Source organism: Pseudonocardia oceanicola (genome assembly GCF_047200735.1).
Lineage (GTDB): Bacteria > Actinomycetota > Actinomycetes > Mycobacteriales > Pseudonocardiaceae > Pseudonocardia.
In genome coordinates, this window is the sequence record NZ_JBJZON010000039.1 from 1 (window position 1) to 49,255 (window position 49,255).

Here is a 49,255-nt window from a genome sequence, read left to right on the forward strand (position 1 = left end):
CCCCGCTCGGCGGGGGGCCGCCGGGGTGCGGGGGGCGCCCCCGGCGCCGGCGGCTCGACGGTGCGTGTCATCGGCGTCACTTCTTCCTGGCGACGACGACGCCGACGAGCAGGCCCACGGCGATCATGACGACCAGCAGCAGCCAGAGCGGGGCGCTGAGGGTCAGCGTGAACAGGTACACGTTCACGTCGTCGCGGTTCTGCAGGACGAACACCAGCGCCAGGACCGCCACGACGAGCGCGACGACCTGGCGCACGCCGATCCGACGGCGGGCCTGGCGCGGCGGTCCTTGCGTGGGCATCCCGGACTCCCGGTCAGGCCGTCTCGCGCTGCTCGCGGACGAGCGCCCAGATCACGGCCACGTCGAGCGCGATGATCACCAGGGCCCAGATCGGGTAGTAGGGCAGGAACAGGAAGTTCGCGATGATGCTCAGCGAGGCGAGCATGATGCCGACGACGCGGGCCCAGGTCTGGCCCTGCAGGACCCCGAGCCCGGTCAGCGCGATCGCCGCACCGAGGATCAGGTGGACCCAACCCCAGGCGGTGACGTCGAAGGCGTAGATGTAGTTCGGTGTGGCGACGTAGACCTCGTCGCGGAACAGCGCGGCGATGCCCGCCAGTGCCTGGCAGATGCCGACCACCAACAGGACCGCGCCGGCGAACATGGCGAACCCGGTGGACCAGGCCGCGCTGCGCGCCGACGTGTCCGCCGGCGGGCGGGTACTCGTGTCACTCATGATGTCTTCCTCCCTCGAGCCGTGGCGCGTCCACAGTCGGTGTTGCGGGCCTGCGGCACCTCGCCCGCCGCGTGTGACTTCCACGGGCCGACGTCACGGCCGCGGCGGGGTCCGGGTCGAAGGGCCTCATCCGCGGAGGGTGAGCGCGGGCGCCGAGGCGATCAGGCCGCGCTCGTAGCCGGCGAGCACGGCGGTCCGGCGGCTGCTCACGCCCAACTTCCCGTAGATCGACCGCACGTGGGTCTTGACCGTGTTGACCGAGACCGACAGGTCCGTCCCGATCTCCTCGAGCGACAGCAGCGAGGGCAGCAGCGCGAGGACGGCCCGCTCGCGCTCGCTGAGCGCGGCCGCCGGTGTGGCCGGGGCCGCGGAGACCGCGAGCGCGGCACCGGCGAAGGAGCCCGCGGCCCCGGGGCCACCGTGCAGCTGCACGAGCAGTCGCCGCACCTCCGGCCCCGCTCCCGCGAAGGGACGCAGCGCATCCAGCGGCTCGGCCAGGGCGAGGGCGCGCTGCAGCGCCTCGCGGGCCGCGGGCCGCTCGCCCGCCGCCGCCGCGAGGGTCGCCTCGACCAGCCACGCCTCGACCTCCGTCACCCCGAGCAGCGGCCTCCCGCACCCGGCGAGGGCGCGGTGCGCGGCGGCGCGGGCACGCTCGTCCCGGCCCGCCGCCAGGTCCGTCCACGCGCGCAGCAGGGCGCTCTCGGCCGTCTCCCCGGCGCGCCCGACCAACCAGTCGTGCACGCTGCGGGCCGCCGTCGGATGACCGAGGTCGAGCGCGACCCGGTGCTCCAGGAGCGCCGCCACGGCCGCGACCCGCAGGTCCACCGGTCGGTCGCCCAGCTCGGCGCGGGCGTGCTGGAGCAGCTCCAGGCCGCGGGCCCGGTCGCCGCGGGCGTCACCCGCGACGTCGACGATCGCCGCCGCGCGCAGTACGGCGAGGCCGAACCGCAGCTCGGTGGGTCCGTGCCCGGTGTGGTCGAGCCCGGCCTCGGCCAGCCGCAGGGCATCGCCGGGCTCGGCGCGGCACAGCGCGGTGTGGGCCAGGACGGCCGCGGCCCCTGCCGCCCACGCGGAGTGCCGGAGCCCGGAGCGCTCCGCGCGGGCCAGCGCCGCCTCCCCGGCGCGCCGCGCCTCGGCCGCGTCGCCCTCGACGGCGGCTGCGACCGCCCGCAGCGTGAGGACGTGCACCGCGAGGTGGACGAAGGCGTGCCGTTCCGCCAGCTCCATCGCCTGGGCGAGCAGCGGGCGCGCCACCGCCGGGCCATTCTCGCGCAGGGCGCCGACCGCCTCGGCGAGCAACCCGAGCGCGCGCAGCGCGGGGTCGCGGGGCGGCGTCACGGGGTCGTGGCGACCGGGCGTGGCCGGGAGCGCGCCGAGCTCCTCGGCCGCTGCGCGGAGCACGGCCAGTTCCGCGGACGGGTCCCCCGGCCAGCGGGGCGCACGGTCGGCCGGTGGCGCGCCCGCCGCCGCGCCGGTGAGCGCCGCGAGCGCCGCCAGCCCGGGGTCGTGGGTGAGGGCGACCTCACCCGCGGTGTCGAGGGCGCGGCGCAACGGGCGGTGCCACCCGGAGAGCAGCAGCGTCGGCCCGGCGTCGCGCACGATCTCCGTGGCGACGACCGCGTCCCCGCTGCGGGCGGCGTGCTCGGCCGCCGCCTCGGGACGGCCGGCGGCGGTGTACCACCGTGCCGCTGCCGCCTCGAGCCGCGCCGGGGCGCCGGCCGCGTGCCGGGGCAGCTCCCCGAGCAGGTGGTCCCGCAACAACGGTTCCAGCCGGTGGGACTCCCGCCCGCGACCCTCGGTGCGCACCAGTCCCGTCCGGCGCTCCACGGCATCGAGCACCTCGCCCGCGTCGGGCCGCCCGGTCAGCACGGCCGCGAGCCCGGTCGGTACCGGGTTGACCACCCCCACCGTCCGCAGCACGTCGAGCTCGGTCGCGTCGAGGTCCGCCAGCGCCTCCCCGTCCAGGTAGTCGGCGACCAGCGGGTGCTCGCCGGAGAAGTCCGAGGCCGCACCATGGTCGTCCGGGTCGGCGCAGGCCAGGGCGGCGAGCCACAGCGCGGCCGGCCAGCCCGCGGTGCGCGCGTGCAGGACCGCGACCTCGGCGGAGGTCAGTGCGGGGGCTGTGCCGTGGAGGAGCTCCACGGCCTCACCCGGGGTGAAGCGCAGCAGGTCGGCGCCGATCTCGCGCAGCCGCCGGGCCACCCGCATCCGCGCCAGACCCAGCGGCGGCTCGCCCCGGCCGCACAGGACCACCGGCAGGTCGGGGCGGCGGTCGCGGAGGAAGGTGTGCAGGCCGTGCAGGCTCGCCTCCCCGGTCAGCTCGCCGAGGTCGTCGAGCACGAGACGCGGTGGCCGGCTCAGGGCGTCGAGCGCGGCGGTCAGCGCGGCCAGGAACTCCGGCCCACCGGGCGTGGGCCAGCCGTGCCCCTCCCGGAGCCGGCTCGACGGCGGCACCGTGGGACACCGGGCGAGGGCGGCCAGGACGGCGGACCAGAGCCTGCGGGGATCGCGGTCCTCGGCGTCGAGCCGGACCCACGCCGTCCCGGGTCCCGGGCTCGTGCGCACCCAGTCCGCCACGGCCAGGGTCTTGCCGAAGCCGGCCGGCCCGCGGACCAGGCCCACGTCGACGACGCGGTCGAGCGCCGCCCGCACCGCGACCCGCGGGACGAACTGCGGCGGGCGGGCGGGAATGCTGATCTTCGTCTCGGGCACCGGCTGCATGATGTCTCCCCCCGGGCGCGCCGGCGGGCTGCTTGACCGGCGAGCGCGCTCCATGTTGGACCGGGGCGACCGGCACGGCGCCGAGCATCGGGCCCGGGAGAACGGGACTAAGGTCCCGCTCACGGCCTGCGGCAGACGCAGCAGGTGACGCCGAACGGGCGATTCCGTTCCGCTACCCGCCGTGGTTCCCCGCGGTACCGGCACCTCCGCCGGCCCGCTGCGCGGGCAGCCCCCGCAGCACCCGGACCAGGCCCGTGACGGCCGCGCCGGGTCCCGCGGGCGCGACGGCGGCCGGCGCGGCGCCCGGCGACCCGACCGGGACCCGCACCCGGAGGGCGCCCGGCAGCACCCGGAACCGCAGCGGGGGCGGCAGCCGCAGCGCCTCGCCGTCGACCCCCACCTCGACCAGCGGCTTGTCCGAGTCGACCTCGAACTCCGGGGTGTTCCACTGCCGGTACCCCCGGAAGGAGCGCAGCCGTCCGGTCGCCTGCGCCGCCAGCATCTCGGCCACGTCGCGACCCTTCTCCACCCGCACCGTGACGACGCCGAGCACCCCGCCGTCGAGCCGCGCCCGGGTACCGAACCCGTCGAGCCGGTCCAGCCGGTAGTCGCCGTTGGACACCAGCACCATCGCCGCGGGGCCGCCGACCTCGCCGTCCGGGCCGCGGAAGCGCAGGGACGCGCCCTCGGCGCCGGGGCCGAGCAGGTCGGGGGCCAGGCGGGCGGTCGTCGCGAGCTTGGCGTCGCGGTACCCCTCGGACTGCACGACGCCCGCGTAGACGCCGAGCGAGGCGTTGTTGACGAACACCCGGTCGCCCAGCACGGCCAGGTCGATGCGCCGCTCCAGGGCCGGGCCGAACGCGTCGAGGGCGGCCACGACGTCGTCCCGGTCGAGGCCGAGGTCGAGCGCGAAGTGGTTGCGGGTGCCCGCCGGCACCACCACGAGCGGGATGTCGTGCCGCCGGGCGACGTCGGCGACCAGGGCCTGTGACCCGTCGCCGCCCGCCATGCCCAGGGCGTCCGCGCCCTCGGCGACCGCGGACTCGGCGAGCGCGCGCAGGTCGTCGCCCGGCTCCAGGACCACCGGGGTCACGCCGCGCCGGACGGCCTCGTCCTCGAGCCCGAACCGCGCGACCTTCCCGCCCCCCGAGCGCGGGTTCATCAGCAGCACCCCGTGTGCGGCCGCCGGGACGGACCTCAGCCCCGACGGCTCGCGCACGAGGTCGCGGCCGAGGGCGACGCGGGCGAGGCCCGCCGCGACCAGGACGAGGACGACCACACCCACCGTGCGCAGCAGTGAGGCGGTCACCACGAGCAGGACCACGCCGGCGAGGGCGAGCACGGCGATCGCGCAGGCCGCGAACCGCCAGGCCCCGCGCCGGACGAGCGCGGTCCAGCCCGCGGCGACCGCCAGGCCGACCAGCAGCGGAGCGGCGACGAGTCGGAGCGGGTTCTGCAGCAGCGCCAGGATCACCACCACGATCGCGGCGACCGCGGCCAGGAGGGCGCCCGCCGCCGCGAGCCGCCGCGCCGCGCCCGGGCGCGCGCCCTCCGCCGTCCCGACCGCCATGGCCGGCCTCCCGTCAGTCGACGAACCAGATCTCGGCCAGGTCGGCCGCGACGAGGCCGCGTTCGGCGGCGATCCTCTCCAGCGCCTCGGCGAGCGTCGAGGAGAGGACCACCACCGTCTCCGTGAGACCGGGCTCCCCGGCCTCGGCCAGCACCGCGGCGGCCACGGCGCGGGCCCGTTCCGTGCCCTGCTCGGCGTTGACGTCGTCCGACAGCACGGCCAGGACCGCCTCGAACGCCCAAGCCCGGGCCGATGGCGGGGAGGCCACGCCGAACACCTCGCCTCAGACGGTCTCGTGCTCCTCGGCGAAGACCTCTCGCAGCTTCTGCTCCTGCTCGTTGGAGAGGTTCGTCGAGATGAGCTCGGCCCGGGTGCCGCGGAACTCGTCGAGCACCTTGTCCTGCACGACGCGCGAGGTCATCAGGAACAGCGCCGACGTGCCCGGCGTGACCTTCTCCCGGACCTCCTTGACGAAGCGGTCGTCGATACCGACGTCGGACATCGAGCCGGCCAGGGCGCCCATCGCCGCACCGACCGCCATGCCGAGCAGCGGGACGAAGAACAGCAGGCCGAACAGCAGGCCCCAGAAGCTCCCGCCCAGCGCGCCCGCGCCCTTCATGTTGTGGAGCTGCTCGGTCTTCGGCTTCTTGCGGTCCGCGGGCCACGTCACCACGGCGGCGTCCTCGAGCGTCAGCAGCTCCTGCTTCTGCATCTGTTCCACCAGGTCCAGCGCGCGCCGCGCGCCGCCCGGGTCGTCGAACTTCCAGACGGTCAGGGTTGCCATGGATCCGCCTCTCCTCGCTGTCGTCGGGGGACCGACTGTCGTGGTCGCCGCCGGGGCGGACCTCACCCGCCGGGGGCGAACCTCGGCGGGGGCACGATGGGGCCCATGGACTTCCGCCGTCCCGGCCGTTTCGGCATGCACATCTCCGAGATCACCTACGGCGAGGGCGTCAGCCGCGAGCCTGCACCCGTCGCCCGGTCGACCCCGAAGCGGCGCACGGCCTAATGGATCTGGGGATCGCCGGCCGCACCGCCGTCGTCTGCGCCTCCACCCGGGGGCTGGGCCGGGCGTGCGCCGAGGAGCTGGCCCGGGCCGGCTGCACCGTCGTCGTCAACGGGCGGGAGCAGGCTGCCGCCGAACGGGCCGCGGCCGAGATCACCGCCGCAACCGGGGCCGAGGTCGTCCCGGTGGGGGTCGACGTGGGCGCCCCGGACGGGCCGGAGCGGCTGCTGGCCGCGGTGCCCCGGGCGGACATCCTGGTCACCAACAACGCCGGCCCGCCCGCGCGGGACTTCCGGCAGGTCGACGAGGACGCCCTGCTGGCCGGGGTGCGCGCCAACATGGCCACGCCGATCCGGCTCGTCCAGTCGGTCGTCGACGGCATGGTGGAGCGGCGGTTCGGCCGGATCGTCAACATCACCTCGGGCTCGGTGAAGATGCCGCTGGCCGGCCTCGACCTGTCCAGCGGCGCACGGGCGGGGCTGACCGGCTTCCTCGCCGGTGTCGCCCGGTCGGTGGCGCACGCGAACGTCACGATCAACTTCCTCCTGCCCGGGTCCTTCGCGACCGACCGCCTCGCCTCGCTCCAGCGCCGGACGGCGGAGCAGCAGGGCGTGACCGCGGAGGAGGTCGCCGCGAAGGGCCGCGCGGCGATTCCGGCGGGGCGCTTCGGTGACCCCGGCGAGTTCGGCGGCGCCTGCGCCTTCCTCTGCTCGGCGCGGGCGGGGTTCATCACGGGGCAGAGCCTGCTCATCGACGGCGGCGCCTACCCGGGAGTGCTGTAGATCACCGAGCGGGAATCGGGTCCCGGCGCCCCCGGGGCGCCCGTCATCGAGACCACCAACTACCACCCGCAGCAGCGCGACGGCCCAAGCGTCCGGGTTCACGTCGCGCATCGCGTCAAAACGGGCGCGAAATGGCACTCGCGGTGCCCGAATCACCACTCCTGCGTGAGCGTGCTCGACTTTTCCGGGAATCCGTGGACAATCGGGAACAACCCGCGGGTACGGCGATCGGACGTGAACGATGGCGAAGATGACGAATATCACCCTGGTGGACGACCTCGACGGCGGTCGGGCGGACGAGACGGTCACGTTCACGCTGGACGGCCGGCAATTCGAGATCGACCTGAGCGAGCAGCACGCGTCGGAACTGCGGGAGGCGTTCGCGCCGTTCGTCGGCGCCGCCCGCCGGGCCTCGTCCGGCGCCGGGCGCAGGAACTACGCGCGGGTGTCCGCCCCGGGAAAGACCCGGGAGGAGAACGCCGCCATTCGCGAGTGGGCGCTCGCGGCCGGGTTCCAGATCTCCGAGCGGGGGCGTATCCCGTCGCACGTGCGCGAGGCGTACGCGAATCGCGGGAGCACGGCGTCGGCCGCGCGACCCACGCGGGAGACCTCGACCGGAGGCGCCGGGGAAGCCCCCGCGGAAGTCACGACGGGATCCACCGCGCAACCGGCGGCGGAATCGGCGGCGAAGCCGAAGCGGCGCACCCGGAAGAAGGTCGCCGCGGCGGGCTGAGAACGGCGGCCGAATGAGGGGCTCCGGCCCCGGTCCGCAGGCCCGTCGGGTGCGCGGGGGTTGAGCGGTCCCGAACCGGCAATGCCTTCCCGGAGGACGGGAGGAGCACGATGCCGGAGCGGGAAGTCATGCCCGAGCGCACGGTGGTGGTGGTCGGTGCGTCGGGGAACGTCGGGACCGGGCTGCTACGGGTGCTGGCGGAGGTGCCCGGCGTCCGGGTCCGCGCGGTGTGCCGGCGCCCGCCGCCGACCGTGGCCCCCTACGACCGGGCGGAGTGGCACCCGATCGACCTCACCGACGTCGACGCCGAGCAGCGGCTCACCGAGGTGTTCACCGGGGCCGACGCGGTGGTCGACCTCGCCTGGGCCATCCAGCCGGTGCGCGACGAGGCGGCGCTGCGGCGCACGAACGTCGACGGCACCGCGGCCCTGCTGCGCGCGGTCCGGCGCTCCGGTGTCGGCCATCTGGCGTTCGCGTCGTCGCTCGGGGCCTACGCGTCCGCGCCGCAGGACCCGGCCCGGCCGGTCGACGAGAGCTGGCCGGTCACCGGGCAGCCGCGCTCCGCCTACAGTCGCGACAAGATCATCTCCGAGCGGATGCTCGACGCGTTCGAGCGGGACAACCCCGGCGTGGCCGTCGCGCGGGTGCGCCCGACGCTGGTGGTGCAGCGCGACGCCTCCCGCGAGATGGCCCGGCTCTTCCTCGGGCCGACGGTGCCGCGGGCGCTGTTCGGGCTGCTCGCCGCCGGGAAGGTGCCGCTGTTCCCGGTCCCGAGCGACACCGTCCTGCAGTTCGTGCACGCCGACGACCTCGGCCGGGCGATCGTCGCGATCCTCGAGCGCCGGGCCCGGGGCGCGTTCAACATCGCCGCCGACGCGCTCGACGCGCACGAGCTCACCGCGCTGATCGGCGCCCGTCCGATCCCGGTCCCGCACGACCTGGCACGGATCGTCATCGGGCTGCTGTTCCGGCTGCACGCCCTGGCCCTGTCGCCGGGCTGGTTCGACGTCGCCGTACGCACGCCGGTCATGGACCCCGGCCGGGCCCGGCTGGAGCTGGGGTGGGAGCCGAAGATCGGCACCGCGGAGGGCGTGCGGATCCTGCTCGACGGCCTGGTCGACGACGCCACCACCCCGAGCCCCGCGCTCGCCGTCGGATGAGCGGCCTGCTCCCCGTCGTCGAGAGGCTGCGGGAGCGCACGGTCACGGACGACCCGGAGGCCGAGGCCGGCTGGACGGTCGACGAGCACGTGCACGAGCTGGGGACGGAGCCGCCGGGCGACCCGGTCCCGGGCGGGATCTGGGAGCGTGCGACGGCGCTCGTGCGGGACTACGACTTCACGCCGCCCGAGCTGCTGCGCGCGGCCTACCTGCGCGATTCGGAGCTGCTCGGGCGCGACATCGTGCTCGACGGGCGGTTCGGTCCGCTGCGCTTCCTGATGGGTGTGCGGATCACCGAGGTGGTCGACCACCCCGACGACGACGGGTGGCGGGTCTGGGGGTGGGCGTACGCGACGCTCGACGGGCACCTGCAGCGCGGCCGCGTGCTCTACCGGGTGGCCAAGCACCGGGCGTCGGGCCGGGTGGAGTTCCGGGCGAGCGTGCGGTGGAAACCCGATCCGCGGCTCGGGCCGGTGTTCGGGCTCGGCTGGGGCCTGTTCGGCCGGCGCAGCCAGCTGCGCTTCTACCGGCGAACCGGCGAGCGCGTGCGGGAACGGGCGGTGCTGGAGCCGCCCGCGCGCCGCACCCCGGGACGGGGCCCGCTCGTGCTGGTGCCCGGCGACGCCACGCCGGATCCGTGGGACCGCGTCCGGATCCGCGTCGCCCATCCCGTCCGTGGGCGACGGCTCCTGCTGCCGGCGGCCGACCGGACCTGATGACCGGCCGCGGGACGAGGCCCGAAGCTCGGCGCGCAGGAGCCGTACGCCCTCCCCTGACACCGGTCACCCGCCCCTGCGGGCCATCACCCCGGCGAGCCGAGGCGCCGGTGCTCGCGCGCCCCGGACCACGTGAGACCAGGTGACCGGCGGCGGGCGTCCTCGGCTCAGTCCGCCGGGAGGGGGCCCACGTCGCGGAGGGCCTCCAGCGCCTCGGGCACGTCGCGGAAGGCGGCCGCCACGTCGGCGGGCCGGGCGACCGTGTGGGCGTTGTCCTGCAGGTAGGTACGGACGGCGGCGTCGAAGCGGTCGGCGCCGGCCCGGCGGCGGGCCTCGAGCAGGGCGGCGGCGCCCTGGTCGTAGACGCCACGCACGTAGCGGGTGAAGTCGCCGGTGTGCGCCCAGTAGTACATCGACTCGCCGGCGTGGCCCCGCAGGCGCCGCGGGATCCGCTCGAGCCGGTAGCGGTCCGTCTGGTCGGTGGCCAGGGCCTGGGCCCAGGTCGCGAAGGACTCGTCGATCCACGGCTCGCGCGCCTGGTTGTTGCCCACCAGCGAGTAGAACCACTGATGGGCGAGCTCGTGCGCGACCAGGCCCGGGATCTCGGCCCGCCGGTCGTCGGCGAACTGCAGGGCCATCGGGAACTCGACGCCGTCGGTCTGGGTGGGCACGATCGTCGCCGTCAGGACGGGATAGGGGTAGGGGCCGAGCAGCCCGGCGAGCTCGTCGAGGGCGAGGCCGAGCTCGTCGACCCACTGGAGGCCGGAGGCGCGGCTGCCCGATCGCGGGGTCGCGACCTGCACCTGCACGCCTCGGACCTCGTGCGTGGTGACGTCGTAGGCGCCCACGGACACCGCGGCGTCGCGCACGGCGTCGGCGGTGAAGCGGTGCGTCACGCGCCCCGGTGCGGGAGTCGAGGTGCCCGTCGCGGTCCCGGTCGCCACGACCGCCTGGCCCTCCGCCGCGGTGACGGCGAGGGTCAGCTCGGCGTCCTCGCTGGTCACGGTCTCGCCGAAGATGTCCGCCGCGGGATCGCGGACCCAGCCCTCGCCGTTCACCCACGCCAGCAGCGGGAACGCCGTCCCGAACCAGGCCGTGCCGGTGTCCGGCGAGTACCCGAGGCGCTCGCCCGAGTCCTCCCCGAGCGTCAGCCGGAAGGACAAGTCCGCGGTCACCGCGGTGCCGGCGGGCACGCAGCCGGGCAGCGGGAGCGTGACCAGGGTCGGGTCCGGCGCGACCCGCGGCGTGATGGCGCTGTCCCCCACGCGGGCGCCGGTGATCTCCAGGGCGTTGCCGTCCCGCGCCGCGGTGGGCTTGTTCGGCCAGTTCCGGAAGACGAGCTCACACACCTGCCGGTCCGGGACGAACCGCACGGTCTCCGTGCCGGTCGCCGCGGACAGGTCGCGCGCCATGTCGAAGGCGACGTCGACCCGGGGCCGGTCCTCCGCCGGGGCGGGCCGGTCCGGGGCGGGCCGGTCCGGGGCGGGGTCGGGCGTCGGGGTCGTGCACGCGGCGAGCAGCGTCACCAGCAGCGCGCCGATCCCCACGGCACGCAGTCTGGTCGTGATCATGCCGCCGCACGTCGCGCGGCCCGCGCGACCACCCGGACGAGCGACTCGAGCGGGCCGCGGCCGACGGCGCGCCGCCACGCGAGCGCACCGAGGGTCGCCACCACGACCTGGACGAGGTAGCCCGGGACGGCGTCGAAGATGTCGAGCGGCGAGTTCAGGAACACGATGTGCACCGCGTAGACACTGAGGGTGAGTGCCCCGACGGCGGCGAGCGGGCGCAGCACGGCCTGCACCAGCGGGTGGGCGAGGCGGCCGAGCAGGAGCAGGAGGCCGAGCACCGCGAGGGCGGACCCGGTCGTCTGCGCGAGGTCGAGCGGCGTCGAGGAGTGCGGGGCGTCGGTCGCGAGCCACCACCAGGTCGTCGTCGGGGTGACGCCCTCCGGGAGGACGGCGACGAAGCCCGGCACCGTCGGGGCGCTCGCGAGCTGCTCGGGCGGTGTGGCGGCCGCGATCGCGGCGTAGCCGCCGAGGGGTCCCATCGCCCAGCGCGCCGCGAGCGTGGCCACCACCGCGAGCGCGGTCCCACCTCCCGCCAGCCACCCGGCGACGCGGGTCTCGGAGAGCCTCAGCCGGCCGACCGCGATCCCGACGGCGAGGTAGGCCAGCCAGGGCAGGGCCGGGTAGTACCCGGTGAGGGCGAGCTCGGAGAGCAGCCCGAGCGGGTCGGTGACGAGCTGCGTGATCGTCGGGTTGGTGAGCGACGGGGCCGGCAGACCCGGCCGCACCCACTGGCTGAGCAGCGGGACCCCGGCCGCGACCAGCGTCGCGGCCCCGATCAGCGCGCCGGTCGGGAGGAGGACCAGCGGGATCGCCAGCAGGAACATCAGCCCGTAGTACGGGAGGATGTTCGCCGCGATCTCCGCCGACCCCCAACCCAGGGCGAGCCCGATCACCAGGACGACGGCGGCGCGGGCGGCCAGGGAGGCGGCCGCGGAACGGCCCTGCGTGCGCAGGCGGACCCGGCGTCGTCCGGTGGTGAAGGCGATCCCGACCCCGGCGAGCACGCCGAAGATCGCCGCCGACCGCCCCGCGGCGACCAGGTACGTCGTGGTCGGCGCGCCCTCGGCCGTGACGGTGTAGAGCGCGTGGACGGCCATCATGCCGAGCACCGCGACGCCGCGGGCCGCGTCCAGGCCGAGCAGCCGGCCGGCGCTCCCCGGGGCCCGGGCGGACCCGGCCGTACCGGTCGTCGCGGTCGTCCGGCTCGTGGCGGCGGCGGTCATGCGAGCACCTCGTCGATCAGGTCGTGTCCCAGGTCGGTGGGCAGCGGGTCGGGGACGGGCAGGCCGGCGTCGGCGAACCAGTCCGGCCCGGCCTCGGGGTGCGGGCCGGCGACCGCGACCCGGCCCGCGCCGGACGGGCAGGCCAGCGCCGCGACGCCACCCTCGGGATAGCGGGCGAGGATCTCGACGCCGGGACGGGTGTCCGCGCCGGGATCGAGGAGGAACAGCGGGCCGTCCTGGAAGAAGACCGGGCGCCGGCGGCCGCGCCAGGACACCGGCAGCACGAGGTCGCCGGTGTCGGCGGTCGCGGCGCCGGGCGAGCCGGCGTAGCGGTCGGTGTCGCCGGGGAACAGGGCGAAGCCGGGGGTGGCGCCCGCCAGGTACCCGCCGAGGCAGAAGCCCAGGTAGCGCCCGCCGCCCGCGACGTAGTCGCGGATCGCCGACCGGCGCCCGCGCAGGTGCCGCCAGGCGGGGGCGAGGGTGCCGCCCCCGGGTTGGGCGTAGACGTCGGCCCCCGCGAGCGCCGCGGGGGTGAGCCCGCGGCGCCCGACGAACCGCACCTCGAGGCCGTGCCGTTCGAGCAGGGCGCCGACGGCCTCGGCGCACCCGGCCGGGCGCGCGGCCCGGCCGCGGTAGACGAGGGCCCGCATCAGGCCGCGAGGTCCCGGACCACCGCGGAGCGGGGGCGTTCGGGCGCCGGCTCCTCGACCACGCCCTCCGCGGGGATGCCGCGCCAGCGCGTGCGACCGGGCAGCGTCTCCCCCTTCATGACCAGCGACAGCGGGTCGAGCGCGGTCCCGTCCCCGACCGAGGCGTCGTAGAGCACGACCGCCCGGTCGCCCACCGTCGCCCCGGCACCGATCCGCACCGTCGACATCTTCATCACGCGGTCCTCGAACAGGTGGGTCTGCAGCGAGGCGTCCCGCCCGATCACCGCGTCGTCGCCGATCTCGACCAGGTCGAACTCGGTGAGGTAGGTGGTGGCCAGATAGGTGCGGCGCCCGATCCGGGCCCCGAGCAGGCGCAGCGCGGGCGGGAGCAGCGGGGTGCCGCGGAACAGCTGCAGCATCGCCGGGACCGCCGCGGCCTCGTACAGCCCGGTCACGAACTCGGAGCGGCGCACGAACCGGCTCCACAGCGGCTCCACCCGCGGCCGGTAGGTGCCGACGGTGAGCCACTTGACCGCCGCGACCGCACCGGTGACGAGCACCCCGAACAGCGCCGCCAGCAGCGGCCCGACGAGCACCGCCCCCCACAGCGGCGCGCCCACGGCCGCGATCGTCGACAGCGCCAGCAGGTAGAGGTAGATCGCCACCGCGATCAGCGACGAGGGCAGGCAGATCCGCAGGAACTCGATCACGAGCCGCTCCGCGACCCGCCACCGCGAGGGCCGGAAGGTCATCCGCTCGGCGAAGTCGCCGCTGTCCTGGCGGGCGGGCAGATGCATCGCCGGGGAGCCGAGCCACGCACTGTCGGCCGGCACGCCGCCGGGCGGCGGCACGGTCTGCACCCCGACCAGCGAGCCGGGGCCCAGCCGCGCGCCCGGGGGCAGCAGCGCCGCGTTGCCGACGAACGCCCGCTCGCCGACCTCGGTGCGCCGGAAGGAGACCCAGCCGCGGTGGAACGTGGCCCCGCCGGCGCTGGCCATGTCGGCCACGAAACTCTCCCGGCCGAGGGTCAGCAGGTCGGGATCGACGTGCGCGACGGTGGAGACCTCGGCGCCGGGGCCGACGCGCGCACCCAGGGCCCGCAGCCACGGCACCGTGTAGAGCGTGGCGTAGAGCGAGTTCGTGATCTCCAGGCTCATCTCGAGGAGCTTGTCGGCGACCCACTTGCGCACGCCGAGGGTCGAGCGCGCGGGGTGGATCCCGGTCGGGGTGGCCGGCAGCACCGCCTGGCGGGTGGCGGCGATCGTCAGGCAGACGGTCACCACGAACACCGGCCCCACGCACAGCGCGGCGAGCAGGCCGACGGTCTGCCCGAACTCGAGCAGCGCACCCCAGACCAGCAGCAGGGTCGGGACCAGCATGAGGATCGGCAGCAGGTCGAGCAGGGCCAGCCCGGCGAACGTCCCGAGCCGGCCGGCCGCGCCCCAGGGCTGCGCCGGCGGCAGTGCGGCGAGCTCGGCCACCGCGTCGTCACGGCGCCGCGGGTCCGGGGCGGCGGGCGACCCGGACCAGCGCTGCCCGGCCGGCACCTCACCGGCCAGCAGCGCCTGCTCCCCCAGCACCGCGTCGCGGCCGACCGTGGCACCGGGCTGCAGCATCGCCCCCGCCCCCACGAACGCCCCCGGACCGACGCGAACCCGGTCGACGACCACCCGGCCGTCCTCGACGACCCACGGGCGCAGGGCCGCGCCGTACCCCATGCCGGCGTCGCCGCCGACGTCGATCAGCTGCGGCAGGGACAGCGAGGAGGTCCCGATGTGCGCCTCCGCCCCGACCCGGGCCCCGAGCCGGCGCAGGAACGCGGGCAGCAGCGCCGACCCGCTCAGCACCGGCAGCGGGGTGAGGGACAGGAGCAGGTCCGACGCCCACAACCGCAGGTGCACCCGCCCCCACAACCGGTGCCGGCCCGGGCGGATCCCGCGGCCGAGCAGCCGGACCCCCAGCGGGGCGAGCACCCACCGGGTCGCGAGGTAGACCGCCGTCGCGGCGGCGGCGATCGCGGTCAGCACCCCCAGCGACACCTGACCGTCCTCCGCGACGTAGATCGCGGCGACCGGTGCGGCCAGCAGCATCAGCAGCACGTACAGCGCGCCCGCCTGCACCGTGCCGGCGAGGCCGTACCGCAGGGGCGAGGTCGTGTCCGGCTCGGCGCGCATGGTGGCGGCCGCGTCGGGGAGGGTCGCGGCGAGCCCGCGCACCGTGGGGTTCTCGTACAGGTCACGGACGGCGACGGTCGCGATCCCGCGCTCGCGCATCAGCGAGACCGCGGTGGCCGCGAGCAGCGAGTGCCCGCCCAGCTCGGCGAAGAAGTCCGCGGTCACCGACAGCTGCGCCGGGTCGATCCCGCAGGCCTCGGCCCAGGCGTCGCGCACCCGTTCCTCGGCGGCGGTCGCGGGCCCGACCACCGCGCCCGTGATCGTGACGAGCCGGGGCGAGGTCGGCGGCGGCAGGCGCTTGCGGTCGACCTTGCCGCTCGACATCGTCGGCAGCTCCGGGAGCACCTCCAGGTACCCCGGGACCATGTAGTCGGGCACCCGGTCCCGCAGCCGGGCGTGCAGGCGCTCGCGCAGCCCGTCGTCCGGACCGCCCGCGCCTTCGGTGGTCACGCCTTCGGTGGTCACGCCTTCGGTGGTCACGCCTTCGGTGGTCACGTAGGCCACGAGCTCGTCGCCGAGCATCGCGGCCACCGCGCTGCCGACCGCGGGGTCCCCGAGCAGCACGCTGTCGATCTCGCCCAGGTCGACGCGGTGCCCGCGGATCTTCACCTCGTCGTCGGCCCGGCCGAGGTAGACGATCTCCCCCGAGGTGTCCCAACGACCCAGGTCGCCGGTGCGGTAGATCCGCTCGCCCCGGAACTCCACGAACCGGTCGGCGGTCTTCTCCGGCAGCCCGACGTAGCCGCGCGCGACGCCGGGTCCGCCGATGCAGATCTCGCCCGCGGCACCGCCGGCGACCTCGCGCAGGTCCTCGTCGAGGATGTGGATCGTGTAGGTCGGCATCGGGCGGCCGATCGTCACGGGGCGCCCGGGCAGCAGTTCGCCCCAGGTCGCGGTCACCGTGGCCTCGGTGGGCCCGTAGGTGTTCAGCATGCGGCGGCCCGGACGTGCCCAGCGCTCGACGAGGTGGGCGGGGCAGGCCTCGCCGCCGACCATCAGCCCGCGCACGGCCGGGAGGTCCCGCGGGATCGTGGCCAGCAGCGTCGGGACCGCGTAGAACACGGTCACGCCGCTGCGGTCGAGGAAGTCGGCGAGCTCGGCGCCCAGGCGTCGCTCGTCGTTCGGACCGACGACCAGGGTGGCGCCGACCGCGAAGGTGGGCCAGATCTCCTCGATCGAGAAGTCGAAGGAGATCGTCATGCCCTGGTAGACCCGGTCGCCCGGACGTACGTCGTAGACCCCCGGGACCACGCGGAGGAAGTTGACGATGCTCGAGTGGGCGACCTCCACACCCTTCGGCCGGCCGCTGGACCCGGACGTGTAGATCACGTAGCAGACGGGGTCGCCGGCCCCGTCGGCTCCGTCGGCCGCGGCCCCGTCCAGTGGGGTGCCGGCCGCGGGCTGCCCGTCGGCCGGCACGGGCGACACGCTGTCGACGCAGAGTTCCGGCACCCGGAGCCCGGGGGCGAGGTCGGACGTCGTGACCAGCAGGTCCAGACCCGCGTCGTCGGCGATGTAGCCGATCCGGTCCGCGGGCGACGCGGGATCGATCGGCACGAACGCGGCTCCGGCCTTCAGCACGGCCAGGAGCGCCGCGTAGGTCCGCCAGGACCGCTCGAGCAGCAGCCCGACCCGGCCGCCCGGGCGCACCCCGCGCTCGCGGAGCCGGTGCGCGAGCCCCTCCGCCCGTGCGTCGAGCTCGGCATAGGTCAACAGCTCGCCGTGGTCGTCGACGGCCACCGACCGCGGTGTCCGCCGGGCCGTGGCCTCGACGACGTGGTGCAGCCGCGACCACGGTGGGTCGTGGGGATCGTCGGCGGTGGCGGGCGCACGACGAGACGGGGAGGGGGCCAACGACACGGGGAGCGTCCTCTTTCTCGGGAGTCGGCCTGACTGGGGAGACGAAAGACCGGCCTACCCCGGCCGATCACCTCCATAACTCGTCCGTGAGCGATCTCGGCCGAGTTCGTCACTCTGCGCGAGCAGACTGCGCCGAACAGGTGCTCTGCTTCCCCCGTCGGATCCCACTCGACCGCGACGCCGCGTCCCTCCACGGCGCCGGGACGCCGGACCGGAGTGCCTACGCCCCCGGCTGATGCTCGTGCGCGGGACGGAGCGGGCAGGCCAGGATCTCCGTGGCGAGCCGCGGCACCAGGGCCTCACGGTCGAAGAGGTGCCCGAACTCGGCGTAGGCGAGCAGCTCCCGGTGCAGGAGCTCGCCCACGCAGCCGGGGTAGAGCCGGCGCGCGTGATGGGCCGCGGTCCGGAAACGGACCCGGTCGTGCGGCGGGATCTCCGGCGCCGTCCCGGTGAGCCGGGCCGCCGCGGGAACCGGGCGGATCGTCATGCGGACGAGGGTCCGCGCCCGGAGGCGCCGTGCACAGCGGGGAGAACTACGTACACACCGGCACACCCCCACACCGCGCCCCTCGCCGTGTCCGCACCACTCGAATGGAGGACCGTGGGCCACAGCAGGGGCCGTCGCGGCGGACGGTGCTCGCGACCCGGGAGAGCCCGTCGGCGTGGGACCGCGACACCCGTGCCGGTCCTCATCGGGTCGAACGTCCCGTGCGCGCGGCACCGTCGCCCCTGGAACACTCGGGATCACGATGGCAGGGTGGATTTGCCCGATTCGACCGTTCCGAAGGGTCCCGATGTCGACCTCGTCGTTCGTGCTCCTCGTCGTGCTGCTGTGGCTGCTGCTCGGGCTCGGCTCGGCGCTGCTGTTCCTGGGGCGGCACGGGTACCACAGCCCCACCTGGTACTTCCTGGGAGCGGCGCTGGGCCCGCTGTTCGTCCCCATCGCCATGGAACGAGGCCGACGATCCAGCCGGGTGCTCGAACGCTCCGCCTCGTCCGAGGGGCCCGTCGTCGCCGGACGGACGACCGTGCTCGTGGCGGTCGACGGGTCGATCGAGTCCGACCAGGCCGTACGCGACGCGGGCCGGCTGTTCCACCCCGCGCACACCCGCATCGTCCTGGCCGCCGTCGCCGACCCGGACGTCGCCGAGTTCACCGACACAGCCCGCCAGCACCAACTGCACGAGCTTCTGGCCACGCGAGCGGCCTGGCTGCCCGCCGACGGCCCCGCGCCGGTGCTCGAGGTTCTCTGCGGGCAGCCCGACCTCGTGCTGCTCGAGGCGGCGGCGACCGAACAGGCCGACGCACTCGTCATCGGCCGCCGAGGCCGGGGCCTGTCCCACCGGCTGCTCGGCAGCGTCGCCCGGTCCCTGACCCAACGCTCCCCGGTTCCCGTCCTGCTGGCCGGACGGCCGGTACCACCGGCCGGGAGTGGCGCAGCGGACGAGGACCGTGCCGTGATCGGTCGCCAGGGCGGCCCATGACGGCGACGCGACCACCCGCGAGCCGCGCAGCACGGCGGGCCGGGACGTCCGGGACGCGACAGCCCGGGCCGAGGGCGGACTAGGCCGAGCGCACGCCTCCGACGACAACCCGAACGAGCTCCGGGCAGAAAGGAGCCCTCTGCAGATGCGCGTCCTGATCGCCTACGACGGATCCCCGGCCGCTCTCGCGGCCATCGAGGTGGGGGCCCGGTTGTTGCCCTCGGCCGAGGCCACGGTCGCGCATCTGTGGACCCCGCCGTTCGCCAGCCCACCGCTGCGCCACCGGCTGTCACTCGTCGCCGGCACCGCCGGTGAGCTCGTCGACCTGCTCGAACGCGAAGGGGCCGCGGAGGCCGACCGCCTGGTCAGGACCGCTGTCGTGCAGGCAGAGGCAGTGGGGTGGACCGCCGACGCGGTCGTGCGGCGCAGCTTCGGCGGCGACGGGTACCGGTTCGCGAGCCTGGCCGAAGAGGTGGGTCCCGATGTCCTGCTCGTCGGGACCCGGGGCCTGACCGGGCCGAACGCGCTCATGAACAGCTTCACCGATCTGCTCGTCCACCACAGCACCCACCCGGTGCTGGTGGTGCCCCATCCGCTTGTCAGCGACGACCGGTCGCAGGCCGACGCCGGCTCGGTCGTGCTCGGTTGGGACGGTTCGTCGGGCGCCCGGGCCGCGGCGGCGACGGCGTCCGCCCTGTTCCCGGATCGGGAGATGATCGCGGTGTCCGTCGGGGCGGAGCCCGCGTGCGCTCCGCCGGTCACGATGCCCTCGGCCGTGGCGAGGACGGTTCTCGCGCCCGAACCGCCACCGATGCCCGGCCGGGGCCGGGCCGTCGCGCGCGTCCTGATCGAGAACGGGCGGAGCCTGGGTGCCGGCGTGATCGTCGTGGGCTCACGAGGGCGCTCGGCGCTGCGCGAGGTCCTGCTGGGCAGCACAGCGATGGCGGTGCTGCACCACGCCCACCTGCCGGTACTCGTCGTGCCCCCCGTACGTGAAGTCGACGACTCCGAGCCGGCCCAACGGTGAGCCACGACGTCGACCCCGGCGTCGGCATGCCGAGGCTCGCCCCCTCGAGGTTCGTGTCCACGCCGGCGATGTGCACCTCGGACAGCGCCCGGTGCGCCCGGGCGGCCAGCGCGGCGAGGTCCGGCGCGCGTCGGAACCTCGGCAATCGGTCGAGCGCGGCCGGGACCGCGACGGCGTCGGCGTCGGCACCGGCACCGGCACCGGGAGAGTTGTGGACGACGGCGCCTCGGTCAACGACCGGGCGGTTGCGGGGCGTGCGAGGACGACGACGGGGCCGGGCACGCGTCCGGGCCCGCCGTCCCTCGTCCGATCGACGAGCCGGACGAACCAGTATCCGGGGCAGGACTCGCTCGTTGCACCGCCAGCGGGCGGCCGGCCTGCTGGATGCGTTCCTCACGGCATCGCCCTTCCGGGGCCGGCACCCGCGTCATCCCCCGCGCAGGGTCCTCCCGCGCGGGGCCCGCGTGCGAGGATCGGCGGCATGGCCACGACCTTCGCCCTGATCTACACCTACACCGACGACGCCGAGCTGCGGGACGCCACCCGCCCCGCCCACCGCGACTTCCTGCGCGAGCTGGTCGACGACGGGACGCTGCTCGTCGCCGGGGCGTGGGCGCCGGGCGAGGCTCCGGGCGGCCTGCTGGTCTTCCGCGCCGAGGACAAGGCGGCGGTGCAGGCGATCGCGGACAAGGACCCCTTCACGACGGCGGGTGTGGTCGCCTCCTCCGACATCCGCGAGTGGGTGCCCCCGATCGGCCCGGCGGCGGGCGCGCTCACCGGTCAGGCGTAGGGCTCGGCCGCCGCCGGTGGTCGGGCGGGGTCGGGCGGGCAGGTCGCACGGCGGCTCAGAAGTTGCCGCGCCGGGCCTGCTCCCGCTCGATGGCCTCGAACAACGCCTTGAAGTTGCCCTTCCCGAACCCCAGCGAGCCGTGCCGCTCGATGAGCTCGAAGAACACGGTGGGGCGGTCGCCGAGGGGCGTGGTGAAGATCTGCAGCAGATAGCCGTCGGCGTCCCGGTCGACCAGGATCCCGCGGGTCTGCAACTCCTCGATCGGCACGCGGACCTCGCCGATGCGGGCCCGCAACGCGGGGTCGGAATAGTACGAGGCCGGGGTGTCCAGGAACCGGACCCCCTTCGCCCGCAGGACGTCGACCGTGCGCACGATGTCGTCGGTGGCCAGGGCGAGGTGCTGGGCGCCCGGGCCGCCGTAGTAGGCCAGGTACTCGTCGATCTGCGAGCGCTTCCGGCCCACGGCCGGTTCGTTGAGCGGGAACTTCACCCGGTGGTCGCCCGAGGCGACGACCTTGCTCATCAGCGCGGAGTACTCGGTGGCGATGTCCTCGCCCACGAACTCGGCCATGTTCGTGAAGCCCATGATCCGGTGGTAGAAGTCGACCCACTCGTCCATCCGGCCGAGCTCGACGTTGCCGACCACGTGGTCCAGCGCCTGGAACAGCCGTCGCGGCTCGCCCTCGGGCTGCACGCGGGTCGACGTGCGCGCGACGTAGCCGGGCAGGTACGGGCCGGTGTAGCGGGACCGGTCGACGAGGCTGTGCCGGGTCTCGCCGTAGGTGGCGAGCGCGGCCGTGCGCACGGTGCCGTGCTCGTCGGCGACGTCGTGCGGCTCGACGAGGATCGTCGCGCCCTGCGCACGGGCGTGCGCGACGCAGCGGTCGACGTCCGGCACCTCGAGCGCGATGTCGACGATGCCGTCGCCGTGGCGCCGGTGGTGATCGAGGAGCGGGCTCGCCGGGTCGACGCCCCCCTGGAAGACGAACCGGACGGCGCCGGAGCGCAGCACATAGGCCTGGTGGTCGCGGTTGCCGGTCTCCGGACCGGAGTACGCGACCAGCTCCATCCCGAAGACCAGCTGGTAGAAGAGCGCGGTCTGGGTCGCGTTGCCGACGGCCCAGACCACCGCGTCCCAGCCGGTGACCGGGAAGGGGTCGGCCTCGTGGTCGTGCTCCACGAGGCCGACCAGCCGGCGGAGCTGGTCGAGATCCAGGTCGGCGAGACGCTCCTGGCTGGTGAGGGTGTGGTCGATGCTCACGACGGCCTCCTCGGGGCGGCGCTGCGCACAGCTGCACACGTAGGACACTCCGGACCCGGACTGATCGCAACGGCGCCGATCCCAGCTGGCCGATCAGCCCATCCCGGCCCGTCGACCGGGCCGTGAGCTGTACAGTCCGCCCACATGGAACTCGACGCGCTCGACGTCGACCTGCTCGCCGCCCTGCGCGAGCACACGCGCGTCGGGGTCCTCGAGCTCGCACGCACGCTGCGGGTCGCCCGCGGCACCGTCCAGGCGCGCCTCGACCGGCTCGAGCGTGCGGGCGTGATCACCGGCTACGGCCCGGAGGTGGATCTCGCCGCGGCCGGGCACGGCGTCCAGGCCTTCGTCAGCCTCGAGATCGCGCAGGGCGCGCTCGACGACGTCGCCGCCGAGCTGGCCGCCCAGCCCGCCGTCCTCGAGGCCTATGCCACCACCGGCTCGTCCGACGTGCTCTGCCGGCTCGCCGCCTCCTCGCACGAGGACCTCCAGCAGGCGCTGCTCGCGCTCAACCGGTCTCCGTCGGTCGGGCGGTCGACGAGCGTGGTGGTGCTCTCCGTCGTCGTGCCGCCCCGCACCGGCCCCCTGCTGGCCAGCGCCCCGCGCCGGGCGCCGCACCGCGCCCCCGCCTACCGCAGGGACTGACACCGGACGGAGCCCTGCGGCCCGCACGGCGCCCTGGGTCCGCACCTTGTCGGCCCCGAGGGACCCGAGGACAATGGCCCTCCGCTCGAGAACCGGCAGGGTCCGGCCGGGGCGCGCCGGCGGGTCACGCCGGTCCCGGCTCGTTCCGCGTCCATCGGGAGGCCGACATGGCCGAGGAGTACCAGCCACCCCCACGGCCGGTGGGCCGCGACGCGGTGTTCGTCCGGCACCGGTTGCAGAGCCCGCGGGTGGCGCAGTCCGCCTACATCGCACCCAACGCGGTGCTGTGCGGGGACGTGACCGTCGGCCCGCACAGCCGGGTCCTGTTCGGCGCCGTGATCACGGCCGAGGGCGGACCGGTCGAGATCGGCGCCCACAGCGTGATCATGGAGAACGCGGTGGTCCGCGGCGTCGCCCGGCACCCGGCCCGGCTCGGCGACCACGTGCTGGTGGGCCCGCACGCGTCCCTGACCGGCTGCGTGATCGAGGGGGACAGCCGGATCGCGACCGGGGCCGTGGTGTTCAACGGCGCTCGCGTCGAGATCGGCGCGGAGATCGACTTCCACGCCGTGGTGCACGTGAACACGCGCGTCCCGGCCGGCACGTTCGTGCCGATGGGCTGGTTCGCGGGTGGCGACCCGGCCGAGCTGGTCGCCCCGGACGACCGGGACCGCATCCGGGATCTGCTGGGCCCGCTGGACTACGCGGGCACGGTGTTCGGGGTGGGCGCCACCGACACCCCGATGCCCGACATCGCCCGGCGCTACGCCCGCGCCCTGGCCCTGCACAACCGGGACACCGTGCTCCTGCCGAGCCAGCGCGACGTGCTCGAACACGAGCCCGAGGACGGCGGGCACGACCCCAGGACGCACCCGCCCTCCTCGACCAGGGTCACCGCGGACGGGAGGTACCTGTAGGACCGGGACCGAGGGAGCAGTCGAGATGATGACCGTCGTCACCGAGATCACCCTGAAACGCGGGAGCGAGCCCGAGTGGGACGGCGCGATGCGGGACCGGCTCGCGGCCGCGCAGGACCGGACCGGCTGGGTGGGCGGGCAGCTCCTCATCCCGCTGGACGGGCAGAACCGGCGCGTCGTCGTCGGGACCTGGCAGAGCCGTGCGGACTGGCAGGCCTGGCACGAGGACGAGACGTTCGCCGAGACCCGGGCCCGGATGGAGGGACTGCAGGAGGGCGACAGCGTGATCACCTGGCACGAGGTGGTGATCCAGGCGCATGCCCAGGGGTAGCCGTCAGCGCCGGTGCTGCTGCTCGGAGGAGCGGTCCGCGCCGCCGTCGGACGCGTTCTCCGGCAGCCGGCCACGGGTCTTCACGAGACTCGCGACGGTGGCCACCGCGATGGTCGCGGCGATGACGACGAGCGAGAGCCACGTGGGGATCTCCGGCACCCAGAGCAGGGGCTCGCCGCCGTTGACGAAGGGCAGCTCGTTCACGTGCAGCGCGTGGAAGATCAGCTTCACCCCGATGAAGGCCAGGATGAAGGCCAGCCCCTGCGCCAGGTAGACCAGGCGCGCGAGCACACCGCTGAGCAGGAAGTAGAGCTGGCGCAGGCCCATCAGCGCGAACGCGTTCGCCGTGAAGACGATGTACGCCTCCTCGGTGAGCCCGTAGATGGCCGGGATCGAGTCGACCGCGAAGATCAGGTCGACGACGCCGATCGCGACGACGGTGACGAACAGCGGCGTGACCATGCGCCGCCCGTTCTCCCGCGTGAGCAGCTTGTCCCCGTGGAAGTCGTCCGTCACCGGCAGCACCCGGCGCGACCAGCGGGTGACGGCGTTGTCGCCCGGGTCCTCCCCGTCGTCGTGCCGCAGCTGACGCCAGGCGAGGACCAGCAGCAGCGCGCCGAAGAGGTAGAAGATCCAGGAGAAGTTCGCGATCAGCGTGGCCCCGACCGCGATGAACCCGCCGCGCATGACCAGCGCGATCACGATGCCGATGAGCAGCACCTTCTGCTGGTAGGCACGCGGCACCGCGAAGCCGGTCATCACCAGGAGGAACACGAAGAGGTTGTCCACCGAGAGCGCCTTCTCGGTGAGGTAGCCGGCGAAGTACTCGCCGCCGTGGTCCCAGTCGCTCACCAGGCCGATCCCCACGCCGAACAGCAGCGCGAGGCCGACGTAGAACGCCGACCAGAGGGCGGACTCACGGATGGTGGGTTCGTGCGGCGTGCGCACGTGCGCCAGGAACTCGACGACGAAGAAGACGATCGTGACGCCGACGGTGACGAGCCAGACCCAGACGGGGATGTCCACTAAGCCTCCGGGGCAGGACGAGCCGACCAGGTCTCCCCCACCCGCGGACGGGCCGAGCGCGCCGGATCGAGGTCGGTCTCGATCGTGTTGACGACGTACGCGTGCCGGGATACTCCCCTGTTCGCGCCACGCTACCCGACCCGGCCCGAATTGTCCGGATCCCCCTCGGGGGTCGGGCGACCCCGGGCGCCACGCCGCCGATGAGTTCGCGGCCGCCGCACGGTCTGCCCCGGGGTACACCCGGTCCCGAAGGAGTATCCATGACTGCGTCCGCACTGCCGCCCGTCGTCGACGCCGCGACATGGGAGAAGGAACTCGCCGCGCTGCGCGTGCGGGAGAAGGCCGCGACCCGGGAGCTCGACGCCATCGCCGCGAAGCGCCGGCGGCTCCCGATGGTCGAGATGCCCGACTACGTGCTGGAGGGCGAGGACGGGCCGGTGCGGCTCGTCGACGTCTTCGGCGACGCTCCGCAGCTGATCGTCTACCACCACATGTGGGAGGACGGGGCGGAGTGGCAGTGCGGCGGCTGCACCGGCTTCACCTCCCAGTTCACCCGCCTCGAGGGCCTGGCGAAGTTCGACGCCCGCTTCGTCGTCGTCACCCAGGGCCCGATCGACGAGGCACTCGCCTACAAGCGCCGGGTCGGCAACACGATGACCTGGTACTCGACGGCGACCAGCCCGTTCGGCTCGGACGTCGGGGCCCCACCCGGCGGCGGGTTCGCGGTCAACGTGTTCCTGCGCGACGGCGACACCGTCTACCGGACCTGGCACACGAACGGCCGCGGCACCGAGCAGCTGAGCTACCTGTTCGCCCTGGTCGACCTGCTGCCCTACGGTCGCCAGGAGGTGTGGCAGGACTCCCCGCCGGGCTGGCCGCAGGGCCCGACCTACAGCCGCTGGGTGGGACCGGAGGAGGTCGCGGCGGCGTACGGACCCACCGGCTGAGGGCCGCACCCGAGGGCCTCCGGCGGGATCATCCCTCCTCGCTCTCGGCCTCGGGGTCGCCGCGGCGCCGCTGCACCACCTCGGCGAGCACCATCTCGGCGCTCTCGGCGAACAGGTAGACCAGCGCGGCGGTCGCCCCTCCGACCGGCCACGCGGCCCAGCTGCGCAGCAGCACCGCGACCCCGGTGACCGCGAGGATCGCCAGCGCGACCGACACCAGGTTCTGTGCCGTGGCGAGCATGGTGACCTCGGCCGGCACCGCCTTCACCCGCACGCGGAACCCGTTCGTCACCACCGCCTCGACGAGCCCGAGGGCGGCCGCGGCCGACACCGCGAACACCAGGATCGTGAGCACGGCCGGCGAGCCGACGACGGTCTGGACCACGCCGAAGGAGCCGGTGATCGCGATCGAGAAGCCGAAGGCGGCGGAGTTGTGCAGGGTGGAGGTGGCCAGGGCGAGGCGCAGCACGCCGTGCTCGGCGTCGTCACGACCCGGCCTCGCGCCCACCGCAAAGTGATAGCACGAGCCGGGAGGGCGAGGCGGACGGCGTGTGCGCTCCGTCGGAGCCGGGTCCTGCCCGGCGGTCACGCGGACCCGCGGCACACCGCTCGGGCCCCGTCGCTGCTCCCCACGCTCCTCGGGGTGTGGGCACACGATCCGGGACGTTGACCGACTGCCGTGCCGCTCCTCCCCCGTCCGCCGCAGGGACGGGCGCTCCTCAGGGGCCTGACCACAACGACCGGACGACGTCCGCCCACCCACACCGCGGCCGCTGAGCCGCCGACGATGATGACTGCACCCGTACTGCTCGTGCACGGCGCCTTCATCGGTGCATGGGTCTGGGAGGAGGTCGTCGCCGAGCGCGACCGGCACGGCGTGCGCGCCACGACGGTGGACCTCACGAGCCGGTCGGCCGAGGGCACCCTCGACTCGGACGCCCAGGTGGTGCGGGACGCACTCGCTGCGCTCGACGGGCCGGCCGTGCTCGTCGGGCACTCCTACGGCGGGCCGTGATCACGCGCGCGGCCGCGGACAACCCCGACGTCGCCCGGCTCGTCTACGTCTGTGCCGTGCTACCGCAGGCCGGCGAGGCGATCGGCGACGTTCTCGCGCGCGACCCCGTTCCCGCCGGGGACCTCTCGGCGAGCCTGGTCCCTGCGGAGGACGGCACCGCTATCCCCACCCGGGGGCGCCCGCAGCACGCTCTACCACGACGCGACGGACGAGCAGGCCGCCCCCGCCCTCGACCGCATGGGCCGGCACGCCCTGGGCACCCCGGCCGAGAAGGCGACCGCCCTCGGCTGGCAGGAGCACCCGTCGACCTACGTGCTCACCTTGCAGGACAAGCAGTTCTCGGTCGCCCTCCAGCGCGGGTTCGCCAGCTACGCCTCCCGTACGGTTGAGGTGGACGCCGGGCACGGCGGTCGAGCTCGCGGCGATCATCGCCGAGGACGCAAAGCGGTAGGCGCCGCGGGGGCACCACACTCGTCTCGCGGCTCGATGGTCCGCGGCATCGCGCGGTGCGGTCGACGTGCCAAGGACCAGCGCGGCCGGCCGTGAACCGGCCCGACCTCGCGGACTCGGTCGAGTTCGACCTCCAGCGCCTTTCGCGTACTCACCGCCTGCTCGGTGCCCCCACGCCGCCGCCCGGCCGGAACCGCTGGTCGGGCAGGCGGCAGGCACTGCCACCGGACCCCTCGTACCCCTTGCCGACAGAGGTGTTCTGCTCCTCGAATGGTCATCCGCCTGGCGGATTACCCGAGCGACGACGGCGGGGCGCCGATCCCGGCCAGCTCCATCATCTGGGCGAGGATCCGGTAGTAGCCGGCGAGCACGGTGACCTCGATGACCGTCTGGTCGTCCAGGTTCGGAGCCTGCTCCGCCCGGTCGGCGGCCGCTAGCTCGGGGCGAGTGGCGAGGTGTGCGCTCAAGGCGGCGATCTCCTGTTCCCGGGGAGTGCCGACTGCGGGCCGCCCCCGCCGCAGTGCCTCGATCTCGTCCTCCGTGAGACCGATCGCCCTGCCGATGCGCTCGTGGGCGTAGCGCTCGAAGGCGCTCCCGGTCACGCGGGCCACGACGAGAACGGCGATCTCGCGTTCACGCCCGGTCAGCGACGTCTCGTAGCGGATCGCGGCGCCGAGCGCCTGGAGCGGGCCGCCCACCCCGGGCACCTCGACCATGAGCTCGAACGGACCGTGCAGCGTGCCGTCCGGGGCCACCAGGTCGAAGTGCTGGGGCCCTGCCGCCCGCGGTCCGCCCAGGATCGCCTCGCGGACCGCACGGCGTCGGCGGGCCAGGTCCTCGGGCTCGGTCACGGGGTCTCCAGTCGTCGGGCCAACCAGGCAGCGGAGGAGCGCATCGCGCTCGCCGGCCACGTTGTCGAGCCGGCCACGTTGTCGAGCCGGCCACGTTGTCGAGCCGGCCACGTTGTCGAGCCGGCCACGTTGTCCGAGACAGTGGACCACGACGGGCCGGCGCGCCGGCCGGCATCGCCCCACTACTCCGGGCCCACCGGCTCGATCCCGACGCCACTCGCACACCCAGCGGTCCGCGACCGCCCGTCTTCGGGTCCGAGGTCGGCAGGGGCGTCGCCGTGCAGGTGGATCAGCTGGAAGCCGGGTCAGCTCGGTCTCTGCGACGGCCGGCCGATGTCGGGCACGTCGGGATGGTCAGCCCCCGGGTCGCAGCGGGATGACGGCGGCGGGCTCGACGACGGTGTTGACCAGGCTCCCGAGGCCCTCGATCGAGGCAACGACCTCGTCACCGGGCTTCAGCCACGGGTACGTCGCGGAGTCGTGGGTGCGGGACAGCTCCAGGATGCACCCGGTCCCGCAGGTGCCTGAGCCTATGACGTCGCCGGGTCGCACCTCGGTGCCGCGCGAGGCGTAGGAGATCATCTCGCCGAAGGACCAGTAGACGTCCGACCACACGGCCTTGGAGTACGTCACGCCGTTGACGCTGCAGGTCATCTCGAGGCGGTATCCGTTCCCCTCGCGGAAGTCGGCGATCTCGTCCGGCGTCACGAAGTAGGGCCCGAGCCCGGTCGCGGTGTCCTTGCCCTTCACCGGCCCCATCGACAACGCCATCTCGCGGTGCTGAACGTCCCGCCCGCTCCAGTCGTTGAGCACGCAGTAGCCGGCCACGAGCACGTCCGCCTCACCCGCCGTCAGGTCCCGGCCCCGGCCTCCGACCACGGCGGCCACCTCGAGCTCGAAGTCGAAACGCTCCGTCCCCGGCGTCATGGGCACCGGACCGCACCCCGTCACCGCATACGGGTTGGAGAAGTAGAACACCGGCAGCTCGTACCAGTCTGGGTCCATCTCCAGGCCGCGCGACGCCCGTCCCGCCCGCACGTGCTGCTCGAAGGCGTAGAAGTCGCGGAACGTCGGAGGCGTGGCGATCGGGGCGAGGGGGACGAGGCCCTCGAGCGGGACCCCGGCTCCGTGCCGCCGCGCGGCCGCTCCGGTGTCCCGGAGGGCGGAGCCACCCGCCTCGATCAGCGGCAGCAGGTCGGAGACGCCGTCGAGGACCCGCACGACGTCGCCGTCCATCAGGCCGACCCGTGCCGCACCCTCCGTCGCATAGCGTACGAACCTCATCTCGACGTCCCTCCACTGCTGCTCAGAGCGGATGCGCAGTGCTGCTCCACCCAGGCGCCCGTCGGCGAGTGGACCTCGCAGCGAATGCCCTCGGGATCGTAGAAGTACACCCGATCGAGTTGCCGTGCGACACGATCCTGTCGAGGCGGATCTCGGGACACGGAACCGACGGTAGAACCCGAGGACGTCCTCGAAGCGGGCGCGACGGACCGAGACCTGCTGGACGAGCCGCACGCCCTCCGGCACCACCGATCACAGGGGCCGGCGGAGGTGGCGCGTTCCTCAGCCGGCCGGGGCGCTCGCGCGGACCAGGGTGTCGATCGCGTAGCGCGTCTCGCCGTCGACCTCGACGGGCCGCCGGATCCGCTCGGCGCGCTCGACCCGCAGACCGGTGAGCGCAGCGGCGACCTGCTCGGGGGTCTGCAGCACCGCCGGGTCGGGCGGCCCGCCCACGCCCTCGCTCAGGTTCTTCGCGTCGTGGGCGACCAGCAGGAACACCCCGCCCGGAGCGACCGCGGCCGCGGCGGTGGCGAGCACGCCCGCCAGCTGCTCCCACGGCAGCTGCAGGTAGGCCAGGAGAACCAGCTCATAGGCCCGCCGCGGCCGGTAGGCGGTGACGTCCGCGACGACGGTCTCGAGAGTGACACCACGCCGTTCGGCCGCGGCACGTGCCTTGTCCAGCCCCACTGCGGAGAAGTCGACCGCCGTCACCGTCCAGCCCTGCTCGGCCAGCCACAGCGCGTTGCGGCCCTCGCCCGCCCCGAGGTCGAGCGCGGCACCCGGGGACAGCCCCTCCACCTCGTCCACCACCGTGCGGTTCGGCCCGGCGGACCACAGCAGGGCGGTCGCGGCGTAGCGCTCGTCCCAGCCGTCGGCGTTCACAGGGCGACCAGGCTCTGCACGCCGACGACGGTCCCGACGGCGACGAGCAGGATCGCGAAGGCCCGGGTGAGCGTGTCCCCCGACAGCTTGTCTGCGACCAGCTTGCCGACGAACGTGCCGAGGACCGCGGCGATCGTGAACGGCGCGACCACGTGCCAGTCCAGGTGCAGGTCCCCGAACCGCGAGGCCAGCGAGGACACCGAGTTCAGCACGATCACGAGCAACGACGTGCCCACCGCGAGTCCGACCGGCATCCGCAGCACGATCACCAGCGCGGGCACGACGAGGAAGCCACCGCCCACCCCGAGGAACCCGGTGAGGAACCCGACCGCCGCGCCGCACGCCGCGACCTTGGCCGCGGTCACGACGAGCCTCCGGCGCGCACTCCGGCGGAGGTCCAGCGCCGTCGCTCCCCCCGTCGCGGGCGCGGGTCCGGTCGCGGCCTGCGGCCCGGGCTCCGTCGCGGGGTGGTCGGGCGCGCCGCGGGCGTCGAGCAGCATCGCCACGGCGGCGGCGACGGCGAGTCCGGCGAAGGCGAGCAGCAGGACCGACTGGCTCACCCGGTGGTTGAGCAGGGTGCCGAGGTAGGCGGCGGGGACGCCGACCAGGCCCAACGCGATGCCGGTGCGCCAGTCGACGCCTCCGCCGCGGATCCTCGCGAGGACGCCGACCGAGGCGGTGATGCCGACGATGATGATGCTGCTGGTCGTCGCGTCCTGGGCGCTCTGCCCGAGCACGTAGACGAGGGCGGGAACGGTCAGCACGCCGCCGCCACCGCCCAGGCCCCCGATGACGACGCCCATGACGACGCCGAGCGCCGCCGCGAGCGCGAGCATCAGGCGACCGCGCCGGGGGGCCCGGGGCGGCACACCGCCGCGGCGGCGCCGGCCCGCGCGGGGTCGACCTGAACGGAGCGGTCAGGAGGTGTCATCGGTGGCCCTTCGTGGTTCAGACGTCCGCCGAGGTCCCGCAGGATCTGGACCGGTTCCTCGGCGCCGCGCCGGCGTGCAGCGGAGGTCAGCCACCCGGTGAACGGATGACCTCGAGCGGAAGCGGTCGGCGGGCGATGCTGCGCCGCGGTGACGGCAGGGCGGCGGCGATGCGGGTCAGCTCGCACGCCGAGGCGGCCTGCGGTGCCGCGAGCACGACGGGCGTGCCGGCATCGCCCGCGCGGCGGAGTTCGGCGTCCAGCGGCACCCGTCCGAGGAGCGGGACGCCGAACTCCTCGGCGATCAGGGCGCCGCCGCCGTCCCCGAAGGGCGTGGACCGCCCACCGCAGCCGGGGCAGATCGACGCGGACATGTTCTCCACGACCCCGGCGATCGGCATCCCGGCGTCCGCCGCCATCCGCACCATCCGTCGCGCCACGACCTGCGCGGTCTTCTGCGGGGTCGTCACCGCGAGCAGCGCGGCGTCCGGCAGCAGCTCCGTCAGGGAGAGCGCCGCGTCTCCGGTTCCCGGCGGGAGATCGACCAGCAGGGCGTCGAGGGTGCCCCAGTGCGTGTCGCGGAGGAGCTGCTCCAGGGCCTTGTGCAGCATGGGCCCGCGCCAGACGACGGGACTGTCGTCGTCGACGAAGAAGCCCACCGACATGAGCAGGACGCCGTGCGCGGGTACCGGCAGCATGGCGCCGCCGAGCACGACCGGGCTGCGCCGGACGCCGAACAGCTGGGGCAGGGAGTAGCCCCAGACGTCGGCGTCGACCACCCCGATCCGTTTGCCCTGTGCGGCCAACGCCGCAGCCAGATTCGCGGTCAGGGTGCTCTTGCCGACCCCGCCCTTGCCGCTGGCGACCGCGTACACCGCCGGCTGCCGGCCACCGGGCGTCGAGCCGGCCGCGGGCGCCCTGCGGCGCCGGAGCCGGTCGGCCAGCTCGGTGCGCTCCCGGACGCTCATCGCCCCGGTGCGGACCGTGGCCTGTCGGATGCCCGGCACCTGCCGCACGGCGTGGGCCACCGCGGTGGTCAGCTCGGTGGCGAGCGGGCAGTTCGGCGTCGTCAGCCGCACGGTGACCTGCGCCCGTCCGGTACGGCCGACGCGCACGTCCCCGACCATGCCGAGCTCGCCGAGGGGCAGACCGAGCTCGGGATCGGTCACCGCGGCCACCGCGGCGCGGACCTGATCGACGGCCACCTCGGTGCCGGCACGCCGGCCGAGCACCGCGGTCACGGCCGGGCCGCCCGGAAGCCGCGGCGACGGGGCTTGACCGGCCGCATCAGGAACTCGGGCCGGCGCTGGTCGCCCGGGCCGAGCACGGGACGGGTCATGGCCAGCCATTCCCGGTAGACCTCGCGCGAGCGGCGGGAGTCCACGTAGACGTCGCCGTACCGGTCGCCCGGCTGGGCCTTCGTCATGCGCACCTTCTGCAGCCAGCAGTGCATCCCCGACCACGGGTCGGGCTGGACACCGAAGGCGAGGTTCTGGTGCACCCCGGGATCGGTCCACCAGATGCGGGAGGAGTCCGGGTCCTCGGACTCGAACGGCTCCACACCGCCCCGGTAGCGCAGCAGCCAGGTCTCCGGCCCGTCCGGATGGCTGATGTCGACCAGGCCCTGCACCCACCGGCTGCCCTCGTTCCCGTGCAACCGCCAGCGGCCCATGTGGTGGGACAGGGCGCAGACACCGGGTCGGATGCCCTCGGTCACCCAGACCCGGGCGACGAGGTGCCCCACGGAGGTCGACAGCCGCACCAGGTCGTCGGTCCCGACACCGTGCCGACGGGCGTCGCGCGAGTTGAGCCACAGCGGGTGGGAGTTGGCGATCTCGTTGAGGTACTTGGCGTTCCCCGAGCGGGTGTGGATGAGCGTGGGCAGCCGGAAGGTGGGCACGAGGACCAGCTCGCCGGCCTCCAGGTCGATCTCCCCGCGAGCCACGTGGGAGCGGATGTAGCCGGGGGTGGCGTGCTCCTCCCAACCCCAGTCCCGCATCGTGGTGGAGTAGACCTCCAGCTTGCGCGACGGCGTCAGCCAGCCGGCGGTGACGCTGCCGTCCGCGTGCCGCACGCCGACCGAGCCGGCCTCGCCGATCAGCGGCGGCACTGAGTCGAGATCGGTGGGCTTGCGCAGCACGCCCTCGGCGTCGGGCTCGGCCCCGGCCAGCTCCTCGGCGGCGAGCGGGCGCTCGTCCTGGCGGTACACGTCGGAGGCGACCTCGACGACGCCGTAGCGGCGCATGTACTGCATCGGCGTCATGCCCTCGGCGGCGGCCTTCTCGGGCAGGCCGGGCACCCGGTTCTCGAAGACCCACCGGTAGTACTCGCCGACGGTGACCTTCTCCCCCGGCCGGTACCGGGACTCGAAGTGCCGGCGGATGCCCAGCGAGCCGTCCGGGTCGATGCGCCAGGACAGCTCGATCCAGAACTCGTTCTCCTCCCACACCTCGCCCGGGTTCGCCTCCCGGGTGTCGGTGACCTCCCGCCCGAGCCGCTCCATCGCGACCCGGCGGACCGGTTGCCGGAAGCCCAGCCACTTCGACGAGTGGGTCTCGTAGGAGTGGGTGTCGTGCCGCTCGGCGGCGTGGCCCATGGGCAGCACGAAGTCGGCGAACTCCGCGGTCTCCGACCACGTGGGGGTCAGCGCCACGTGCAGGCCGATCTTCTCCGGATCGGAGAGCGCCCGCATCCAGGCGAAGCCGTCCGGATAGGTCCAGACCGGGTTGAACACCCGGGAGAAGTAGACCTCGACCCGGCCGCGACCCTCCTCCAGGAAGTGCGGCAGCAGGATCGACATCTCGTTGGTCGCCAGCGGGTACTCCGCCGGCCAGGTCAGCGGGTTCCAGTGGTCGTGGGCCGGGACGTCCGGGCCGTGCGGGATGAACTTGTTCCAGCCGTTGGGGCTGGTCCCGCCCACCGTGCCGATCGAGCCCGTCAGGGCGAGCACGAACCACAGCGCGCGGGCCACCTGCCACCCGCCCAGGTTGCCGGCGGCGGCCGAGCGCCAGACGTGCGCGGCGAGGCGATGGTCGCAGCCGGCGACCAGCTCCGCGATCTCCTCGATCCTCGTCGCCGGTACCTGCGCCTCCTCCGCGGCGAACGCGAAGGTGTACCCGGCGTAGTCGGCCTCCAGCCGGTCCAGGAAGGTCTCGAAGGTGGGTTCGGCGTCCGGGTGCCGCTCGCGCAGGTAGGTCTGCCAGTTGAACCAGCGCCGCAGGTAGGGCTCGTCGATCCGCCGGGTGCGCAGCAGATGGGACGCGACGGCGAGCAGTATCGCCGCCTCGCTGCCCGGCCACGGCGCCAGCCACACGTCGGCGTGGCCGGCCGTGTTGGACATCCGCGGATCGAGCACGACCAGCTTCGCCCCGGCCTGCTTGCCCTCCAGGATCCGCTGCGCGTGCGGGTTGAAGTAGTGGCCGGTCTCCAGGTGGCTGGACAGCAGCAGGATGACGTTCGCGTGGGCGTGGTCCGGGGAGGGCCGGTCGTAACCGCCCCACAGCGTCTGGCCGAGCCGGGCGCCGGCCGAGCAGACGTTGGTGTGGCTGTTGTGCCCGTCGACGCCCCAGGCCTGCAGGAACCGCTCCGCGAAGCCGTCCTCGCCCGGGCGGCCGACGTGGTACATGACCTCCTCGTGGCGCCCGTCGACGATCGCCCGGCGGATACGCCCGGCGATGTCGTCGAGGGCGGTGTCCCAACCGACCTGCTCCCACTGCCCGCCGCCGCGCTCGCCGACCCGCCGCAGGGGGTGCAGGATGCGCTCCGGGTCGCCGAGCTGGTTGACGGTGGCCGGCCCCTTGGCGCAGTTGCGGCCCCGCGAGCCGGGATGGGCCGGATTGCCCTCGAGCTTGCGGATCGACAGGTCGTCCTTATCGACGTAGGCCAGCAGCCCGCAGGCCGACTCGCAGTTGAAGCAGGTGGTCGGCACGAGCATGTACGACCGGGGCACCTTGCGCGGGTGCGCCTTCGGGTCGAACTGGACGTGGTCGTCCCACTCCGAGACCGGTGGGAAGTTGTGCAGGTGCTCGTGGGTGCGGGCGCCGGGCAGTGGGTGGCCGACGGGTGTGTCCGGACGGGCCTCAGGCGTGGGCGCAGCCGGTGCGGCGGGTGCGGTCTGCGGGTGGGTCGCGGGAGCGGTGTCGGTCATCGCGGGCCTCGCGTGGTGTGAGGGGTGGGCGCCGGACCAGGACTGCGGCCGGTCATGACAGCGGCACGTCCTGCCCGGCACGGACGAACACGGACTCGTAGATCAGCAGGGCCACCTGCACGGCCAGCCCGGCGAGGGCGAGGAGGGCGAGCACGGAGGTGGCCCAGCCGACGGCGGCGAGCACCGCCGCCGCGCCGGCCACGGCCACCGAGCCCCAGAACTGCCGCGCATAGCGGCCGCGGAGGACCATGTGCGCCGCGACGGTCGCGTGCCGGGTGGCGTGCCGCCCGCCGTACTCCCCCAGGAGCATCAGTACGTGCAGGACCGTCGCGACGGTCAGGCAGGCGGCGATCAGCCGAAGGCCGTCGGCGGCGGTCCCGGCGGCGAGCGCGGCCACCCCCAGGGCGCCCGCGCCCACCATCACCGCCTGGACGATCAGGTGCCAGAACAGCAACGGCGACTGCCACAGGTCCCGGCCCTCGGCCTGACCGAACAGGAACGCCGTGTAGCCGGCGACCATCGCCCCGGTCGGGACGCCGATCACCGCCAGCACCGTGAACGCGGTCCTCGCCGAGCCGATCACCCCGGTCTCCACGCCGATCCCCAGCAAGAGCCAGATGCCCGAGACCGCGGCGAAGGCGGCCAGCGCGTAGGCGCCCTTCACCAGCCAGGACCGGACGTTCGACTTCGTCAGGAGGTAGTAGAAGCGCTCGGGGCGCTTGAGGTCCCGGACGAGGAGCACACCCGTTGCCGCGGTCCCGGCGACACCGAGCGCCGGAGCGACGAGCGTGACCAGCACACCCAGGTCGACACCGAGCAGCACGGCCAGTGCGGCCACCAGCACCGCTCCGCCCCCGACCCCCTTGGCCCAGAGGTAGGCGGTCACCCGCCAGCCCCACGGCCGGGGGTGGGCGGTGTTCAGGGTGGTGTGCGACCGGGTGACCGGATCCACTGCCAGGTCGGCGGCGACGTCGAGGCGCTGCGGGTCGGGCGAGGAGAAGACATAGCTGCGATCCACCGGTGCCACCAGCGGGTCCAGCACGGCCCGGTCGGCGCCGAGGTAGAAGACGTTCGGCCCGGTGCCCTGCTCCGGGGCGCGCACGGTGACCGCGTTGCCCGAGACCAGCCGGGAGATGCCGCTGCCGGGGTCCTCCAGGTCACCGACCCAGATCGAGTGCGTCGGGCAGACCACCACGCAGGCCGGCTCGAGGTCCTGGTCGATCCGATGGGCGCAGAAGTTGCACTTCGCCGCGGTGTGGGTGTCCTCGTCGATGTAGAGGGCGTCGTACGGGCAGCCCTGCATGCAGCTCTTGCAGCCGATGCAGCGGTCGGAGTCGAAGTCGACGATCCCGTCGTCCCGCGTGAACAACGCCCCCGTCGGGCAGATGGTCACACACGGTGCATCCGTGCAGTGATTGCACCGCAGCACGCCGAACTCGCGCGTGCTGTTCGGGAACGTCCCCTTGTCCACGTACTTGACCCAGGTCCGGAACTGCCCGACCGGCACCTCGTGCTCGGTCTTGCACGCCACGGTGCAGGCGTGGCAGCCGATGCAGGTGCGCTGGTCGATCGCGAAGCCGTACCTCATCGGTCACCATCCGGAGGGTCAGGAGCAGCGACAGCCGGCGGGCGCGGCGCGGTACCGCGAGGCACGGCGGCGCCCCGTCCACCTCGGAGTGTGCCCGTGGCCGTACCCGACGGACCGGGGCCTTGGTCCTGCCGAGGACGGTCCTTCGCCCGCGATCGCGCCGTCTCCACCGCACCTCCGAGCCGCTGGTCCCGCACTCACCAGGACCTCGTGCCCTGCCGGAAATATACCCCCAGGGGTACTGTTGCGGTCAAGCATCCAGACACCGCCGACCGAAGGAGTGCCCGTGCGTTTCACCCAGTACTACCTGGACTGCCTGTCCCAGGCCTCGTACCTGATCGCCGACGACACGACCAAGCAGGCCGTCGTCGTCGACCCACGCCGCGACGTCGCCGAATACCTGGCCGACGCCACGGCGCACGGACTGACCGTCGTCGGCGTGATCGACACCCACTTCCACGCCGACTTCCTCGCCGGCCACCTGGAGCTGGCCGCGGCGACGGGTGCCTGGATCGGCTTCGGGCGGCGGGCGGAGGCGGACTTCCCGATCCGGAAGCTCGCCGACGGTGAGCGCATCCCGCTGGGGGACGTCACGCTCCAGATCCTGGAGACCCCGGGGCACACCCCCGAGTCGATCAGCGTCCTGGTGTTCGAGCACGCCGACGACGAGGTGCCCTACGGGGTGCTCACCGGCGACGCGCTGTTCATCGGCGACGTCGGCCGGCCCGACCTGCTCGCCTCGGTCGGGGTCACGTCCGACGAGCTGGGGCGGATGCTCTACACCTCGATCCGGCGGCTGATGACACTGCCGGACCAGGTCCGCGTCTTCCCCGCACACGGCGCCGGCTCGGCCTGCGGCAAGAACCTCTCCACCGAGCGCCAGTCCACCATCGGCGAGCAGCGCGCGACGAACTACGCCTGCCAGCCCATGAGCGAGGCCGAGTTCGTCGCGATCGTCACCGAGGGCCAGCCGTCCGCGCCGGGCTACTTCCTCTACGACGCGATCCAGAACCGCCGGCAGCACCAGGTCTTCGACGCCGCGCACGCCCCGTCGCCGCTGACGCTGGACGAGGTCGTCGCCAGGCAGGCGACCGGAGCCGTGGTGATCGACGCCCGGGAACCGCAGGAGTTCGCCGCCGGCCACCTGGTCGGCTCGGTCAACGTGCCCGCGGACGGCCGGTTCGCGGAGACCTCGGGCACCGTGGTGGGCGCCGAGCAGGAGATCGTCGTCGTCGCACCGCAGGACCGCGAGGAGGAGATCGTCGTCCGGCTGGCCCGCATCGGCTTCGACGGGGTCGTCGGCTACCTGCGCGAGCCCGAGGGCGCATTCCTCGGCGCCCCGGACCACATGGCCCGGGCCAGCCGCGTCACGGCCAAGGAGCTGGACGCGGCCCGGCACCGCGACGCCCCGCCGGTGGTCGTCGACGTCCGCAACACCGGCGAGCTGATCGCCGGCACCATCCCCGGCTCGATCCACGTCCCGCTCGCCCAGCTGCCGAACCGTCTCGAGGAGATCCCCCGGGACCGGCCCGTCGTCGTGCACTGCGCCGGCGGTTACCGCTCCAGCGTGGCCGCCTCGCTGCTCCGCAAGGAGGGGTGGAGCGACGTCTCCGACCTGCTCGGCGGCTACAGCGCCTGGGCCTCCACCGTCGCCCAGCCCGTGGGCTGACACCACCGACCGCCACCGGAAACCTCACGGCACCGAACGAAGGAGTTCGCCCATGCCTCCCACCGACGCCCACCACGGAGTCCTCATCGTCGGCGGCGGAACCGCCGGCATCACGGTGGCCGCCCGACTGCAGCGCAGCGGCCACGAGGACGTCGGCGTGATCGAACCTGCGACCACGCACCACTACCAGCCGCTGTGGACCCTCGTCGGCGGCGGCCGCGCGCCGCTGGCCGAGAGCGCCCGCCCCGAAGCGGCGGTGATGCCCCGGACGGCGTCGTGGATCCAGGACGCCGCCGAGGACATCGACCCCCTCGAGAAGCGGGTCACCCTGCGCTCCGGACGCGCCGTCACCTACGACAAGCTGGTGGTGGCACCCGGCATCCAGCTGGACTGGCACAAGATCCCGGGCATGAGCGAGGCGCTCGACACCCCGATGGTGTCGAGCAACTACACCTACGGCCTGGCCCCTCGGACCTGGGCGCGAATCCGCGCGATGCGCTCCGGGACCGCGGTCTTCGCCATGCCGTCCGGCCCCATCAAGTGCGCCGGGGCCCCGCAGAAGATCGCCTACCTCGCCGCCGACCACTGGCGCCGGGAAGGCGTCCTGAACGACATCCGCGTGGTCCTCGTCCTGCCGACGCCGGCGATGTTCGGGGTCAAGGTCTTCTCCGACGAGCTGGACCGGGTCGTCGCCCGGTACGGCATCGAGGTGCGCCTCAACAGCGAGGTCACCGAGATCGACGGCGTCGGGCGGACCGCGATCGTCACCGACAACGCCGCGGGGACGAAGGACGCGATCCAGTACGACTTCCTGCACGTCGTGCCGCCGCAGTCGGCGCCCGACTGGCTCAAGTCCACCCCGCTGGCCGACCCGGCGAACCCGAACGGTTACGTCGAGGTCGACAAGCACACCCTGCAGCACGTGCGCTTCCCCGACGTCTTCGCGCTCGGTGACGCGGGCTCCACGCCCAACTCCAAGACCGGAGCGGCCGTCCGCAAGCAGGCTCCCGTGGTGGTCGAGAACCTGCTGGCGGCGGTCGGTGGCCGCGATCCGCGGGCCCGCTACGACGGCTACGCCTCGTGCCCGATCACCACCGCACGCAACCGGATGCTGTTGTGCGAGTTCGACTACTCGCTCCAGCCGCACCCGACCATCCCGCTGATCGACACCACGCACGAGCGCTACGACATGTGGCTGCTCAAGCGCTACGGCCTGCCGTTCCTGTACTGGAACCTGATGCTCAAGGGCCGCGCCTGACGAGCGCGCGGTCCACCGGCGGCCGCGCCGGAACCGAGACGTTGCGGCGGACTACGTCCCGAGAAGGATCACCAGCGCGGTACCGAGTGCGATCGCCGTCGCCGCCGCGGTGGCGCCGTACAGCTCCCGGGCGGCGGCGGGCACGGTCCCCCCGCCGTCCGGGCGCGTCCGGAGAGCCCGGATCCGACGCCCGCGACGACGGCCGTACCAGATGAGCAGCAACGCCAGACCGACGTCGGCCGCAACGAGAACCACGCGCCCCACGGCCGGGCCCACATGGCGGAACAGGAGCAACCCCGCCGCGGCGAGCAACCCGAGCGCGCTCCGCTCCCAGGCCAGTTCGGTGCGCTCGCCCTGCAGGCCTGGTCGTTCGGCCGGCGGCCGCGGGCGACGCGCGGAGGTCACGACCGGCCTCCGGAGAGGACGAGGAGGACGACCACGAAGACGGTGAGCACGGCCAACGCGATCCCCAGCACCGCCGGGATCCGGGTCGGCGGCAGGTCCTCCTCCCGCCGCATGGCCTCCTGCACCAGCTGCCACCGGCGCAACGCCACCACCGAGAGCACCCCGCCGGCGGTCGTCAGCAGGACGCCCAGGGCGGGCCGGGCACCCGGGAAGGCGAACTCCGGGACGAGCTGGACGACCGCCACCCCACCGGCGATCAGGGCGAGCGACGTGCGGAACCACGCGAGGAAGGTTCGTTCGTTGGCGAGTGTGAAGCGGTAGTCGGGGTCTGCGGCAGGCCTCGACCCCCCGCTCTCCGTGGTCTCACCCGTGCCCGCCGACGACGTCCGGGCGGGGTCGTGTTCGCCCGGGTCACCGCTGGTCCGCGCCACCTCGCGTCTCCTCCGTCCGCCGTGCCGCCCGCCGAGCAAGTCAGTACGACTCGCGTCCCGGATGATGCCACGACGTCGGGCGGGCTCCGGCCGAACGAGGAGAACGCGCAGCTCGGGCCTGGAGCCGGAGGTCGGGATCGAACCGACGACCGACTGTCGACAAGTCACGACCGCACCGATCGACAGGGCGTCCACCACCACGTTCGGCATCCACCGCGACGACCGCGCGCCCTACGGACACTCCGGTTGCCTCATTTCGTGTCACAGGGCGTGTCACGATGGACGAGGCTGCTGCAGCTGGACCGACGAGCCCAAGGACGACGACCGCCGGACCTTTCAGCACACGCAGACGAACTGGCGCGATGCCAGCCAGCACTTCGCTGACGAGTCTCCTCGGGCCGAAGGTCCAGGCGAGTTCGCACGAAGCGGACCCGGATGGCGCCAGCGCTCCTGCTCGTGGCTGCGCCGACTTCGAGCTCGACGACGAGGCTTGGCTGGACTTGCCCGTAGGCGACCGGTTCGCTGGGGCGCTGTCCGGACCGGGCCGACGGGACCACCGCCGGCCACGGATGCTCACCAGCCGGCACGGTGAGGACACCCCGCAGCTGCGCTCGGGCGGCCGCGGACAGGCGTCGTGCGGCCGGCGACCCGCAGCCGCCCGTGCGCGCCGAACCGGCCCACGATCAGCACGTCGGCACCGGCGAGGGTGCCGAGCACTCCCCCAGACCGCCTCGGCCGCGCCTTGGCCTTCCGCCATGCCCGGGCGGCGGCGCGGTAGGTCTGGTCGACGCGCTCGGCCACCACGCCCTCGACACCCGAGGCGGTGTGCTGCCGCATCCACAGTCGTCCAACCGCCGGGTTGGGCGGAGGTGGGCATGAGCACCAGCCCGAGCGGCAATCGTGCGCCGAGCAGCTGCTCCAGGCGTCGGCGCCGCTCGCTCCACGGAAGCGGCCGCCAGTCCGTGATCGCCTGGTTATTCGGTGTCGCGAGCGGGACGGTGAGCCCGGACACACACAGAGATCGTGCATGGTGGGCAGAACTGCTCGGCGTAGGGCCGATGGCGATACACGTCGTAGTCGCGGACCAGGTGCAAGGCCGGTGGGGGTCCGAGCCAGCAGGGCGAGGCCGGTCAGGTCGCGAGCAGGACGGGCGACCGTGGTTTTCGGGATTCCCGTACGGTTCGCGAGCTCTCTGATCGTCAGACCGTACGTCTGCTCCTCCAAGGCTTGCAGCAGGGCGGACACACGGTTCATCACCGAACTTCTGGTGACGGAGACACCCACGGCTGCTCCTCCTCGGCGGGTACAGCGCAGATTGCGCTTGTTGCGGGCAGCGTCGAGGTCGGTCTGATCAGAGCTCCTCCAGGGCCGATTCGATCGAGCTGAATACGACAACCGGATCGAGGACCTGGCGAGTTCGATCGGATAAGGTCACAGAGTCAATGTCAAGACCGACCAGGTGAAGGCCCATCCCGCGTGAGTTCGCGGAGTATAAGGCGCGGGCAAGTACCTCAACGCCTCTCCGATGGACCGTCGAGGCGTTCCTGAAGTCCACGAGCACGACTGACCTCCGGCTTGCAGTGGTGCGAGCGTGCTGGATCTGTGAGTCGATGAGGCGGACAAGACGTACGGCTGTATGCACGTCGAAGATGCTTGGGATTCCGATGACGAAGACGTGCGGTCTGGGCCTAGCGGTGGTCATCATCGTGCAGCATCGTCCTCTTCTTGACGTGTCCGTCAGCGGCCGACGGTGTCGCTGTCGGCCGCCGACACATATTTGATCGAGGTCAGCTGCGAACGGCGTGGTCGATGGAGCGCGAGGGCAGGTCGTGGGCACGGGCGACCTCGGTGTTGGTCAGCGCGCCGGCGTGCGTGGACAGGCCCTGGGCCAGGGCGGCGTCGCCGCGCAGCGCCGCGCGCCAGCCCTGGTCGGCCAGCCGGGTGATGTAGGGCAGCGTGACGCTGGTCAACGCGTGGGTGGAGGTGTGCGGCACGGCGCCGGGCATGTTGGCCACGCAGTAGAAGACGGTCTCGTGCACGCGGTAGGTCGGGTCGGCGTGCGTGGTCGGCCTGGTGTCTTCGAAGCAGCCGCCCTGGTCGACGGCGATGTCGACGAGCACCGCGCCCGGCTTCATCCGCGCCACCAGCTCGTCGGACACCAACGTCGGGGCCTTCGCACCGGGCACCAGCACCGCACCGATCACCAGGTCCGCGTCGAGCACCGCGTGCTCGACCGCGTAGGCGGTGGAGTGCACGGTCTCGACCCGCCCGCCATAGCGGGCGTCGAGCGCGCGCAGCTTGTCGACGTCGAGGTCCAGCACGGTCACCCGCGCCCCCATCCCGACCGCGATCTGCGTGGCGTGCGACCCGGACACCCCGGCCCCGAGCACCACGACGTGCGCCCGCGGCGCGCCGGGCACACCGCCCATCAGCACACCGCGCCCCCCGGCCGCGCTCAACAGGTGGTACGCGCCGACCTGCGGGGCGAGCCGGCCGGCGACCTCGCTCATCGGGGCGAGCAGCGGCAGCCTCCCGTCGGCGGTGCGGACGGTCTCGTAGGCGATCGCGGTGGTGCCCGCCGACAGCAGCGCGTCCGTACACGGCCGGGACGCGGCCAGGTGCAGGTAGGTGAACAGCGTCAGGTCACCGCGCAGCCGGTGGTACTCGCTCTGCACCGGCTCCTTGACCTTCAGCAGCAGCTCGGCGGAGTCCCAGACGGCGTCGGCGTCGGCGAGCAGCTGCGCACCGGCGGCCTTGAACTCCTGGCCCGGGATCGACGAGCCCAGGCCCGCCCCCTGCTCGACGAGGACCTCGTGACCGCGCCGCACCAGCTCGTGCACGCCCGCGGGCGTCAGGGCGACCCGGAACTCGTTGTCCTTGACCTCGCGCGGCACGCCGATGCGCATATTGAGAACCTCCGATGAGTGGATGGGTGACTGCTGGCGATATTCACCGAGGAGCAGGATCTTCGAATGACGGAATACGCCGGCGCCAGGAGCTTCGAACAACTGCGCAGGAACTCCCTTGTTCGGCGCAGATTGTTCAGTTCGCGACGTGGAGTCGCGGGGTGCGGGTGCCAGATCTTCAATCGGCTCGGAGCGCGTCGAGCTCGACTCGGCAGGACCTCTCGCGCCTCGACTGACTGTGATTCCGGATGTGCGCAGTGGTCACGAGAGAGCCGCTTCAACGGGACGACGACGTCGATCATCTTGTCCCCCCTGGATCCGCGAAGTGTCGCGACTCCCGAGCATTCGCTGTCCCGTCACCTTCGCGTCGTCGGGCCTGGTGTAGCCGCGGATGATGTGGTCTGGTGTCGGTGTCGGCTAGATCAAGCCAATGCGGTTGGCTTCGTAGGCGACGGCGGTCCTGCTGCTGACCCCGAACTTCCTCATCAGGCTGCCGACGTGGAACTTGGCATCGGCGTTGCTGGTGTAGAGCTTCTCGGCGATCTCGCTGTCCGTGCAGTCGAGTACGACCAAGATCAAGAACTCAGGCCTCCCGCTCGGCCAGCTGGGGCCCGGCGTGTCCGAGTCGTCTCTGCATCACGGGTGTGGGCAACTCCTGCGTCTTCCTCGGCGGAACTCAGCTTCACGACGACCTCGTGGGCCGCGGCGCGCCTCCGGTACCGCTCAAACCCGCCCTTGTGGCTGGGGCGGTCAACCTGGATTGGCTCAAGGTTTCTCCCACCTGCTCATGGCGACGACCGGAGTCCAGCTCGTGGCGCTCCGGTGTTGCCGTTCGAGTGTTCCGGGACACCCGTGTCGCCGCCGAGCGGTGCTCGACGGCGACACGGGTTCGCTCCGAGGCTGGAGCTGGACGTCAGTCCGCCTCGGTGGGTCTTTCCCCGCGCAAGATGGCGGCCGCTTCACGGACGGCGTCGACGATGAACTGGTAGCCCGTACAACGGCAGATGTTGCCGGAGATGCCCTCGCGGATCTCCTCGTCGCTGGGGTCCGGGTTGTCGGCGAGCAGCTCCTGGACGGTCAGCAGGATCCCCGGGGTGCAGAACCCGCACTGCAAGCCGTGATGCTTCCAGAACGACTCCTGCAGCGGGTGCAGCTCCCCACCCTCGGCGAGTCCCTCGACGGTGGTGATGTCGGCGCCTTCGGCCTGGACCGCCAAGGTGCAGCAGGAGCGGGCGGTGCGACCGTCGAGCAGGACGGTGCACGCCCCACAGACACCGTGCTCACAGCCCAGGTGCACGCCGGTGGCGCCGCAGTCTTTCCGCAGAAAGTCCGAGAGGGTGCGGCGAGGGTCGACATGTCGATCAACCTGTTCGCCGTTGACGGTCATCGAGACGCTGGTACCGGTGCGGGTGGGGGTGCTCATGCGGCGGCGCTCCTCTCGGCGTGGGTGAGCAGTCGCTCCAGGCAGCGCCTGGTGAGGACCTTGGCCAGATGGCGGCGGTACTCGGCGGGGGCGTGGATGTCGGCCCCGGGGTTGGTGGCTTCGGCAACTGCCGTGGCCGCCTCCGCGACGAGGTCCGGTCTGGGGACTTGGCCGTTCAGGATCTGCTCGGCGGCGTCGGCGCGCAGCGGGGTCGGCCCGGCGCCAGCCACGCTGAGCCGCACGTCGGCGATCCGTCCAGACGGGTCGAGCCGGGCGGCACCCAGCACGGCGACCAGGGCGAAGTCGCCGTGGCGGCGGGCGAACTCCTCGACGGCCACGACGGACCCAGCGGGCTGCTTGGGGATCCGGATTGCGGTCAGGACCTCCTCGGGCTCCAGCGCGCTGAACAGGAACCCCTGGAAGAAGTCCTTCGCCGCGATCGTGCGGCGACCCGTCGGGCCGGTGGCGATGATCTCCGCATCCAGCGCCCGCAGCACCGAGGGCGCTTCGGCTGCGGGATCGGCGTGCGCGACGCTGCCGCCGAGGGTGCCGCGGTTGCGGATGGTGACGTGCCCGACGTAGCGCAGCGCGGCCGGGAGCAGGGGCAGCGTCTCGGCGATGACCGGCGAGGTCTCCACGACCCGGCTGCGGGTCATGGCCCCGATCTCGACGTGGATGCCTTCGTCGCGGATGTAGTCCAGCTCCCGCAGCCCGCCCAGGTCGACCAGCCGGGTGGGCTGAGCCAGTCGCATGGCCAGCAGCGGGACCAGGCTCTGCCCGCCGGCGAGGATCTTCGCGTCGCCGTCCTCCGCGACGAGGGTCTCGATCGCGTGGTCGACGCTGGTGACACGGACGTGATCGAACGGTGCGGGCTTCATGACGACGCCTCCGAGGTCGAGGCGGGAGCCTGGGGGTGCGTCTGTGGCTGTGGCGACGCATCGGTGAGTGCGTCGAGCAGCCGCGGCGGGGTCACTGGCAGCCTGCTGAGCCGCAGGTTCAGCTCGGGGACGGCGTTCTCGACGGCGGCGATGATCGCGGAGGCCGCGCCGATCGTCCCGGCCTCGCCCATGCCCTTGAATCCGCCGGGGATGTGATCAGCGGTGGTGGTCATGTGCAGCGTTTCGAACGGAGGGATCTCCGTGGCCGTCGGGATGAGGTAGTCCATGAAGGTCGTGGTGAGCGGCTGCCCGTCGGGGCTGTAGACGATCTCCTCGAACAGCGCCCCGCCGATGCCCTGGGTCGCGCCGCCGTGGATCTGCCCGTCGACGATCATCGGGTTGATGACGGTGCCGCAGTCGTGGACCAGCAGGTAGTCCAGCAGCTCCACCCGCCCTGTCTCCCGGTCGACCTCGGCGAGCACCGCGGTCGTGCCGTAGGAGAAGGCGACGTTCTCCGGGTCGAGCACGTCGCGCTCCTCGAGCGTCGGGTCCTCGCCGTCAGGCAGCTTTCCGGCGAGGCGACGGTACGCGGCGTCCCCGATCTCGCGCATCGTGACCGAGGGCCCCGTCGGGGTGCCCTTGACCGCGATGACGCCGTCAGTGATCTCCAAGTCCTCCGGCGAGGCCTCGAGCATGTGCGAGGCGATCCGGAGGACCTTGTCCCGCAGCCGGGTGCTGGCCCGCAGCAGCGCCCCGCCGCCGAGTGCGGCGCCGCGGCTCGCGCCAGTGCCGTAGCCGGTGAACGGGTTCGTCTCGGTGTCGCCGTGCAACACCTTCACCGTGTCGACGGGAACGCCGAGGGTTTGGGCGGCGACCTGGGCGAGCGCGGTCTCGATGCCCTGGCCCATGGCCGAGAGCCCGGTCCGCACGGTGACCCCGCCCGCGGAGTCGATGCGCACGACCTCCTCGTCGAACGACCCGTGCTGCAGCCCGGCCTGGTTCATGATCTTGGTCGGGCCGAGAGCGCTGATCTCGATGTGGAACGAGTAGCCGATGCCCAGCGATCGGCCCTCTGCGGCGGCTTCGTCGCGCCGCTTGGCCCAGCCGTGTTCGGCGACCGACTTCTCCGCCATGTCCAGGCACTCGGCGTAGTTGCCGCTGTCGTAGAAGAACACCTGGCTGGGGTAGGGGAACTTGTCCGGGGCGATGAGGTTGCGGCGCCGGACCTCGTTGGCGGGCATGCCGAGCGCGTGGGCGAGCTTGTCGATGATGCGCTCGTGGGCGAAGTTCGCCTTGGGCTGGCCCCAGCCGCGGTAGGACCCGTAGGGAGAGCGGTTGGTCACCACCCCGACCACGGTCGCTTCGACGTTCGGGATGTCGTAGGGGCCGGCCATCAGCGCCATCGACAGCCAACAGGGGCCGATGCCGACGGTGGCGAGCTGCCCACCGAGCACCGCCCACACGGTGCCCCGCATGCCGATGATGGTGCCGTCGGACTTCGCCGCGACGGACACCTCGATGCGCTGCTCGCGGGAGTGGGCGTTGGCGACGAAGCTCTCCAGGCGGTCCTCGATGATCTTCACCGGACGGCCGGTGCGCTTGGACAACAGCGCCGCAAGGACCTCTTCCGCGTAGAAGTCGAACTTGTTGCCGAAGCCGCCGCCGACGTGCGGGGTGCGCACGCGGATGTGGTCGACGGGCAGGCCGAGGACCTCACCGAGCAGGTCACGGGTCAGGTTGGGCGACTGTGTCGACATCCAGCCCTCGAGCTGGTCGGTGAACGGGTCCCAGGACATGACCGCGCCGCGAGTCTCCAGCGGCGCGCCCATCTGCCGGCCATAGGTCAAGGTCTCACTGACCACGACATCGGCCTCGGCGAACGCCGTGGCGGCGTCGCCCTTCGGGATGGTCTGGCGGCAGCTGATGTTGTCCGGCCAGTCCTCGTAGAGCAGCGGCGCCCCCTCAGCCAGAGCATCGTCGAGGGTGACGACCGGCTCCAGGACGTCGTAGTCCACCTCGATGTGGCCCAGGGCGTCCTCGGCGACATAGCGGTCGATCGCCGCCACTGCGGCCACGGGCTGGCCCACGTACCGGACCTTGGCCACGGCCAGGGCGTACTGGTCGGTCATCCGCTGGTCGGGGATCATCCGCCACACCACCGGTTGCGGCGTCGCGCACGCCTCGCGTACTTCGTCCCCGATCAGCACCGCGAACACCCCAGGTAGCTCCAGGGCGGCGCTGACGTCGATGCTGCGGATGCGGGCGTGGGGGTGTGGACTGCGCAGCACCGCGGCCTCGAGCATGCCCGGCAGCACGACGTCATCCACGAACTGGGCGCGGCCGGTGAGTAGACGTGGGTCTTCCTTGCGGCGCACACGAGCGCCGATCAGTCCGGGTGTTGTCTGTTGCTGAGTCACGATCCGCCCTTCAGCAGTGGTGGAGGCGACGACAGCAGTGCGTCGTCGCGAATCCCCGGGGCGCCGCCGCGATCGCTCGCCCGGGCACGGCAGCTCGGTCTTCCGATGCGAGCCAGCGTCGAGGCTGATCAACCCTGTGTCCATTGACGGATCGGCACAAGCTGCGCCGTCGAGTTCGTCGCACCGCCAATTGAGCGAGGCGGGTGCGCCCCCGGATCCTCGGCCGCGCGACACGCCGGCGCACCTGCGGCTGCAGGACGACGAAGGGGACGACCAGGAGCATGATGGCGAGCTGGGGCCGGGACGCAGAGACCGCGGCGGAGCGCGCCCGCTGCTTCACTGCCTGGACCGACCGCAACTCACGCGCCGGCGCGATGACCTTGCGATCCTCGACGGTGCGTACTTCACGCACTCGGTCACCGAAACCAGGAGCAATGCTTGAAACCTGTGGATGACGAGGAGGGGTCGTACCCTCCCGCATGATCTGCAGGGCCTCAAGCAAGATCGGCGCGCCAACGGTCGGGAAGGTACGACCCATGCTCAGCGTGGTGCCCGAGGAGCCGGACGGCCGCGATGACCGCACCGGCGGCGAGGCCAGGGGGTCGGCAGAGTCGCGGTGAGTGGGTGGTGAGCTGCGGCGACACGCGCACCGGAGTGTAGGTGCCGGCACGGCTTGGGGTGGTGATCTTGCGGTTCCTAACCCTTGATCATCGCCGTGGGGCGCCGTGCCCGTGTGTGCAGCTTCCTCGATCGCTGCTGTCCTCGACCGGGTGGGCGGGGTCGAGCCGCCGGACCCGGTCGAGCTGGCCCCAGACCTGCGTGAAGCACTCGGTGCGGTCACCGATCCGCGGAAGCCCCGCGGGATCCGCCACGGCCGGGTGGCGGTGCTGACCGTCGCGGTCTGCCCGGTAGCTGCCGGCGCCCGCTCACTGGTCGCGATCGCCGAGCGGGCTGCTGACCTGCCGGAAGAGACCGCAGCAGCGCTCGGGTCCCGACACCCCGACCGGGACGGCGGCGAGATCGCCGGGCGGCACCTGCTGGCGGTGGTCGACCACCACAGCCGGGTCGTGCTCGGCCAGACCGCGGTCGGCTCGAAGGCCGGTGAGATCGCCAGGTTCGCGCCGCGGCTCGACGGCGTGACCGGCCTGGACCCGTCCGGGGCGGGCATCACCGCGGACGCCCTGCACACCCAGCGAGAACACGTGCAGACCCTGCACGCCCGTGGGCCGCACTGGGTGCTCACGGTCAAGGGCAACCAGCCCACTGTGCACCGACAGCTCGCCGACCTGCCCTGGCGCGATGTCGAAGTCGGTCACCGTAGTGTCGAGAACACCCACGGTCGCCGGGAGATCCGCGCACTCCAGGTCGTCACGATCGCCACCGGGATCGAGT

45 protein-coding genes, 1 tRNA gene and 1 pseudogene are annotated in these 49,255 nt (G+C 73.4%); 16 read left to right on the forward strand and 31 right to left on the reverse strand.

The features are described from left to right. Positions 1 to 76 precede the first annotated feature (76 nt). The 6 genes from ACL02T_RS32395 to ACL02T_RS32420 all read right to left on the reverse strand — a co-directional run bounded on the left by ACL02T_RS32395 (position 77) and on the right by ACL02T_RS32420 (position 5,812). Positions 77 to 301: a DUF1049 domain-containing protein gene (locus ACL02T_RS32395; RefSeq protein WP_412834625.1), complete on the reverse strand. Its 225-nt coding sequence runs from the start codon at positions 299 to 301 to the stop codon at positions 77 to 79. A 13-nt stretch (positions 302 to 314) separates the two neighbouring features. Beyond that, a complete protein-coding gene (locus ACL02T_RS32400; RefSeq protein WP_412834626.1) occupies positions 315 to 737 on the reverse strand; it encodes a DUF7144 family membrane protein in 423 nt (140 codons plus the stop codon). Between the two features lie 126 nt (positions 738 to 863). Beyond that, positions 864 to 3,449 (reverse strand): LuxR C-terminal-related transcriptional regulator, encoded by a 2,586-nt coding sequence (locus tag ACL02T_RS32405; protein ID WP_412834627.1) that lies wholly within the window; start codon positions 3,447 to 3,449, stop codon positions 864 to 866. Between the two features lie 181 nt (positions 3,450 to 3,630). Further along, positions 3,631 to 5,028, reverse strand: a complete 1,398-nt coding sequence (locus tag ACL02T_RS32410; RefSeq protein ID WP_412834628.1) for a diacylglycerol/lipid kinase family protein — start codon at positions 5,026 to 5,028, stop codon at positions 3,631 to 3,633. Between the two features lie 13 nt (positions 5,029 to 5,041). Then, the gene (locus tag ACL02T_RS32415; RefSeq protein WP_412834629.1) at positions 5,042 to 5,296 is read right to left on the reverse strand and encodes a hypothetical protein; all 255 of its coding nucleotides are present in this window, start codon (positions 5,294 to 5,296) and stop codon (positions 5,042 to 5,044) included. A gap of 15 nt (positions 5,297 to 5,311) precedes the next feature. Then, positions 5,312 to 5,812 carry a DUF1269 domain-containing protein gene (locus ACL02T_RS32420; protein WP_412834630.1) on the reverse strand — a complete coding sequence of 167 codons (501 nt, stop codon included), beginning with the start codon at positions 5,810 to 5,812 and terminating at the stop codon, positions 5,312 to 5,314. A gap of 224 nt (positions 5,813 to 6,036) precedes the next feature. Here ACL02T_RS32420 and ACL02T_RS32425 point away from each other — a divergent pair, with 224 nt between their 5' ends. The 4 genes from ACL02T_RS32425 (at position 6,037) to ACL02T_RS32440 (ending at position 9,425) form a co-directional block, all read left to right on the forward strand. Continuing rightward, positions 6,037 to 6,816: an SDR family oxidoreductase gene (locus ACL02T_RS32425; RefSeq protein ID WP_412834631.1), complete on the forward strand. Its 780-nt coding sequence runs from the start codon at positions 6,037 to 6,039 to the stop codon at positions 6,814 to 6,816. Positions 6,817 to 7,066: 250 nt separating this feature from the next. Then, complete coding sequence (locus ACL02T_RS32430; protein WP_412834632.1) at positions 7,067 to 7,549, forward strand: histone-like nucleoid-structuring protein Lsr2; 483 nt, start codon at positions 7,067 to 7,069, stop codon at positions 7,547 to 7,549. 110 nt (positions 7,550 to 7,659) lie between these two features. Then, positions 7,660 to 8,709: an NAD-dependent epimerase/dehydratase family protein gene (locus ACL02T_RS32435; RefSeq protein WP_412834633.1), complete on the forward strand. Its 1,050-nt coding sequence runs from the start codon at positions 7,660 to 7,662 to the stop codon at positions 8,707 to 8,709. Beyond that, positions 8,706 to 9,425: a DUF1990 family protein gene (locus ACL02T_RS32440; protein WP_412834634.1), complete on the forward strand. Its 720-nt coding sequence runs from the start codon at positions 8,706 to 8,708 to the stop codon at positions 9,423 to 9,425. The genes ACL02T_RS32435 and ACL02T_RS32440 overlap by 4 nt, the downstream gene beginning before the upstream one ends. Before the next feature lie 167 nt (positions 9,426 to 9,592). Here the strand turns inward: ACL02T_RS32440 and ACL02T_RS32445 are convergent, their stop codons facing one another. From ACL02T_RS32445 to ACL02T_RS32465, 5 genes are all read right to left on the reverse strand, one after another. Then, the gene (locus ACL02T_RS32445; protein WP_412834635.1) at positions 9,593 to 10,996 is read right to left on the reverse strand and encodes a M1 family aminopeptidase; all 1,404 of its coding nucleotides are present in this window, start codon (positions 10,994 to 10,996) and stop codon (positions 9,593 to 9,595) included. Continuing rightward, a complete protein-coding gene (locus ACL02T_RS32450; RefSeq protein WP_412834636.1) occupies positions 10,993 to 12,219 on the reverse strand; it encodes a heparan-alpha-glucosaminide N-acetyltransferase domain-containing protein in 1,227 nt (408 codons plus the stop codon). The genes ACL02T_RS32445 and ACL02T_RS32450 overlap by 4 nt, the downstream gene beginning before the upstream one ends. Further along, entirely contained in the window at positions 12,216 to 12,869 is a 654-nt protein-coding gene (locus tag ACL02T_RS32455; protein ID WP_412834637.1) for a BPL-N domain-containing protein, read from the reverse strand. The genes ACL02T_RS32450 and ACL02T_RS32455 overlap by 4 nt, the downstream gene beginning before the upstream one ends. Then, entirely contained in the window at positions 12,869 to 16,903 is a 4,035-nt protein-coding gene (locus tag ACL02T_RS32460) for a Pls/PosA family non-ribosomal peptide synthetase (protein ID WP_412834638.1), read from the reverse strand. Before ACL02T_RS32460 ends, ACL02T_RS32455 begins: the two co-directional genes overlap by 1 nt. Before the next feature lie 220 nt (positions 16,904 to 17,123). After that, positions 17,124 to 17,390 (reverse strand): hypothetical protein, encoded by a 267-nt coding sequence (locus tag ACL02T_RS32465; protein ID WP_412834639.1) that lies wholly within the window; start codon positions 17,388 to 17,390, stop codon positions 17,124 to 17,126. Between the two features lie 307 nt (positions 17,391 to 17,697). On the opposite strand from ACL02T_RS32465, the gene ACL02T_RS32470 reads away from it, so the two are divergent. The 3 genes from ACL02T_RS32470 (at position 17,698) to ACL02T_RS32480 (ending at position 20,204) form a co-directional block, all read left to right on the forward strand. Further along, entirely contained in the window at positions 17,698 to 18,387 is a 690-nt protein-coding gene (locus tag ACL02T_RS32470; protein ID WP_412834640.1) for a universal stress protein, read from the forward strand. Between the two features lie 145 nt (positions 18,388 to 18,532). Beyond that, complete coding sequence (locus ACL02T_RS32475) at positions 18,533 to 19,414, forward strand: universal stress protein (protein WP_412834641.1); 882 nt, start codon at positions 18,533 to 18,535, stop codon at positions 19,412 to 19,414. A gap of 481 nt (positions 19,415 to 19,895) precedes the next feature. Further along, positions 19,896 to 20,204: a YciI family protein gene (locus tag ACL02T_RS32480; RefSeq protein WP_412834642.1), complete on the forward strand. Its 309-nt coding sequence runs from the start codon at positions 19,896 to 19,898 to the stop codon at positions 20,202 to 20,204. Positions 20,205 to 20,259: 55 nt separating this feature from the next. On the opposite strand, the gene hppD is transcribed toward ACL02T_RS32480, so the two are convergent. Further along, entirely contained in the window at positions 20,260 to 21,465 is a 1,206-nt protein-coding gene (hppD, locus tag ACL02T_RS32485; protein WP_412834643.1) for a 4-hydroxyphenylpyruvate dioxygenase, read from the reverse strand. Between the two features lie 144 nt (positions 21,466 to 21,609). On the opposite strand from hppD, the gene ACL02T_RS32490 reads away from it, so the two are divergent. From ACL02T_RS32490 to ACL02T_RS32500, 3 genes are all read left to right on the forward strand, one after another. Then, the gene (locus ACL02T_RS32490) at positions 21,610 to 22,110 is read left to right on the forward strand and encodes an Lrp/AsnC family transcriptional regulator (RefSeq protein WP_412834644.1); all 501 of its coding nucleotides are present in this window, start codon (positions 21,610 to 21,612) and stop codon (positions 22,108 to 22,110) included. A 167-nt stretch (positions 22,111 to 22,277) separates the two neighbouring features. After that, positions 22,278 to 23,027, forward strand: a complete 750-nt coding sequence (locus ACL02T_RS32495) for a gamma carbonic anhydrase family protein (protein WP_412834645.1) — start codon at positions 22,278 to 22,280, stop codon at positions 23,025 to 23,027. 25 nt (positions 23,028 to 23,052) lie between these two features. Further along, the gene (locus ACL02T_RS32500) at positions 23,053 to 23,358 is read left to right on the forward strand and encodes an antibiotic biosynthesis monooxygenase family protein (RefSeq protein WP_412834646.1); all 306 of its coding nucleotides are present in this window, start codon (positions 23,053 to 23,055) and stop codon (positions 23,356 to 23,358) included. Positions 23,359 to 23,361: 3 nt separating this feature from the next. Here the strand turns inward: ACL02T_RS32500 and ACL02T_RS32505 are convergent, their stop codons facing one another. Beyond that, positions 23,362 to 24,384 (reverse strand): TerC family protein, encoded by a 1,023-nt coding sequence (locus tag ACL02T_RS32505; protein ID WP_412834647.1) that lies wholly within the window; start codon positions 24,382 to 24,384, stop codon positions 23,362 to 23,364. A gap of 260 nt (positions 24,385 to 24,644) precedes the next feature. On the opposite strand from ACL02T_RS32505, the gene ACL02T_RS32510 reads away from it, so the two are divergent. After that, entirely contained in the window at positions 24,645 to 25,331 is a 687-nt protein-coding gene (locus ACL02T_RS32510) for a DUF899 domain-containing protein (RefSeq protein WP_412834648.1), read from the forward strand. A gap of 28 nt (positions 25,332 to 25,359) precedes the next feature. On the opposite strand, the gene ACL02T_RS32515 is transcribed toward ACL02T_RS32510, so the two are convergent. Beyond that, entirely contained in the window at positions 25,360 to 25,839 is a 480-nt protein-coding gene (locus tag ACL02T_RS32515) for a hypothetical protein (RefSeq protein WP_412834649.1), read from the reverse strand. Between the two features lie 279 nt (positions 25,840 to 26,118). Between ACL02T_RS32515 and ACL02T_RS32520 the strand changes: the two genes are divergently transcribed. After that, on the forward strand, positions 26,119 to 26,346 hold the full coding sequence (locus ACL02T_RS32520) for an alpha/beta fold hydrolase (RefSeq protein WP_412834650.1): 228 nt from the start codon (positions 26,119 to 26,121) through the stop codon (positions 26,344 to 26,346). A gap of 237 nt (positions 26,347 to 26,583) precedes the next feature. Further along, positions 26,584 to 26,892 carry a hypothetical protein gene (locus ACL02T_RS32525; RefSeq protein ID WP_412834651.1) on the forward strand — a complete coding sequence of 103 codons (309 nt, stop codon included), beginning with the start codon at positions 26,584 to 26,586 and terminating at the stop codon, positions 26,890 to 26,892. Between the two features lie 194 nt (positions 26,893 to 27,086). On the opposite strand, the gene ACL02T_RS32530 is transcribed toward ACL02T_RS32525, so the two are convergent. The 7 genes from ACL02T_RS32530 to ACL02T_RS32560 form a co-directional block, all read right to left on the reverse strand. Further along, on the reverse strand, positions 27,087 to 27,647 hold the full coding sequence (locus ACL02T_RS32530; protein ID WP_412834652.1) for a carboxymuconolactone decarboxylase family protein: 561 nt from the start codon (positions 27,645 to 27,647) through the stop codon (positions 27,087 to 27,089). 354 nt (positions 27,648 to 28,001) lie between these two features. After that, positions 28,002 to 28,931 carry a fumarylacetoacetate hydrolase family protein gene (locus ACL02T_RS32535; RefSeq protein ID WP_412834653.1) on the reverse strand — a complete coding sequence of 310 codons (930 nt, stop codon included), beginning with the start codon at positions 28,929 to 28,931 and terminating at the stop codon, positions 28,002 to 28,004. 282 nt (positions 28,932 to 29,213) lie between these two features. Next, positions 29,214 to 29,813 (reverse strand): class I SAM-dependent methyltransferase, encoded by a 600-nt coding sequence (locus tag ACL02T_RS32540; RefSeq protein ID WP_412834654.1) that lies wholly within the window; start codon positions 29,811 to 29,813, stop codon positions 29,214 to 29,216. Continuing rightward, entirely contained in the window at positions 29,810 to 30,649 is an 840-nt protein-coding gene (locus ACL02T_RS32545) for a sulfite exporter TauE/SafE family protein (RefSeq protein ID WP_412834655.1), read from the reverse strand. The genes ACL02T_RS32540 and ACL02T_RS32545 overlap by 4 nt, the downstream gene beginning before the upstream one ends. A 181-nt stretch (positions 30,650 to 30,830) precedes the next feature. Continuing rightward, positions 30,831 to 31,982, reverse strand: coding sequence for an Mrp/NBP35 family ATP-binding protein (locus ACL02T_RS32550; RefSeq protein ID WP_412834656.1), 1,152 nt, complete (start codon positions 31,980 to 31,982; stop codon positions 30,831 to 30,833). Further along, positions 31,979 to 34,888: a molybdopterin-dependent oxidoreductase gene (locus ACL02T_RS32555; RefSeq protein ID WP_412834657.1), complete on the reverse strand. Its 2,910-nt coding sequence runs from the start codon at positions 34,886 to 34,888 to the stop codon at positions 31,979 to 31,981. The genes ACL02T_RS32550 and ACL02T_RS32555 overlap by 4 nt, the downstream gene beginning before the upstream one ends. A 52-nt stretch (positions 34,889 to 34,940) precedes the next feature. Continuing rightward, positions 34,941 to 36,476, reverse strand: coding sequence for a 4Fe-4S dicluster domain-containing protein (locus tag ACL02T_RS32560; protein WP_412834658.1), 1,536 nt, complete (start codon positions 36,474 to 36,476; stop codon positions 34,941 to 34,943). A gap of 286 nt (positions 36,477 to 36,762) precedes the next feature. Here ACL02T_RS32560 and ACL02T_RS32565 point away from each other — a divergent pair, with 286 nt between their 5' ends. Then, complete coding sequence (locus tag ACL02T_RS32565; RefSeq protein WP_412834659.1) at positions 36,763 to 38,145, forward strand: MBL fold metallo-hydrolase; 1,383 nt, start codon at positions 36,763 to 36,765, stop codon at positions 38,143 to 38,145. Positions 38,146 to 38,197: 52 nt separating this feature from the next. After that, a complete protein-coding gene (locus tag ACL02T_RS32570; RefSeq protein ID WP_412834660.1) occupies positions 38,198 to 39,403 on the forward strand; it encodes an NAD(P)/FAD-dependent oxidoreductase in 1,206 nt (401 codons plus the stop codon). 51 nt (positions 39,404 to 39,454) lie between these two features. On the opposite strand, the gene ACL02T_RS32575 is transcribed toward ACL02T_RS32570, so the two are convergent. From ACL02T_RS32575 to ACL02T_RS32620, 10 genes and pseudogenes are all read right to left on the reverse strand, one after another. Next, a complete protein-coding gene (locus tag ACL02T_RS32575; RefSeq protein WP_412834661.1) occupies positions 39,455 to 39,808 on the reverse strand; it encodes a DUF202 domain-containing protein in 354 nt (117 codons plus the stop codon). Then, on the reverse strand, positions 39,805 to 40,239 hold the full coding sequence (locus ACL02T_RS32580) for a YidH family protein (protein WP_412834662.1): 435 nt from the start codon (positions 40,237 to 40,239) through the stop codon (positions 39,805 to 39,807). The genes ACL02T_RS32575 and ACL02T_RS32580 overlap by 4 nt, the downstream gene beginning before the upstream one ends. Before the next feature lie 119 nt (positions 40,240 to 40,358). After that, a tRNA-OTHER gene (locus ACL02T_RS32585) sits at positions 40,359 to 40,447 on the reverse strand. Between the two features lie 365 nt (positions 40,448 to 40,812). Next, positions 40,813 to 41,076: a hypothetical protein gene (locus ACL02T_RS32590; protein WP_412834669.1), complete on the reverse strand. Its 264-nt coding sequence runs from the start codon at positions 41,074 to 41,076 to the stop codon at positions 40,813 to 40,815. Between the two features lie 285 nt (positions 41,077 to 41,361). After that, positions 41,362 to 41,493, reverse strand: a pseudogene (locus ACL02T_RS32595) (helix-turn-helix domain-containing protein); the annotation flags it as partial. Positions 41,494 to 42,026: 533 nt separating this feature from the next. Continuing rightward, positions 42,027 to 43,145, reverse strand: coding sequence for an alanine dehydrogenase (gene ald / locus ACL02T_RS32600; RefSeq protein ID WP_412834663.1), 1,119 nt, complete (start codon positions 43,143 to 43,145; stop codon positions 42,027 to 42,029). A 417-nt stretch (positions 43,146 to 43,562) separates the two neighbouring features. Beyond that, complete coding sequence (locus ACL02T_RS32605; RefSeq protein WP_412834664.1) at positions 43,563 to 43,724, reverse strand: LuxR C-terminal-related transcriptional regulator; 162 nt, start codon at positions 43,722 to 43,724, stop codon at positions 43,563 to 43,565. A gap of 334 nt (positions 43,725 to 44,058) precedes the next feature. Next, positions 44,059 to 44,568 carry a (2Fe-2S)-binding protein gene (locus tag ACL02T_RS32610; RefSeq protein WP_412834665.1) on the reverse strand — a complete coding sequence of 170 codons (510 nt, stop codon included), beginning with the start codon at positions 44,566 to 44,568 and terminating at the stop codon, positions 44,059 to 44,061. Beyond that, positions 44,565 to 45,446, reverse strand: coding sequence for an FAD binding domain-containing protein (locus tag ACL02T_RS32615; RefSeq protein ID WP_412834666.1), 882 nt, complete (start codon positions 45,444 to 45,446; stop codon positions 44,565 to 44,567). Before ACL02T_RS32615 ends, ACL02T_RS32610 begins: the two co-directional genes overlap by 4 nt. Continuing rightward, the gene (locus ACL02T_RS32620; protein WP_412834667.1) at positions 45,443 to 47,821 is read right to left on the reverse strand and encodes a xanthine dehydrogenase family protein molybdopterin-binding subunit; all 2,379 of its coding nucleotides are present in this window, start codon (positions 47,819 to 47,821) and stop codon (positions 45,443 to 45,445) included. Before ACL02T_RS32620 ends, ACL02T_RS32615 begins: the two co-directional genes overlap by 4 nt. An 812-nt stretch (positions 47,822 to 48,633) precedes the next feature. Between ACL02T_RS32620 and ACL02T_RS32625 the strand changes: the two genes are divergently transcribed. Beyond that, positions 48,634 to 49,255 (forward strand): transposase family protein (locus tag ACL02T_RS32625; RefSeq protein ID WP_412834668.1); only part of this gene is annotated, 622 nt, incomplete at its 3' end.

Bases quoted from the DNA above. Each gene is read 5' to 3' on its own strand.
- ACL02T_RS32615 (WP_412834666.1), bottom strand. From the start codon at position 45,446: ATGAAGCCCGCACCGTTCGATCACGTCCGTGTCACCAGCGTCGACCAC.
- ACL02T_RS32455 (WP_412834637.1), bottom strand. From the start codon at position 12,869: ATGCGGGCCCTCGTCTACCGCGGCCGGGCCGCGCGCCCGGCCGGGTGC.
- ACL02T_RS32435 (WP_412834633.1), top strand. From the start codon at position 7,660: ATGCCGGAGCGGGAAGTCATGCCCGAGCGCACGGTGGTGGTGGTCGGT.
- ACL02T_RS32510 (WP_412834648.1), top strand. From the start codon at position 24,645: ATGACTGCGTCCGCACTGCCGCCCGTCGTCGACGCCGCGACATGGGAG.
- ACL02T_RS32445 (WP_412834635.1), bottom strand. From the start codon at position 10,996: ATGATCACGACCAGACTGCGTGCCGTGGGGATCGGCGCGCTGCTGGTG.
- ACL02T_RS32535 (WP_412834653.1), bottom strand. From the start codon at position 28,931: ATGAGGTTCGTACGCTATGCGACGGAGGGTGCGGCACGGGTCGGCCTG.
- ACL02T_RS32480 (WP_412834642.1), top strand. From the start codon at position 19,896: ATGGCCACGACCTTCGCCCTGATCTACACCTACACCGACGACGCCGAG.
- ACL02T_RS32395 (WP_412834625.1), bottom strand. From the start codon at position 301: ATGCCCACGCAAGGACCGCCGCGCCAGGCCCGCCGTCGGATCGGCGTG.
- ACL02T_RS32610 (WP_412834665.1), bottom strand. From the start codon at position 44,568: ATGAGCACCCCCACCCGCACCGGTACCAGCGTCTCGATGACCGTCAAC.
- ACL02T_RS32545 (WP_412834655.1), bottom strand. From the start codon at position 30,649: ATGCTCGCGCTCGCGGCGGCGCTCGGCGTCGTCATGGGCGTCGTCATC.
- ald (WP_412834663.1), bottom strand. From the start codon at position 43,145: ATGCGCATCGGCGTGCCGCGCGAGGTCAAGGACAACGAGTTCCGGGTC.
- ACL02T_RS32470 (WP_412834640.1), top strand. From the start codon at position 17,698: ATGTCGACCTCGTCGTTCGTGCTCCTCGTCGTGCTGCTGTGGCTGCTG.
- ACL02T_RS32525 (WP_412834651.1), top strand. From the start codon at position 26,584: ATGGGCCGGCACGCCCTGGGCACCCCGGCCGAGAAGGCGACCGCCCTC.
- ACL02T_RS32570 (WP_412834660.1), top strand. From the start codon at position 38,198: ATGCCTCCCACCGACGCCCACCACGGAGTCCTCATCGTCGGCGGCGGA.
- ACL02T_RS32450 (WP_412834636.1), bottom strand. From the start codon at position 12,219: ATGACCGCCGCCGCCACGAGCCGGACGACCGCGACGACCGGTACGGCC.
- ACL02T_RS32560 (WP_412834658.1), bottom strand. From the start codon at position 36,476: ATGAGGTACGGCTTCGCGATCGACCAGCGCACCTGCATCGGCTGCCAC.
- ACL02T_RS32555 (WP_412834657.1), bottom strand. From the start codon at position 34,888: ATGACCGACACCGCTCCCGCGACCCACCCGCAGACCGCACCCGCCGCA.
- ACL02T_RS32465 (WP_412834639.1), bottom strand. From the start codon at position 17,390: ATGACGATCCGCCCGGTTCCCGCGGCGGCCCGGCTCACCGGGACGGCG.
- ACL02T_RS32400 (WP_412834626.1), bottom strand. From the start codon at position 737: ATGAGTGACACGAGTACCCGCCCGCCGGCGGACACGTCGGCGCGCAGC.
- ACL02T_RS32495 (WP_412834645.1), top strand. From the start codon at position 22,278: ATGGCCGAGGAGTACCAGCCACCCCCACGGCCGGTGGGCCGCGACGCG.
- ACL02T_RS32425 (WP_412834631.1), top strand. From the start codon at position 6,037: ATGGATCTGGGGATCGCCGGCCGCACCGCCGTCGTCTGCGCCTCCACC.
- ACL02T_RS32420 (WP_412834630.1), bottom strand. From the start codon at position 5,812: ATGGCAACCCTGACCGTCTGGAAGTTCGACGACCCGGGCGGCGCGCGG.
- ACL02T_RS32520 (WP_412834650.1), top strand. From the start codon at position 26,119: ATGATGACTGCACCCGTACTGCTCGTGCACGGCGCCTTCATCGGTGCA.
- ACL02T_RS32410 (WP_412834628.1), bottom strand. From the start codon at position 5,028: ATGGCGGTCGGGACGGCGGAGGGCGCGCGCCCGGGCGCGGCGCGGCGG.
- ACL02T_RS32590 (WP_412834669.1), bottom strand. From the start codon at position 41,076: ATGCGGCAGCACACCGCCTCGGGTGTCGAGGGCGTGGTGGCCGAGCGC.
- ACL02T_RS32430 (WP_412834632.1), top strand. From the start codon at position 7,067: ATGACGAATATCACCCTGGTGGACGACCTCGACGGCGGTCGGGCGGAC.
- ACL02T_RS32500 (WP_412834646.1), top strand. From the start codon at position 23,053: ATGATGACCGTCGTCACCGAGATCACCCTGAAACGCGGGAGCGAGCCC.
- ACL02T_RS32440 (WP_412834634.1), top strand. From the start codon at position 8,706: ATGAGCGGCCTGCTCCCCGTCGTCGAGAGGCTGCGGGAGCGCACGGTC.
- ACL02T_RS32490 (WP_412834644.1), top strand. From the start codon at position 21,610: ATGGAACTCGACGCGCTCGACGTCGACCTGCTCGCCGCCCTGCGCGAG.
- ACL02T_RS32475 (WP_412834641.1), top strand. From the start codon at position 18,533: ATGCGCGTCCTGATCGCCTACGACGGATCCCCGGCCGCTCTCGCGGCC.